Source organism: Streptomyces sp. NPDC051582, from assembly GCF_040681715.1.
Taxonomy (GTDB): Bacteria; Actinomycetota; Actinomycetes; order Streptomycetales; family Streptomycetaceae; genus Streptomyces.
Map to the genome: position 1 here is coordinate 399,444 of NZ_JBFAZJ010000003.1, position 49,435 is coordinate 448,878.

Annotated in this window: 51 protein-coding genes, 1 tRNA gene and 1 pseudogene (1 of these 53 running past the window's edge); 36 read left to right on the plus strand and 17 right to left on the minus strand. The window is 73.4% G+C overall.

The annotated features are described in order from the left end of the window. Both nrtL and AB0M92_RS07355 read right to left on the minus strand, forming a co-directional pair. Nucleotides 1–1,027 carry the 5' portion of an ArgS-related anticodon-binding protein NrtL gene (nrtL, locus tag AB0M92_RS07350; protein WP_366101102.1) on the minus strand. The gene continues 5 nt to the left of window position 1, outside the view, so only the first 1,027 of its 1,032 coding nucleotides appear in the window; it begins with the start codon at nucleotides 1,025–1,027; its stop codon lies off the left edge, out of view. Nucleotides 1,028–1,104: 77 nt separating this feature from the next. Next, a complete protein-coding gene (locus AB0M92_RS07355) occupies nucleotides 1,105–1,599 on the minus strand; it encodes a response regulator (protein ID WP_366101170.1) in 495 nt (164 codons plus the stop codon). Nucleotides 1,600–1,680: 81 nt separating this feature from the next. Here AB0M92_RS07355 and AB0M92_RS07360 point away from each other — a divergent pair. Further along, nucleotides 1,681–1,752 (plus strand) — tRNA-Arg (locus tag AB0M92_RS07360). A 445-nt stretch (nucleotides 1,753–2,197) separates the two neighbouring features. On the opposite strand, the gene AB0M92_RS07365 is transcribed toward AB0M92_RS07360, so the two are convergent. After that, nucleotides 2,198–3,418: a DNA sulfur modification protein DndB gene (locus tag AB0M92_RS07365; protein ID WP_366101171.1), complete on the minus strand. Its 1,221-nt coding sequence runs from the start codon at nucleotides 3,416–3,418 to the stop codon at nucleotides 2,198–2,200. A gap of 412 nt (nucleotides 3,419–3,830) precedes the next feature. Here AB0M92_RS07365 and AB0M92_RS07370 point away from each other — a divergent pair, with 412 nt between their 5' ends. After that, nucleotides 3,831–4,136, plus strand: coding sequence for a hypothetical protein (locus AB0M92_RS07370; protein ID WP_366101103.1), 306 nt, complete (start codon nucleotides 3,831–3,833; stop codon nucleotides 4,134–4,136). A 41-nt stretch (nucleotides 4,137–4,177) separates the two neighbouring features. Here AB0M92_RS07370 and AB0M92_RS07375 read toward each other — a convergent pair whose 3' ends face one another. Continuing rightward, nucleotides 4,178–5,341, minus strand: a complete 1,164-nt coding sequence (locus tag AB0M92_RS07375) for a hypothetical protein (protein ID WP_366101104.1) — start codon at nucleotides 5,339–5,341, stop codon at nucleotides 4,178–4,180. Between the two features lie 125 nt (nucleotides 5,342–5,466). Between AB0M92_RS07375 and AB0M92_RS07380 the strand changes: the two genes are divergently transcribed. From AB0M92_RS07380 to AB0M92_RS07390, 3 genes are all read left to right on the plus strand, one after another. Next, a complete protein-coding gene (locus AB0M92_RS07380; protein ID WP_366101105.1) occupies nucleotides 5,467–6,537 on the plus strand; it encodes an acyl-CoA dehydrogenase family protein in 1,071 nt (356 codons plus the stop codon). Next, the gene (locus tag AB0M92_RS07385) at nucleotides 6,534–7,520 is read left to right on the plus strand and encodes an aldo/keto reductase (RefSeq protein WP_366101106.1); all 987 of its coding nucleotides are present in this window, start codon (nucleotides 6,534–6,536) and stop codon (nucleotides 7,518–7,520) included. The genes AB0M92_RS07380 and AB0M92_RS07385 overlap by 4 nt, the downstream gene beginning before the upstream one ends. 247 nt (nucleotides 7,521–7,767) lie before the next feature. After that, a complete protein-coding gene (locus AB0M92_RS07390) occupies nucleotides 7,768–8,577 on the plus strand; it encodes an AfsR/SARP family transcriptional regulator (protein WP_366101107.1) in 810 nt (269 codons plus the stop codon). A 122-nt stretch (nucleotides 8,578–8,699) separates the two neighbouring features. Here the strand turns inward: AB0M92_RS07390 and AB0M92_RS07395 are convergent, their stop codons facing one another. The 3 genes from AB0M92_RS07395 to AB0M92_RS07405 form a co-directional block, all read right to left on the minus strand. Then, nucleotides 8,700–9,200: a flavin reductase family protein gene (locus AB0M92_RS07395; protein ID WP_366101108.1), complete on the minus strand. Its 501-nt coding sequence runs from the start codon at nucleotides 9,198–9,200 to the stop codon at nucleotides 8,700–8,702. 128 nt (nucleotides 9,201–9,328) lie between these two features. After that, complete coding sequence (locus AB0M92_RS07400; protein WP_366101109.1) at nucleotides 9,329–9,949, minus strand: NADH oxidase; 621 nt, start codon at nucleotides 9,947–9,949, stop codon at nucleotides 9,329–9,331. 155 nt (nucleotides 9,950–10,104) lie between these two features. Continuing rightward, nucleotides 10,105–11,361 (minus strand): MFS transporter, encoded by a 1,257-nt coding sequence (locus tag AB0M92_RS07405; protein WP_366101110.1) that lies wholly within the window; start codon nucleotides 11,359–11,361, stop codon nucleotides 10,105–10,107. Nucleotides 11,362–11,596: 235 nt separating this feature from the next. Here AB0M92_RS07405 and AB0M92_RS07410 point away from each other — a divergent pair, with 235 nt between their 5' ends. Continuing rightward, nucleotides 11,597–12,832: an acyltransferase gene (locus tag AB0M92_RS07410; RefSeq protein WP_366101111.1), complete on the plus strand. Its 1,236-nt coding sequence runs from the start codon at nucleotides 11,597–11,599 to the stop codon at nucleotides 12,830–12,832. Between the two features lie 78 nt (nucleotides 12,833–12,910). Here AB0M92_RS07410 and AB0M92_RS07415 read toward each other — a convergent pair whose 3' ends face one another. From AB0M92_RS07415 to AB0M92_RS07430, 4 genes are all read right to left on the minus strand, one after another. Further along, on the minus strand, nucleotides 12,911–13,537 hold the full coding sequence (locus AB0M92_RS07415) for an NAD(P)-binding domain-containing protein (RefSeq protein WP_366101112.1): 627 nt from the start codon (nucleotides 13,535–13,537) through the stop codon (nucleotides 12,911–12,913). Nucleotides 13,538–13,633: 96 nt separating this feature from the next. After that, nucleotides 13,634–14,716, minus strand: coding sequence for a beta-ketoacyl-ACP synthase III (locus tag AB0M92_RS07420; protein ID WP_366101113.1), 1,083 nt, complete (start codon nucleotides 14,714–14,716; stop codon nucleotides 13,634–13,636). Between the two features lie 170 nt (nucleotides 14,717–14,886). Further along, nucleotides 14,887–15,714, minus strand: coding sequence for a helix-turn-helix transcriptional regulator (locus tag AB0M92_RS07425; RefSeq protein WP_366101115.1), 828 nt, complete (start codon nucleotides 15,712–15,714; stop codon nucleotides 14,887–14,889). Between the two features lie 47 nt (nucleotides 15,715–15,761). After that, on the minus strand, nucleotides 15,762–16,565 hold the full coding sequence (locus tag AB0M92_RS07430) for an alpha/beta fold hydrolase (protein ID WP_366101116.1): 804 nt from the start codon (nucleotides 16,563–16,565) through the stop codon (nucleotides 15,762–15,764). A 136-nt stretch (nucleotides 16,566–16,701) separates the two neighbouring features. Between AB0M92_RS07430 and AB0M92_RS07435 the strand changes: the two genes are divergently transcribed. The 22 genes from AB0M92_RS07435 (at nucleotide 16,702) to AB0M92_RS07540 (ending at nucleotide 37,278) form a co-directional block, all read left to right on the plus strand. Next, nucleotides 16,702–17,562, plus strand: coding sequence for a helix-turn-helix transcriptional regulator (locus AB0M92_RS07435; protein ID WP_366101117.1), 861 nt, complete (start codon nucleotides 16,702–16,704; stop codon nucleotides 17,560–17,562). Between the two features lie 171 nt (nucleotides 17,563–17,733). Beyond that, nucleotides 17,734–17,976: an acyl carrier protein gene (locus AB0M92_RS07440; protein ID WP_366101118.1), complete on the plus strand. Its 243-nt coding sequence runs from the start codon at nucleotides 17,734–17,736 to the stop codon at nucleotides 17,974–17,976. A gap of 92 nt (nucleotides 17,977–18,068) precedes the next feature. Then, a complete protein-coding gene (locus AB0M92_RS07445) occupies nucleotides 18,069–18,689 on the plus strand; it encodes a hypothetical protein (RefSeq protein ID WP_366101119.1) in 621 nt (206 codons plus the stop codon). Next, nucleotides 18,682–19,521, plus strand: coding sequence for a hypothetical protein (locus AB0M92_RS07450; protein ID WP_366101120.1), 840 nt, complete (start codon nucleotides 18,682–18,684; stop codon nucleotides 19,519–19,521). Before AB0M92_RS07445 ends, AB0M92_RS07450 begins: the two co-directional genes overlap by 8 nt. Before the next feature lie 13 nt (nucleotides 19,522–19,534). Beyond that, nucleotides 19,535–19,753, plus strand: a complete 219-nt coding sequence (locus tag AB0M92_RS07455) for a tautomerase family protein (RefSeq protein WP_366101121.1) — start codon at nucleotides 19,535–19,537, stop codon at nucleotides 19,751–19,753. Nucleotides 19,754–19,795: 42 nt separating this feature from the next. After that, nucleotides 19,796–20,644: an AfsA-related hotdog domain-containing protein gene (locus AB0M92_RS07460; RefSeq protein WP_366101122.1), complete on the plus strand. Its 849-nt coding sequence runs from the start codon at nucleotides 19,796–19,798 to the stop codon at nucleotides 20,642–20,644. Next, complete coding sequence (locus AB0M92_RS07465; protein ID WP_366101123.1) at nucleotides 20,641–21,423, plus strand: HAD-IB family hydrolase; 783 nt, start codon at nucleotides 20,641–20,643, stop codon at nucleotides 21,421–21,423. Before AB0M92_RS07460 ends, AB0M92_RS07465 begins: the two co-directional genes overlap by 4 nt. Further along, nucleotides 21,420–22,049, plus strand: a complete 630-nt coding sequence (locus AB0M92_RS07470) for a hypothetical protein (RefSeq protein ID WP_366101124.1) — start codon at nucleotides 21,420–21,422, stop codon at nucleotides 22,047–22,049. Before AB0M92_RS07465 ends, AB0M92_RS07470 begins: the two co-directional genes overlap by 4 nt. Next, nucleotides 22,046–23,752, plus strand: coding sequence for a GH3 auxin-responsive promoter family protein (locus AB0M92_RS07475; RefSeq protein WP_366101125.1), 1,707 nt, complete (start codon nucleotides 22,046–22,048; stop codon nucleotides 23,750–23,752). Before AB0M92_RS07470 ends, AB0M92_RS07475 begins: the two co-directional genes overlap by 4 nt. Nucleotides 23,753–23,830: 78 nt before the next feature. Continuing rightward, nucleotides 23,831–24,685: an SAM-dependent methyltransferase gene (locus AB0M92_RS07480; RefSeq protein WP_366101126.1), complete on the plus strand. Its 855-nt coding sequence runs from the start codon at nucleotides 23,831–23,833 to the stop codon at nucleotides 24,683–24,685. A gap of 2 nt (nucleotides 24,686–24,687) precedes the next feature. Then, nucleotides 24,688–26,184, plus strand: coding sequence for a hypothetical protein (locus AB0M92_RS07485; RefSeq protein WP_366101127.1), 1,497 nt, complete (start codon nucleotides 24,688–24,690; stop codon nucleotides 26,182–26,184). Then, complete coding sequence (locus AB0M92_RS07490) at nucleotides 26,181–27,323, plus strand: hypothetical protein (protein WP_366101128.1); 1,143 nt, start codon at nucleotides 26,181–26,183, stop codon at nucleotides 27,321–27,323. The genes AB0M92_RS07485 and AB0M92_RS07490 overlap by 4 nt, the downstream gene beginning before the upstream one ends. Then, the gene (locus tag AB0M92_RS07495) at nucleotides 27,320–28,063 is read left to right on the plus strand and encodes a DUF6182 family protein (RefSeq protein ID WP_366101129.1); all 744 of its coding nucleotides are present in this window, start codon (nucleotides 27,320–27,322) and stop codon (nucleotides 28,061–28,063) included. Before AB0M92_RS07490 ends, AB0M92_RS07495 begins: the two co-directional genes overlap by 4 nt. A gap of 1 nt (nucleotide 28,064) precedes the next feature. Then, entirely contained in the window at nucleotides 28,065–28,727 is a 663-nt protein-coding gene (locus tag AB0M92_RS07500) for a LysR substrate-binding domain-containing protein (RefSeq protein ID WP_366101130.1), read from the plus strand. Beyond that, nucleotides 28,724–29,524, plus strand: a complete 801-nt coding sequence (locus AB0M92_RS07505; RefSeq protein WP_366101131.1) for an alpha/beta hydrolase — start codon at nucleotides 28,724–28,726, stop codon at nucleotides 29,522–29,524. The genes AB0M92_RS07500 and AB0M92_RS07505 overlap by 4 nt, the downstream gene beginning before the upstream one ends. Continuing rightward, nucleotides 29,518–30,390: a methyltransferase domain-containing protein gene (locus tag AB0M92_RS07510; protein WP_366101132.1), complete on the plus strand. Its 873-nt coding sequence runs from the start codon at nucleotides 29,518–29,520 to the stop codon at nucleotides 30,388–30,390. Before AB0M92_RS07505 ends, AB0M92_RS07510 begins: the two co-directional genes overlap by 7 nt. Then, on the plus strand, nucleotides 30,387–31,298 hold the full coding sequence (locus tag AB0M92_RS07515) for a carboxymuconolactone decarboxylase family protein (RefSeq protein WP_366101133.1): 912 nt from the start codon (nucleotides 30,387–30,389) through the stop codon (nucleotides 31,296–31,298). The genes AB0M92_RS07510 and AB0M92_RS07515 overlap by 4 nt, the downstream gene beginning before the upstream one ends. A gap of 63 nt (nucleotides 31,299–31,361) precedes the next feature. Then, nucleotides 31,362–32,564, plus strand: coding sequence for a cytochrome P450 (locus AB0M92_RS07520; RefSeq protein ID WP_366101134.1), 1,203 nt, complete (start codon nucleotides 31,362–31,364; stop codon nucleotides 32,562–32,564). A 150-nt stretch (nucleotides 32,565–32,714) separates the two neighbouring features. Then, nucleotides 32,715–32,912, plus strand: a complete 198-nt coding sequence (locus AB0M92_RS07525) for a hypothetical protein (protein WP_366101135.1) — start codon at nucleotides 32,715–32,717, stop codon at nucleotides 32,910–32,912. Then, nucleotides 32,909–35,227, plus strand: a complete 2,319-nt coding sequence (locus AB0M92_RS07530) for a TOMM precursor leader peptide-binding protein (protein ID WP_366101136.1) — start codon at nucleotides 32,909–32,911, stop codon at nucleotides 35,225–35,227. The genes AB0M92_RS07525 and AB0M92_RS07530 overlap by 4 nt, the downstream gene beginning before the upstream one ends. Nucleotides 35,228–35,311: 84 nt before the next feature. Beyond that, complete coding sequence (locus AB0M92_RS07535) at nucleotides 35,312–36,571, plus strand: histidine kinase (protein WP_366101137.1); 1,260 nt, start codon at nucleotides 35,312–35,314, stop codon at nucleotides 36,569–36,571. Between the two features lie 98 nt (nucleotides 36,572–36,669). Next, nucleotides 36,670–37,278, plus strand: a complete 609-nt coding sequence (locus AB0M92_RS07540; RefSeq protein WP_366101138.1) for a response regulator transcription factor — start codon at nucleotides 36,670–36,672, stop codon at nucleotides 37,276–37,278. Between the two features lie 9 nt (nucleotides 37,279–37,287). Here AB0M92_RS07540 and AB0M92_RS07545 read toward each other — a convergent pair whose 3' ends face one another. Further along, nucleotides 37,288–38,589, minus strand: coding sequence for a phosphoribosyltransferase family protein (locus AB0M92_RS07545; protein ID WP_366101139.1), 1,302 nt, complete (start codon nucleotides 38,587–38,589; stop codon nucleotides 37,288–37,290). A gap of 248 nt (nucleotides 38,590–38,837) precedes the next feature. On the opposite strand from AB0M92_RS07545, the gene AB0M92_RS07550 reads away from it, so the two are divergent. Beyond that, entirely contained in the window at nucleotides 38,838–39,818 is a 981-nt protein-coding gene (locus AB0M92_RS07550; RefSeq protein ID WP_366101140.1) for an XdhC family protein, read from the plus strand. 20 nt (nucleotides 39,819–39,838) lie between these two features. Here AB0M92_RS07550 and AB0M92_RS07555 read toward each other — a convergent pair whose 3' ends face one another. Continuing rightward, complete coding sequence (locus AB0M92_RS07555; RefSeq protein ID WP_366101141.1) at nucleotides 39,839–40,165, minus strand: plasmid stabilization protein; 327 nt, start codon at nucleotides 40,163–40,165, stop codon at nucleotides 39,839–39,841. A 130-nt stretch (nucleotides 40,166–40,295) separates the two neighbouring features. Here AB0M92_RS07555 and AB0M92_RS07560 point away from each other — a divergent pair, with 130 nt between their 5' ends. Then, nucleotides 40,296–40,697 (plus strand): DUF6479 family protein, encoded by a 402-nt coding sequence (locus AB0M92_RS07560; protein WP_366101142.1) that lies wholly within the window; start codon nucleotides 40,296–40,298, stop codon nucleotides 40,695–40,697. Nucleotides 40,698–40,764: 67 nt separating this feature from the next. On the opposite strand, the gene AB0M92_RS07565 is transcribed toward AB0M92_RS07560, so the two are convergent. Both AB0M92_RS07565 and ligD read right to left on the minus strand, forming a co-directional pair. Next, nucleotides 40,765–41,661 carry an ATP-dependent DNA ligase gene (locus AB0M92_RS07565; protein ID WP_366101172.1) on the minus strand — a complete coding sequence of 299 codons (897 nt, stop codon included), beginning with the start codon at nucleotides 41,659–41,661 and terminating at the stop codon, nucleotides 40,765–40,767. Next, on the minus strand, nucleotides 41,661–42,566 hold the full coding sequence (ligD, locus tag AB0M92_RS07570; protein ID WP_366101143.1) for a non-homologous end-joining DNA ligase: 906 nt from the start codon (nucleotides 42,564–42,566) through the stop codon (nucleotides 41,661–41,663). The genes AB0M92_RS07565 and ligD overlap by 1 nt, the downstream gene beginning before the upstream one ends. A 31-nt stretch (nucleotides 42,567–42,597) precedes the next feature. Between ligD and AB0M92_RS07575 the strand changes: the two genes are divergently transcribed. Next, nucleotides 42,598–43,686 carry a Ku protein gene (locus AB0M92_RS07575; protein ID WP_366101144.1) on the plus strand — a complete coding sequence of 363 codons (1,089 nt, stop codon included), beginning with the start codon at nucleotides 42,598–42,600 and terminating at the stop codon, nucleotides 43,684–43,686. A gap of 18 nt (nucleotides 43,687–43,704) precedes the next feature. Here the strand turns inward: AB0M92_RS07575 and AB0M92_RS07580 are convergent, their stop codons facing one another. Further along, complete coding sequence (locus AB0M92_RS07580) at nucleotides 43,705–44,289, minus strand: PaaI family thioesterase (protein WP_366101145.1); 585 nt, start codon at nucleotides 44,287–44,289, stop codon at nucleotides 43,705–43,707. Nucleotides 44,290–44,396: 107 nt separating this feature from the next. Between AB0M92_RS07580 and AB0M92_RS07585 the strand changes: the two genes are divergently transcribed. Beyond that, nucleotides 44,397–45,356, plus strand: coding sequence for a helix-turn-helix domain-containing protein (locus AB0M92_RS07585; RefSeq protein WP_366101146.1), 960 nt, complete (start codon nucleotides 44,397–44,399; stop codon nucleotides 45,354–45,356). Between the two features lie 30 nt (nucleotides 45,357–45,386). On the opposite strand, the gene AB0M92_RS07590 is transcribed toward AB0M92_RS07585, so the two are convergent. Next, complete coding sequence (locus tag AB0M92_RS07590; RefSeq protein WP_366101147.1) at nucleotides 45,387–46,250, minus strand: nuclease-related domain-containing protein; 864 nt, start codon at nucleotides 46,248–46,250, stop codon at nucleotides 45,387–45,389. A 182-nt stretch (nucleotides 46,251–46,432) separates the two neighbouring features. On the opposite strand from AB0M92_RS07590, the gene AB0M92_RS07595 reads away from it, so the two are divergent. From AB0M92_RS07595 to AB0M92_RS07610, 4 genes and pseudogenes are all read left to right on the plus strand, one after another. After that, nucleotides 46,433–47,035: a hypothetical protein gene (locus AB0M92_RS07595; RefSeq protein ID WP_366101148.1), complete on the plus strand. Its 603-nt coding sequence runs from the start codon at nucleotides 46,433–46,435 to the stop codon at nucleotides 47,033–47,035. Nucleotides 47,036–47,141: 106 nt separating this feature from the next. Further along, on the plus strand, nucleotides 47,142–47,933 hold the full coding sequence (locus tag AB0M92_RS07600) for a hypothetical protein (protein WP_366101149.1): 792 nt from the start codon (nucleotides 47,142–47,144) through the stop codon (nucleotides 47,931–47,933). A gap of 5 nt (nucleotides 47,934–47,938) precedes the next feature. After that, the gene (locus AB0M92_RS07605; RefSeq protein WP_366101173.1) at nucleotides 47,939–49,198 is read left to right on the plus strand and encodes a HAMP domain-containing sensor histidine kinase; all 1,260 of its coding nucleotides are present in this window, start codon (nucleotides 47,939–47,941) and stop codon (nucleotides 49,196–49,198) included. A gap of 101 nt (nucleotides 49,199–49,299) precedes the next feature. After that, nucleotides 49,300–49,435: pseudogene (locus tag AB0M92_RS07610) on the plus strand (IS630 family transposase); the annotation flags it as partial.

The following is a 49,435-nucleotide window of genomic DNA, read 5'->3' on the forward strand; positions in this document are numbered from 1 at the left end:
GGCAGTCAGGTGCGTCTATGCCGAGAAGGGCCAGGCCGCCGGCCAGCACCGTCCCGGCGGCTTCGGCAAGGGCCAGCCGGGCGCGGTGGGCGGCCGAGGGTTTCTCGTCCCCCTCGGGCAGCACGCAGTGCTGGAAGTCGAGCAACTCGTCGCCGACGCGGACGAGGAACCGTACGAGCTGCTCCGGCGCCCGCCGGTGCGCGGCGGCCTCCAGCACGAGGGGGTACTCGGCGAGCAGCCGCAGCAGCGCGGGAGCGGCGCCGGGGGCGCCGGGCCGGGTGCGCAGGGCGGGCCGGGCGGGCTCGGCCGGGGCATCGATCTCGCCGGGCTCGGCGTGGAAGCCGAGGCGGGCGGCGCCGCGGCCCAGGGCCCTGGCGCGGGCGTGGGCGTACCGCACGAGGAAGAACTCGCTGGACTCGTCCTGGACCAGCAGCCGGGCGCCGAACTGGGGGGTCTCGCGCGCCGGAACGGCGAGCACGGCCCAGGTGGCGGCGTCCCGCCCGTAGGCGGCGACCACGTCCCCGTCACGGCGCGCGACGGGGGCGACGGCCGCCCGGGCGGACGGCCCGTCTCCGTCTCCCTGGCTGCGCAGGAGGCGTACGACGGCCTCGTGGACGGCGCGGTGGCGGAACTCGGCGGTGGCGGCCCAGCAGAACGGCTCGACTTCGACGGCGTCGGCCGCGTACCCGTAACGCGGTCCGCGCGACAGCACTTCGCGGACGAGCCCGGCGGCGCCGCGGGTGGCGAGGGTGAAGTTCAGGAACCCCGCGCCGGTGACCTCCACGCGCACGAGACCGGGCTCCGCCGCCAGGCCTTCGGCGATCACCCGGGCGACCTCGGCGGGGGGCCGTCCGGCGGCCCGGGCGACCTGGAAGGCGACGGGGGTGGCGTAGTCACCCACCCCGCCGGGGCGGGTCCGCTCGACGACGATCCGCTCGGGCACATCCGTCCCGGCGGGCAGCTCCCCGTCCTCGACGGCACGGCGCACGGCGCGTGCGACGGTGCTGGAGAGGTCGGCGGGGGTCACGGGACCAGCCTAGGGGAGAAGCCCTCCCATCCCGCGAACGGTTTCGCCATGTGAACAGGTGACCGCCACGACCGCCGCTACCCTCTGCCGCGCCCGGCCGGCGTGCCCTTCCGCTCGCGCCGGTCCTTGCGCTCGATGAGCCGGTGTACGACCCGTACGAGTTCGGCGGGCTCGAAGGGCTTGGCGAGGAACGCGTCCACCCCGGCCTCGATGCCCGCCTCCACCTCGTGCTGCGTACAGGCGCTCACGATGGCGAGGGGCAGATGCCGCGTCCGCGGATCGGCACGCAGCTGCGCGGCGGTCCCGAACCCGTCCAGGCGGGGCATGACCACATCAAGGGTGATCACGTCGGGACACACGCGATGCACGACGTCCAGGCACTCGGCACCATCGTTCGCGGTCACGACCTCGAAGCCCTCCAGCTCGAGATTGACCTTGATCAGCTGCCGGATGACCTTGTTGTCGTCGACAACAAGCACCCGGCCCGAGGCGCCTGACACAACTTGAGAGTAGGTCCGCCTAAGCCCCCGCGTCCGGGTTTTTGCCACTTCCACCCCCTCCGGGCGACGCACGTCCCCCGGGCCCGCAATCCGTTCCTGATCACCCCGCGGAAGCTGGTAGTGTTCAACCCGTCGCCGCAAAGCGAACGACACGCCCCCGTAGCTCAGGGGATAGAGCAACGGCCTCCGGAGCCGTGTGCGCAGGTTCGAATCCTGCCGGGGGCACTTCGCAGGAAGTGCCCAAAGACCCCGCCATCAGCGGTAACGCTGAAGCCGGGGTCTTCGCGTATGTGCAGCCACATGTCAGCCCTTGAGGCCTATTCGCGGCATGCACTTCGCCACAACTCCCCAGGTCAGCCTGGGGAACACGAAGGCCCCCGGTCTCCCGAGGGGCCTCGGGCCACAGCGGCTCACGCCGGAGGAACGGACCGCGGCCGCCCGGCTCGCCCCGGACGGAGCCCGAACCCCGCGGGTTCCCCGTCACCGACGTGCTTCCGGCGGGGGCGTTGCGATAGCGGCGCACCACGGACGCTCAAGGGCAGGACGCATGGGAACGGCCCCGACCGATTCATCTGGTCGGGGGCCATTCGTCTGGGGTGGGGTGTGGGACCTGCACCCGTGGTCACGTCGCCGCGACGACAGTCATGTCCAGCCCGGCGCGAGCGGGAACCTAAAACCGTCCGCGGATCTGCTTGCCCATATCGCTCTCCGGGCGGTTCAGCGCGTCGTAGACCTTGTGGCCGGAATCGCGGGCGCCGCCGGCCCAGGAGACGGACCCGCCGTCGGTCACCTTGGCCGCGACGCCACCCCAGTACTTCCCCTCGCGCTCCCACTCGATGCCTTCCAGCATGCGCTCCAGGGTGACGCCCTCGGGCATGGGGTCAGCACTCCAGGACATGGTGCGGTTCATGGTCGCGCCAAGGCCGGCTACGACGGCGGGGGCAGTGACGGCAGTCTTGGCGTGGAAGAGCGCGGCGTGCTCCTGGAGGAACGCACCGACCGTCTCCATGACCTCGCGCTGGACGACAGCCTTGTCGGGACGATCGCCGTCCTCGTTGGCGGGGATGTCCTCGTACTCGATGCCGGTCGAAGCAGCGTGGATACCGGCCTTGCCGAGCATCGCCGTGGCGACGAGGGTCCGCAGGACCGACATCGTCATCCACTCCACGGCCTTGTCCGACACCTGGCGCTTGCCCGTGAGGATCAAGCTGGACAAGGGCAGCGTGGCTTCCCCGCTCGGCACCTTCAGCGACTCCATCAGCTTGCGGGTCACGGTGGTGCCGAAGTCGCGGCCGTCCATGGACATGGCCAAGGACTTGTCGACCGGGACTCCCTTCAGGTTGCGGTCGTGGAAGATCTGCCGGGCGGCCATGACGCTGATGCCGTGGAAGATCTCGAACGACAACGGAATCGCGCCGAAGTCAAAGTCCTCCAGGTCGTAGACACTCGGGTTGATCTTGATCCGGTGCCAGGCGGTGACCTGAGTCTCGCTGTCGAGAGCGAAGAGGCCGTCCTTGATCGGCAGGGCCGACGAGCCGTCCTCGGAGATGACCAGCGGGCGCGGCGACCACAAGGTGATCTGCGGCAGTGACCAAGCGTCGTCGTAATCCCCCTTCAGGCCGGCCGCAATGTAGTCGGCGTACTCGCCGACGTTCTTGGCCTTCTTGCTGCCGGCGGTGCCGAGGAGCCGCTGGACCTCGGCGCGCGTGCGGGCGTACTCGCTGATCGGCCGGCCGGCCTTCTGGGCGCGCTTGGTGGCGTCCTCAACCTCTTGAGGGTCGTTGACGATGGCCAACAGGTTCTCGCAGTCGATGACGCCGTTCGCCATGACCCCCTTGCGGATCTCCCGGAGGTTGACGGGCAGGCCAGTGGTCACCGGCTTCAGAGGCATGGGCACGGTCAGAATCCCCCCTGTACGGACAGCACTTGACGTGCCGTCACTTCACGGAACGTTAATGGACCCGATGCAAGCGGGGCAACTGAGGTGGTCAGATCGCTCAAAAATCCGCACCGCAGTTGAGAGACCTCAAGTGCGGTGGAGGAAAGGATCTCTATCAGCGGGGCCGCGGTTGACTTCTTTTCAATCCGGGCGACCAGATCACCCAAGCGCCGAGCCGCCGGTAAGCACATTGGGCGGTTGCTCAGCCGTAGGTCGGCGGGATGGGGCGTCAGTTGCGGCTGTTCCAGCCCAGCCGTGAGCGTGGCGCTCGGGCCTGCCCGACCCCTTGCGTGTCCCCTTGCGTGCGCGGCAGATGCGTGTCACACAGAGGTGAAGCGGGACGATCTGGGGAGGGGACCGCCGAATGTCCGCGTTCTTTCCCATCGAACGGTTCGGAGATCAAGCCAGCAAGCTCATCACCGCGGTACCAGTGCAACTGGCCAAGGCGCACTCGAAGGCTCGTGCCACACGCGTGGCAGCGGAGCTGAAGAAGCGAAGCCCCTACGGCGTCACCCGGGCCGAGGCCGTACGCGAGAACCTGGCAGACATGGCACGCGAGCTGCAAGAGTCGGTCCTCTTCCCGTTCAGGTACGCAGACAAGCCCAAGGCGATGCGTCTGGACTCTCGCCGCCCGTACCTGGACCGGCGGCACAGTCCGCGTCACCGTTGAGCATCCGACCTGCTGGAACGTGGGGGGAGGGGGTGCGGGGGTCAGGGCAGCCAGCGGGCTCGGGGCAGGAGGATGCCGATGGCGCCGCTGAGGGCGAAGAGGATCGGGGAGACGAACTCGCCGGGTGCGCCGGCCCAGGTGAACAGGCCCGCGAGCCCGATCAGGAGCACGACGGCCGCGGCGGCCTGCCAGACCGTCTGCGTCCGCCTCTCGTGGCTCGGCGCCGTCCGGCGGTCCTCCGGGAGGTCTTCCCACCCGAGGGCCGGAACGATCAGCCGGTCCCGGCAGACGTCCGCAAGGACGCCGGAGACCAGGGACAGCACGTGGCTGCGAGCCTCCCCCACCGCCTCGACCGCCTCCGCATGCGCGACGGCCGCCACGCGGTAGCGCTCCAAGGACTCCTGGACGTGCGCCGCGTAGACACGGACCTGCTCCACCCGCCGCGCCCTGCCCACCCGGTCCCCGCTGAGCACCGCATGGCGCGCCAGCCGTTCCAGCGCGAGGCAGAACTCCTCGACGGTACGGAACGACCAGTCCACCGCGAAGTACGCCGTCGGCCGCCGGTCCCTGCCGCGCAGGGACTCCCGCACGGTCCTGACGCGGCTTTCCACCCCGTCCGGCAGCACCAGTGCCTCCAGAGCCACGACGCCCCGGCGCACGGCCTCCCCGTACGGATCCGCCCGGCGGCGCGAGACCGCCTCCGCGGCCGTCGCCGCGGCGGCCAGGGCCAGCAGGCCCGCGCCGACGGCCGCGGAGAGGGGGCGCAGGCCGCCGCCCCATCCTCCCAGCGCTCCGTAGAGCATCAGAGCCGGTGCGAGAACGGCCGGACCGTACAACCACTGCCGTGCGACGGCCCAGCGCCTGGACGCGGAGACCCGTGCCGCGAGGGCGTCGGCGTCCGGCAGACCGGCCCGGGCGCCGTCGGCGGCCGTGAGCGCCGTCCGGAGTTCGTCGACGCGCCTGCGGGTCGAGGGGCTCCGGCGCAGCGGGCCGGAGGTCAGCAACCCACCGGGGCGTCTGCGCGGGCACAGGACGAGACCCGCCGTGACGATGAGGACGACCGGTATCCAGACGGTGCTCACGTCCAGCAAGAACATGATCAACCAGCTGCTGGTCTCCGGATCCGCGTGTGCGGATCCCTCGGGCCCCGAGAGGAGGGTGACGGTGTGGGTCATGGCTTCGAGGCTCACACGGAACTCTGACATCCGGGGGCTCTAGGTCGGTGCGAGTCGGGGTTGAGGGGGGTGTGGGATGGTCCGGGCCGCTTGTCGGTGGCTTCTTGGGAGGCAGGATGGTTACGGGGACCGGGCTCGTTGAGCGGGCCGGGGGGTTGGGTGAGTTGGCGCGGCGGCGGGCCGGCGATGCCGAGGAGCGGCGGCGGCTGACTCCCGACGTGGTGGCGGGGGTGCTGGAGAGCGGGTTCGCCCGGCATTTCGTGCCCGTCGGGTTCGGCGGGGCCGAGGGGACTTTCCGCGAGTTCGCCGACGCCGTGGCCGTCGTCGCCGAGGGGTGTGCCGCTGCCGCCTGGTGCGCTTCCGTGGCGTCCAGCCTGGCCCGGGTGGCCGCCTTCCTGCCGGCGCAGGGGCAGGCCGAGGTGTGGTCGGAGGGGGCCGACGCGTTCGTCGTCGGGTCGCTCTCACCCGCCGGGAAGGCCGTGCCGGCGCCCGGCGGGTGGCGGCTGTCGGGGAGTTGGGCCTGCGTCAGCGGTGTCGACTTCTCCGACTGGGTCGTCGTCTGTGCCGTGCTCCCCGGGCGGGCCGGCGCGCGGTTGTTCGCGCTGCCCCGCGGGGCCTACGCCGTCAAGGACACCTGGAGCGCGTCCGGGATGCGGGGTACCGGGAGCAACACGGTCATCGTCGACGACGTGTTCGTGCCCGAGTCGCGGAGCGTGGACCGGCAGCGGCTGTTCGACGGGTCCGGCGTGCCGGTCCAGGCCGTGAACGGGCTGTCGTGTGCGCCCGCCGCCCTCGGCGCCGCCCGCGGCGCGCTCCGGCTGTGGACCGGCGACACCGCGCGGCGGCTCGCGCGCGGCGCCGGGAAGGCGGGGGGTCCCGGGCCCTCCCTCAGTACGTACGAGGCCGCCCTGACCCGCAGCTCCGGCGAGATCGACGCCGCCGCGCTGCTGCTGGAGCGGGCCGCGGACGTCGCCGACCGGGGCGCGCGGATCACCGAGGCGGAGATCGCCCGCAACGTCCGCGACTACGCGCTGTCCACCGAGCTCCTCGTCCACGCCGTGAACCGGATGTTCGCCACCGCCGGAACCTCGGGGCAGAGCCTGGAGAGCCCGTTGCAGCGCGCCTGGCGGGACGTGAACTCCATCGCCACCCACATCGCCCTGACCTTCGATCCGGCCGCCGTTCTCTTCGCGTCCCGTCCCTTTGCCTTGGAGGCAGCAGCATGACCGGTGTTCCGACCAGGTTCCTGGGTGAACTCGCCGTATCCGCGCAGGGTCTGGGCTGCATGGGCATGAGCCACGGCTACGGCGCCACCGACGACGCCGAGTCGGTCGCGACCCTGCACCGCGCCCTCGACCTCGGGGTGACCCTGCTGGACACCGCGGACTTCTACGGCAGCGGGCACAATGAGGAGCTCATCGGGCGGGCCGTCGCCGGGCGCCGCGACGAGGTCGCGCTGGCCACGAAGTTCGGCTTCGCGAACCGGCTCGGCGAGCCCACCCTCGTACGGGGCGACGCCGCCTACGTACGGCAGGCCTGCGAGGCGTCGCTGCGCCGGCTCGGGGTCGACCACATCGACCTCTACTACCAGCACCGGGTCGATCCGCGGGTCCCGATCGAGGAGACCGTCGGCGCCATGGCCGAGCTGGTACGGGCCGGGAAGGTCCGCCACCTCGGCCTGTCCGAGGCCGGCGCGCAGACCATCCGGCGGGCGCACGCGGTGCACCCGATCGCCGCGCTGCAGAGCGAGTGGTCGCTGTGGTCCCGGGACCTGGAGGCGGAGATCGTCCCGGTCTGCCGCGAGCTCGGCGTCGGCGTGGTCCCGTACGCCCCGCTCGGGCGCGGGTTCCTGACCGGGCGGTACGGCTCGGTGGAGAAGCTGGCGGAGACCGACGTACGGCGCGGGCACCCGCGCTTCGCCGACGGCAACCGCGAGCGGAACCTGGCGATCGTCGCGAAGCTGGACGAGCTCGCCGCGGCGAAGGGGGTCACCGCCGGGCAGCTGGCCCTGGCCTGGGTGCAGCACCGGGGCGAGGACGTGGTGCCGATCCCGGGCACCCGCCGGCAGCGCTACCTGGAGGAGAACCTCGCGGCCCTGGCCGTCGAGCTGTCGCCCGGGGACCTCGCCGCGATCGAGGCCGCGGCGCCGCCCGGGGAGATCGCGGGCACCCGGTACGACCCGACCGGGCTCACCTTCGTCAACGGCTGAGCCCCCGCCGTGGGTTCCGCCGGGGTTGGGCCCCCGGTGTGAGTACCGCCCAGCCCCCTCCGCCCAGCCCCCTCCGCCCAGTCCCCTCCGCCCAGCCCCCTCCGGCCGGCGGCCGCTGCCCGACCCCCTCCGACCCCTCCGCCCGCCTGCTGCACGCCAGCAGGCGGGCGGCGGCGTATGAGAATTTCATGTCCGCTCGTGCCTTCGTCACTGGCCGCGCGCTCAAGTCGGCTGCGATGCTCAATCCATGGAATTCGGAGTTCTCGGACCGCTCGAAGCCCGTATGCACGGCACGTCCATCGCACCGACCGCAGGAAAACCCCGCCAGATCCTCGCGCTGCTCGCCATCCGCGCAGGACGTGTCGTACAAGTGGAAACGCTGATGGCCGAATTGTGGGGCAATGCCATTCCCCGCAGTGCTGCCACCACGCTCCAGACCTACATCCTCCAATTACGCCGGAAACTCACGCAGGCCGGCGTACAGCAGCAATCCGGCCGGAGCGCCAAGGACGTACTGGCGACCTGTTACGGGGGCTACCGGCTCGCTCCCGAGGAGTTCTCCCTCGACCTGTCGACGTTCCAGCAGCTGGTGCGCCTCGGCGGCCGGACGATGGCGGAGAACGACCCCAGGACGGCGTCCGAGCAGCTCGGCCGCGCCCTGGACCTGTGGCGCGGACCGGCCTTGACCGACGTCCCGGTCGGCGAGGTCCTCGGCACGGAGGTCATCGGCATGCAGGAGGAACGCGACTGGGCGCTGGAGATGCGCCTCGAAGCCGACCTCAGCCTCGGCCGGCACGCGGAGATCCTCGGCGAGCTGCGCATGCTCGTGAGCCAACAGCCGCTGCACGAGACCCTGTCCGCCCAGCTGATGACGGCCCTGTACCGGGCCGGGCACCCCTGGCGCGCGCTCGACGCCTTCCAGGTGCTGCGCCACGCGCTCATCAAGGAGCTGGGGGTGGAACCCTCGCCGCGGCTCCAGCGGCTGCACCAGGCCATCCTGGCCAACGACACGGGCCTCCAGGTCCCCTCCGCCACCTTGCATGCGCTCTCCGCCTAGGGGATGCCCCGCGGACCCCGCGAGGCGGCGCCGCCCCACCCACCGTACGAACGACGAAGCTCCTGGCGGACACCGTGTCCGCCAGGAGCTTCGTCGTTCGTCGTTCCACCGGCCGAGGCGGCTCAGTGCTGAACGGCCAGCCGGCGGTCCGGTTCCCACCTGCCGAACTCGCCCCGCTGGTACAGGGCGGCCGCGCCGGCGAAGGTCTCGCTCTCCTCGATCCGCCCGATCAGCAGCAGGTGGTCCCCCGCCTCCACGGTCTCCACGAGCGTGCAGCCGGCGTACGCCACCGCGTCCTCGGTCAGTACGGGAACCCCCGCCAGCCCGCCGCGCCAGGCCACGCCGTCGAACTTGCGCTCCGCCTTCCCGGCGAAGGCCAGGGCCGTGTCCCGGCCCCGGTGGGCCACGAAGTTCATCGCGAACGCCCCGGAGGCGAGGATCGCGGGCAGGGTCCTGGACCCCTTCCCCACGCACAGCAGGAGCAGGGGCGGGGCCGCCGACACGGCGGAGAAGGCGTTGCAGGTGAAGCCGGCCGGTTCGCCGTCCGCGCCGAGCGCGGTGACGATCGCGACAGGGGTCGGAAAGGAACCGAAAACCTTACGGAAGGTGTCCGTGTCCAGCATGGTGTCCACTCCGTCGAGTCAGTCACGGGACGTTCCCGCTGCATGCGCCGCACTATCGGGCAAGTGGCTTGAAACCATCTGGACGGGGGCTCGGCCGGAACCCAAGCCTCCCTTGAGCAGCGGTACCGCTACGCCGGCTCGTCCACGGACGTGACCAGTCCCGCGGCCGCCAGGTAACCGACGATGTCCTCGGTCACCTGCGGCGGCAGCGGGAGGGCGGCCGACACCGCGGTGAGCGTGGTCGGCCACGCGAGCGTCATCGCCACCCACGCCGCCTCCTGCCGGTGCAGGACGACGCGGTGCGGGGAGCGGTCGGACTCCAGGACGCATCCGGTGCCCGACTCGGGCACGGTGAACGCCACGTGCCGGGGCAGGCACACCCGGCGCTCGCCGGCCGGCCGGATCAGGACGAACGAAGCCGCCGACGACAGCGGGACCACGGACAGCAGCGGCCCTTTCAGGTCGTCCACCCCGAGGGTGCGCACCACGAGGTGCGACAGCTTGCTGAGCGCCGGCAGGGTGAAGGGGCACTGGTCCTCGGGCCCGCTCAGGGCATTGGCCAGCAGGACCGGCCCGAGCTCCATCCTCCGCAGGACCTCGCGCACCGCCGGGCTGGGCCGGTCGAGCCGGTCCTCGCCCCAGCGGCTGGTGAGGAGGAGGACGTCACCGCCGGCCCCCTGATCGACGATCACATCCTCGGACAGCGACCAGAGATGGAAGGTCTGGACACCCCCGGTCGTATACCGCATGTTGCACCTCTCTAGCCGGGCGGAGGGTTTCACGAGTATGGCCGCGCGCCCGAGCCTGACGACAGGCCGTGCGCCATACGGCCACCATGAATTCCTCATGCCGCCCCTGAGGGCCCGTCACACGGGCCGCGTCGGGATACGTGGACTCGCGCCGGTCAGGACCCGGTGCGCTGCGGCGCCCCGGCCCCGGCCCGGCCGGAAACGGCCGTCATCAGCATCGCGGCGAGCGCGAAGGCGCCGGCCACGATCATCGCCAGGCGCGGCCCGTTGGAGTCGATGATCAGGCCGCCGATGAACGACCCCACGCCGATGGCCCCGTTGAAGGCGGCGACGTACAGCGAGGAGGCGGCCTCGCTCTCCTCGGGGACCAGACGCATGACCCAGGTCTGCAGGGCGACCGGCAGCGCCGCGTAGAGCACGCCCCAGCACACCAGCATCGTGATGACGAGCGGCCCGCTCGCCCCGCCCGCGTACATCACGCCCATGACGACGGCGAGCAGGCCCGTGCAGCCGATGATGCTCGTGCGCAGGGCCCGTCCGACGACGGCGCCCGCCGCGAAGTTGCCCGCCAGCCCGGCCGCGCCGAACACCAGCAGCAGCGCGCCGACGAGGGAGGGCCGGACGCCGGTGACCTCCTCCAGGAAGGGGGCCACGTACGTGAACGCGAGGAAGTGGCCGCTCATGATCAGCGCGGTGACGCCGACGGCGACGCGCAGCCGGCGGTGGCGCAGTACGTGCTGCAGCGCGGCCAGGCTGCCGCTGCTCTTGGCGGGCAGGGCGGGCATGAACAGCAGGCTCGCCGCCAGGACGAGGAAGCCGAGGAAGCCGACGCACACGAAGGCCGCGTGCCAGCCGGCGGACTGGCCGACGGCGGTGCCGAGCGGGGTGCCGGCGACGGAGGCGAGGGAGATGCCGCCGAGGACCACCGAGGTCGCGCGGACGGCGTGCCGCTCGGGGACCAGCCGTACGGCGATCGAGACGGCGACGGACCAGAACACCCCGTGCGCGAGGGCCACGATGAGGCGGGCGGTCAGCAGCAGCGCGTAGCCGGAGACGGCGGCGGCCATGAAGTTGCCGGCGACGTAGAGGACCATGAGGCCGACCAGCAGCCATTTGCGGTCCACGCGCCCGGTGAGCGCGGTCAGGGGCGCGGCGGTCACGGCGGCGAGCACCGCGAAGCCGGTGACGAGGAAGCCGGCCGAACCGAGCGAGACCTTGGTGCCCTCGGCGATGGAGGGCAGCAGCCCGATGGGCAGGGTCTCCGTGGTGACGAAGGAGAAGACGCCCAGGGCCAGCCCGATCACGGCCAGCCAGGACCGCCAGGGCGAGCCCGGCGGGGCGGCGGCCGCGGGGCCCGGGGAGTCCGTCACCGGGGGCGTCGTACTGCTCTGACTGGTCACGCTGGTGGACATGGCTGCTCCCGGGTCGAGGAATGTGCGCGAAGCGAGAAAGGGCGTCATGCGATGGCGCCGCATTTAAAAGCGGAGGGTTCCGTCGGTGAAATCCTCCCGCTCCCGCACCTGCGGAGGAAGTGCCTTCGACCCCTGGTGGTGGCACCAACCGGATAAGTACGCCCCGGCAATTGGGGCGCGACTCGGGTAGCTTTCCTGGCGTCTTTCCAGATCCCTCTTCCGAAGGAGCAGCATCGTGTCGACGGACAGAATGCGCACCCGGGTGACCCGCCTCGACACGCTGACCGGGTTACGCTTTCCCGCTGCCTTCGTGGTGTTCCTGTACCACGCGGCACTCCTGGGCTTCCTGGGCGTCCCCTGGCTGAGCAGCGCCTCGGCCGTCACCACGTACTACGACGCCGTGGCCCACGCCGGCGCCCTCGGCGTCACGTTCTTCTTCGTGCTCAGCGGCTTCGTACTGACCTGGTCGGCCCGGGACACCGATACCGCGCCGCGCTTCTGGCGGCGGCGCTTCCTCAAGATCGTCCCGAATTACGTCATCGTCTGGGCGCTGGCCATGCTGGTGTTCGCGGCGCCCATCACGGACATGACGATCGGGCTGCTCAACCTGTTCATGGTCCAGGTCTGGTACCCGGACTTCGCGATCAACTTCGGTGTCAATCCGGCCGGTTGGTCCCTGGGGGTGGAGGCGGTCTTCTACCTCCTCTTCCCGGTGCTGCTCCACTGGATCAAGAAGATCCCGGCCCACCGGCTCAACTCATGGGTCGTCGCCGTCGTCGCCGGCATCATCGCGACCCCGCTGCTCTCGACCCTGCTGGTGCCGGCCGGCGCGATGATGGCCACCGAACCCGACACCTCGGTCAACCAGTACTTCTTCTCCTACATCCTGCCGCTGCCCCGGGTGCTGGACTTCGCCCTCGGCATCCTCGTGGCCCGTTCGGTGATGGCGGGCCGCTGGCGCAACATCGGCATGGTCTGGTCGGGCGTCCTGCTCGCGGCCGCCTTCGTCCTCGGCTACTTCACCCCGCCGATCTACTCGACGCGCGCGGTCTGCGTCATCCCGGCCGCGCTGCTCATCGCGGCGGGCGCCATCGCGGACGACGAGGGCCGGTTCACGCCCTTCCGCAACCGCGCGATGGTCTGGCTCGGCGACATCTCCTTCGCCTTCTACCTGGTGCACTACACGGTGATGGTCGCGGTGTGGAAGCTGCTCGGCAGCCACTCGTACTCGAATCCGGCGGCCGTCGGGCTGATGGTCGTGGCCATGGGCGTCGCGATCCTGGTCTCCTGGGCGCTGTACACCCTGGTCGAGCGGCCGATCACCCGGCGCTGGTCGAACCCGAAGGGTGCGAGGAAGTCGAAGGACCCGCAGAAGACGCCGGCGCCGGCCACGCTTGCGGCCGCCATCGAGCCCCTGCCCGTCGGCGCCCTCGGCGCGGGCGAGAAGGTCGGCTCCTCCCCCGTCGCCTGAGCGCCCGTTCCGCGCGCGAGGGGGACCGCCCGCCCCGTCCGGCCCGAGCCGGAGGGGCGGGCGGTCCCGTTTCCCGCGTCAGAGACCGGCCGCGGCCCGCAGCCCCGCCGCAGTGGAGAAGTGGCCGAAGAGCGCCCCGCCGGGATCCAGGGCGGCCGACTCCTTCAGCCCGCCGAGGGGGACCGGTACGAAACCGGCGTCGTGCACCAGGGCTTCCGTTACTTCCCGCGCCCCGGGATCGTCGGACGCGGTGCCCATGCCCCAGAAGTGCGGCTGCCGCGTACCGCGCGACCACAGCAGTTCGTCGGGGAAGTGGCAGAACGCGCGGGCGACGGGGCTGTCGGGGAGCCGCTCGGCGATCCAGCTCCCCTGGGTGACGCCGGGTCCGAGCACCGAGACGAAGAGTCCGTCGTCCGAGACGCCGATCGGGCTGGTCGCGTCGATCACGGTCTTTCCGGCCAGCGCGCCCGCCAGCTGCCGCAGCAGTCCGCCGAGGGCCGGGTGCGGGACGGACAGCAGGACGACCTCGCTCGCCCCGACCGCGTCCGCGTACACCGCGGCCCGCGCCCGCTCGCCCAGCGGTTCCACGAGGGACCCGAGCCGGCCCGGGTCCCTGGAGCCGAACGTCACGCGGTGCCCGGCCGCCGCCCAGTGGCGGCCGAGCGGGCCGCCGATGTTGCCCGCGCCCAGGATGCCGATGTTCATGGAGAACTCCTCGCTTCCGTGTCCGTACGTACGAGTCGGCCGCCGGTCACGGTGACCGGCGGCCGACTCAGGGGGTTGGTCCGGGGGTTCGGCTGTTCAGTACGCGGTGACGTCGGGCCAGACCAGAGCGGTCGAACCCCAGGTCACGCCACCGCCGAAGGCGCTCATCAGCACCCGGTCACCCGGGGCGACCTGACCGCCTGCCACCGCGTCGGCCAGGGCCAGCGGGATGGAGGCGGCCGAGGTGTTGCCGACGCGGTCGAGGTTGACGACCGTACGCTCGCGCGCCATGCCGAGCTGGTCGGCGACGGCGTGCAGGATCCGCACGTTCGCCTGGTGGCCCACGAACCAGTCCACCGAGTCCGCCGCCCAGCCCGCGCGGTCGAGCATGGCCCGGGAGGAGGCCGCCATACGGGTCACGGCGTGCCGGAACACCGACTTGCCCTGCATGGTGAAGTACGCGTCGGCCGGGTCCGGTTCGGGGGCGCCGGCCGCGGCGGCGGCCGAGCGCTGCCGGGAGCCGCCGCCCGGGACGACGATCAGGTCCTTCAGCGAGCCGTCGCTGCCCAGGTCGTACCCGAGCAGCGCGCCGGGCTCGGCGGGGTCGCCGGCCCGCAGCACCACGGCTCCGGCGCCGTCGCCGAAGATCACCGACGTGGTGCGGTCGTCCGGGTTGAGGATCGTCGAGTACGTCTCCGCACCGATGACGAGTACGCGCTCCGCGATGCCCGCGGCGATGGCCCCGGCCGCGGAGGCGAGCCCGTAGACGAAGCCGCTGCACACCGCGGCCACGTCGTACGCCGCCACGCCCCGCAGGCCGAGCCGGGAGGCGACTTCGGGAGCCGTCGCCGGGCACGGGTGGTCCGGGGTGGTCGTGGCCAGCACCACCAGGTCGGCCTCCCCGGAGCCGGCCGACTTCAGCGCCCGCTCGCCCGCCGCCACGGCGAGGTCGCCGGTGGCGGTCCCCGGGTCGGCCCAGTGCCGCCGGGTGATGCCCGTACGGGTGCGGATCCACTCGTCCGAGGTGTCCATGGTCCGGGACAGCTCCTCGTTGGTCACGACGCGGGGCGGGACGTACGTCCCGAGCCCGGTGAGGACCGCCGTCCGGCCGCGGCCCGGCGCACCGGTGGCGCGGCGGGCGTCGGGGGCATCGGTGGCGGCATCGGTCGCATGAGTCAAGGGGGCCTCCATAGTCGCCGGTGCGGGACGCCGCTGCCGGGCACGGTGGAACGGGCCGCTCTCCACACGGGGGCGGGCCACCCGACGATTCTGCGGCGGGGGCCGCAACCCATCCAGACCGTGCCGCCGGTGGTGGTGGGACCACCACCCTGGCGACGGCTCCCCCACGGCTACGACCAGGCCGACACCGGCCCGGCGGCGCCCGGCGGCAGGTACACCAGGAGCCGGGTCCGGGCGGCCTCGTCCAGGTCCATGGTGAAGAGCACGAAGGAGACCCGACCCTCGTGGGGGTGGTCCACCTCGACGGTCACCGGCGCGAACTCCTCGACCTCGTGGCGCTCCCACAGTTCGGCGAAGCGCGGGTCGCGCCCGGCCAGTTCGCCGGCGATCTCCTCGTACCGCGGGTCGTCGGACCCGTACGAGGACTGCAGGCGGAAGCGGGCGGTCATGCGGCGGGCCAGCTGGGGCCGGTTCAGGTACCGCTCACCGTGGGATCCGCTGAAGAGGCTGGTCAGGAAGTTGTCGTTGCCGTCGCGGCCCAGGCGCAGCACCTCGGCGGCCCCTTCGTTGACCGCGAGGACGTCCCAGTACCGGTCGATGACGCAGGAGGGTCCCAACAGCTGCGTGTCGACCATCCGTTGGAACAGCCCGGAATCGGGGAGGCCCTCGGGCGCCGACGGCAGCGGGGGGTTGGCGTCCGCGAGCCGGTACAGGTGCACCCGCTCGCGTTCGTCGAAGCGCAGGGCGCGGCTGATCGCGTCGAGTATCCCGTCCGAGACCTTGATGGGCCGGCCCTGTTCCAGCCAGGCGTACCACGACGCGCTCACTCCGGCGAGGACCGCCACCTCCTCGCGGCGCAGCCCCACCCGGGCGCGCCGGGCGGCCGTCGCCAGCCCGACCTCCTCGGGGGAGAGTGCGGCCCGGCGGCTCCGCAGGAAGTGCGCCAGCTCGGTGCGCTTCTTCTTCGTACGGTCGGTCCCTAACGGCATGGCGTCCATACCGCCCGAAGGTAGGTCACACCACCACGCGGTGTCAGCGGCGGGAATCACACGGTGCGGTTTTCGACCGAGCCGAGGATGCGGCCCAACTCCGCGAAGAACAGGTCCTTGTGCTCCCGGTTGAAGAAGTGGCCTCCGGGGAGGGTGCGGAACGAGAACCGCGCGTTGGTGTGCACGCGCCACGCCTCGGCGTCCGCCGCCGGCACCAGCGGGTCGCGGCGGCCGAGCAGTACGTGGACCGGGCAGGGCAGCGGCCGGTGGCCGGCCTCCGGATGCCGGTAGGTACCGCATATCCGCAGGTCCTCGCGCAGGCGTGCCACGACGGTCCGCATCCGCACGGGGTTCTCGCGCAGCAGTCTTCCGGCTCCACCCAGGCCCAGCATCAGCTCTAGGGAGGCTCGATCCGATAGCCCTACGGTCAGGTCGGGCGCAGCCTGGACGTGCGGCGCGCGGTGGGCCCCGGCCACGAAGGCGGCGGGCGGGCGTCGTCCCGCGGCGATGTGCCGCTGTGCCACGCCGTAGGAGACCAGCGCTCCCATGCTGTGTCCGTAGAAGGCGTAGGGCTCGTCGAGGAAGGGGGTCAGCTGACTTGTCACCTCGCGTACGAGGTCGTCCATCGTGCTGACGGCACCGGGGGCGCCGGCGGCGGGCACCGACCTGGGGGGCATGGACACCGGCACCACCTCCACCCCGCGGCCGAGCCACTGCCCCCAGCCCGAGAAGGACCAGGCGCTGCCGCCCGCGTGATGGAAGCAGAACAGGCGCAGCCGGGTCGATTCGTTCTTCGCCGGGGCGCTCTCCGCCGTACCCGCCGCCGTGGCAGCCGGGATGTTCGCCGATGTGTGGAACATGCCGCCAGTGTGGCGGGGAATTCCGGCAGGAGGGAGTGTCTTTCGAACGGGGTGGTGTCACCACCACCGGTGGGCCTGCCCGGCGGGCGCACTTCTCGCACGTTTTCTTCAGTCGGAAAGAGAAAGAGGTCGAGGAATGCAGACGACTGCATCCCCTCCGGGATCGGGGCTTTTGCGGCGGACGCGGCTGCGGCATTTCCTGCGGGCTCGCAGGGAGCAGATCACGCCGGAGGAAGTCGGTCTGGTGAACGTGGAGCGCAGACGTACGCCGGGGCTGCGGCGCGAGGAGGTCGCGGCTCTGGCCGGGGTCGGGGTGTCCTGGTACACCTGGCTCGAACAGGGGCGGGACATCAACGTCTCCGAGGGCATCGTGAACGCGGTCAGCAACGCACTGCGGCTCGGGGACACGGAGCGGACGTATTTCTACCGGCTGGCCGGCCACAATCCGCCGCAGCCGACGGCGGGCCGCCGGTGGGACAGCGAGTACGCGCGGATGAACGCGCTCGTCGAGGGGTGGTCGCGCAATCCGGCGTACATCACCGACCGGTACGGGCGCATCGAATTGGCCAGCCGCTCGGCCCGCTCCCTGTTCCGCATCGAGGCCCGCGGCGACAACTGCGTGCTGAAGTTCTTCACCGAGCCGTCGACCCGCGAGAAGTACCCGGAGGCGGACGAGGTGGGGCGCGGTCTGGTCGCCCAGTTCCGGGCGCAGTCGGCCCGGTTCCCGGAGGACCGGGAGTTCGGCCGGATCGCCGAGCGGCTGAGCGAGCGCAGCCCGCGCTTCGCCACGCTGTGGGACTGTCACGAGGTGGTCGGCCCGAACCAGAGCCGGCGCAAGATCGCGCTGCCGCAGGCCGGGGTGCGGGTCTTCGACCGCGTGGTGATGAGCGTGCCCGAGAGCCCCGAGTCCTTGCTGACCCTGTATGTGGCCCGGCCCGGGGTGGAATCGGCGGCGCGGCCGCGCGAAGTGGTCGGCGCTCACGCGGAGGCCGCCTGATTCCCATGCCGCTGGTGTTCTCACCACCATGATCAGGAGACACTTCCTCCGCCCGTTCCCGGATCCCATGATGAATCCGTGGGACGCGGAGGGCATTCGATCCGCTGAATTCACCAGCTCCGATCCCGCAACGCGAAAGTCGGCGTTCCAAGTGATTCACGGAGGATTCTCATGGATGTTTCGATCGTCAGCCGGATAGTCGTGGTCCTGGGCGAACTGGACGTGCCGACGGCGGATGTCACGCCGGACACCACGTTCGAGGCGATGGAGATCGACTCTCTGCTGCTGGAAGAACTGGCGCTGCGGTTGCAGAAGACGTTCGGCGTCGAGATCGAGATGGGTGAACTCGTCCCCGAGCAGACCGTGGCGGAGGCGGCCGCGGTGATCGCGTCCAAGGGCGTTCCCGTCTCCTGACGCCCTGCTCCCGCGCACGCTCCCCCTCACATTTCCCGAATTCACGTACTCACGTACTCACGTACTCACGTACTCACCGAAAGGGCACACCCATGTCTTCCACCCTGCTCGTCCTCAACGAAGTCGCCGTGGCCCCGGGCCGGCTGGACCAGGTCCTCGCCGAATGGAACCGGCTGCACCTGAAGGAGCCGGTGGCCGGGCGCGCGCTGTACGTCAGCGTGGACGACGGCAACGTCCTGGAGATCACGCCGGTCAAGGAGCTCTCCGAGCTGGACGGCCTGAACGCGGGCTGGAAGCAGCTCTGGGAGGCCGTGTCGGACGACCTCGTCACCGATTTCCGGCGCCACCTGCTGGAGTTCGTCGAGGCACCGAAGGACACCGCCGACCCGCTGCCGCAGACCCCGTACGTGCAGCTGCGCTACATCGAGGTGAAGCCGAGCGAGTACGCCGCGTACCGCGCATGGCGCGAGAACACCATCTTCGACGTGGTCCGGCGCGCGGACGAGGTGCAGACGTTCCTCGCCTACCACTCGCTGATCAGCTCGCAGCCGGGCGTGATGTTCGTGTCCGGCTTCGAGGTCGAGCCGGCCGCGTACCAGGCCGTCTTCACCTCGCCGGAGTACCAGGAGATCGTCCGCCAGGCGGGCGACCGCTACATCGTGGGCGGCGAGAGCGGTCTGTACACCCGCGTCTACAAGCGCGCCGATGTCTGAGAAGTACGAGCTCTCCCTCACCACCCAGGGTCCGCTGTACCCGCCGAGCGAGGTCATGGACGGCGACGGCAACTTCGTGGTGGTGGGCATGATCAACCGGCCCGCCGCCGACGGCGGGGCCGTGCCCGAGTGGGGCGCGGCCGTGGTCTCGCCGGCCGGCCCGGTTCCCGAGTTCGGCCGCCTCGCCCCCTACGCGGTGGTGCGCGAGCTGGACACCTCCCCCGGCGGGGCGGACCGGGACCTCGTCCTCCACACCCTGCCGCTGCCCCTGCCGTGCAACAACTACCCGATGGTGTTCGCACCGGAGCAGCTGCCGGACGCCGACCGGGTGCGCCGCCCGAGCCACGCCTTCCACGAGGTGCCGATACCGGACCTGCGGGCCGAGGACGGGCCGAAGGTCACCGAGCCGGTGACCTTCGGCCGGTGGCTGGAGGCGAGCGGAACCCTGGAGGTGGCCGTCACCCCCGACGGCCGGTCCGGGACCTTCGACTTCGACTTCTCCCGCCTCGTACCGAACAGCGTCTACACGGTGATGTCGCTGCGCGCCCGCGACCTGGATCCGGCCGGTCCCACCCGGCCGGGCCCGCTCGGGGTGCCGAACGTCTTCACCACGGACGCGGAGGGCTCCGGCCGCTACCACGCCACGATGCCGGACCCGTTCCCGGACCCGGAGCTGCCCGGCGCCAACCGGATCATCAACGTCGTCGTGCTGTGGATGAGCTACCAGCGCAGCTACGGCGGCGCCATCGGGGAGTTCGGCCTCGGCGGGGACATCCACGCCCATCTGAAACTGCGCGGCCCGTCCTTCGGGGACCTGCGCACCACACCCTGAGAGGCCCCCTCCCATGCCGATCATCTCCGTCACCACCTGGGACGGCCAGGACGACGCCCAGAGCCGGGAGCTCATGGAAGAGCTGACCCGGACCGTCCGGAAGGTCACCGGAGCACCCCTGGACAAGATCACGGTCTACATCCGGGAGGTGCCGCGCAACCGCTGGACCGAGGGCGGGGCCCTGGGCAGCGACCCGGAGTTCCCGGTGCTGAGCCGGCGCCTGACCGAATGACGTGACCCCCCACCACCACCCGAACAGGAAAGGTCGAAAGCCATGTCCGTGCCCATGCCCCACGAGCCGTCCCAGGCCACCGATGCCAAGCCCGGCACGCTGTTCCTCGTGGGCGACGTGTTCGCCGAGTTCGCCCACCACGAAGGCGTGTTCACCGTCTCGCAGCTGGCCCGCCTGATCAGGAACGGCACGTTCCCCGAGAGCGCCGCCGGCGGGGCCCGCGTGAGCGTGGGGCAGGGCGTCTCCCTGTTCGACGTGCAGTACGTACGCGACACCCTGGCCCGGCGCGGGCTGACGGACCTGGTCGTCATCGACGACCAGGCGCTGCACACCCGCGCCGGCCGGGAGATCGCCCACAAGCACCGCCCCGAGAACGTGCTGATCTCCGAGCCGCGGCCGGTCGGCGACGACTGGTACGAGGCGGACCTGCTGGTCGACGGCGACAACGAGGTGATGTCCGACCACCTCACCGGACAGCACATGCAGGGGATGCTGGCCACCGAGGCCGGCCGGCAGATGTTCATAGCGGTCGCCGAGCAGTTCTACCTCCCGCCCGAGGCGGTCGGGAGCAGCTACTTCGTCATCGACTCCTTCGCGACCCGGTACCGCAACTTCCTCTTCCCGCTCCCCGCCGTGGTGCGCTGCCGCGTCCTCGCCCACCGCACCCCGCACCGCACCCGGATGACCTTCCACTGCGAACTCTCCGTGAGCCAGGGCGGGTCGGAGACCGCGGGCATGGAGGTCCGCTTCACCGCCTTCGACACCCAGGTCTCGCACGCCAAGGAGACACGGGCGGCGCAGCGTTCCCTCCAGGACGGGGTGGCGCTGGCCTCGGCGGCGGCCGCCGCCGAGGCCGCGAGCCCGGCCCGCGCGGAGGTCCGTACGTCATGACCGACCACCTGCCCGGCTACATGGCCGAGTACGTCCGCGCGTCCCTCTCCGGGACGGACCGGTCCCCGTGCTCGTCCCCGTCCTCGTCCCCGTCCCCGTCCGGTACCGACCGGCCCTACATCGTCTTCAGCGACGTCGACGAGACGCTGATCACCGTCAAGAGCATGTTCGACTTCCTCCACTACCAGCTGGTGCGCCGGCACGGCGCGGCCGGGGAGGAGGAGTACGGGCGGATCGCGGCGGTGATCGGCCGCCGGGCCGCCGACGGCGCCCCCCGCTCCGACATCAACCGCTTCTACTACAGCCACTACGCGGGCGAGTCCGTGGAGGCGATCACCCGGCTGGCGGACGACTGGTTCACCGAACGCACCGCCTCCACCCGGGGCTTCTACATCGACTCCACGCGCCGGGCCCTCGGCGAACACCGGGCGGCCGGGGCGCCCGTGGTCCTGGTCTCCGGCTCCTTCCCGCCGCTCCTGGAACCGCTGGCGCGCGAGATCGGCGCGGAGACGGTGCTGTGCACCCGCCCGCTGACCGAGGACGGCCGCTACACCGGCGAGGTCGCCGCCCCGGTCATCGGCGAGGGCAAGCGCGCCGCGGTCCTCGCCCACCTGGCGGCGCGGCCCGCCGTCGACCCGCGCGACTGCTTCGCGTACGGGGACCACCTCTCCGACCTGCCGATGCTCGAACTCGTGGGCCATCCGGTGGCCGTGGGCGAGGACCCCGAGCTGCGGGCGCACCTGGCGGCCCGCCGCCCCGAGACCACCGCCACGCGATGACCGGGCCCCGGTTCCACGTGCTGCTCGGTCCGGACGGGGCCGGCAAGTCCTCGGTCATGCGACGCCTGGTGTCGAAGCTGCCCGAGTGGCGGATGGTCTCCACGGACAGCGCCTTCGTCGCCCCCGAGCACGCCCTGATCCCCCGGCTGCGCCGGGACGTCCACGAGCACCTGCTGCCGGGGCTCGGGGCCGCCTACTCCGCGGACTTCCTGGCCAGCGTGCTGCAGACCGCCGTGGTCCACCTCAGGGACCAGGTGCGGGAGGCGGATCCGCGCGTGCCGGTGCTGGTGGACTCGTACTACTACAAGATCCTGGCGAAGTGCCGGATGGCCGGGGTCCGGGACCGCGCGATGTACTCCTGGTGGCGTTCCTTCCCGCAGCCGAGCGGGGTGGTCTTCCTCGACGTCTCGCCCGGGTCCGCGTGGCGCCGCAGGGCGGACGGCGCACGGCTCAACCCCCTGGAGTACGACGGGGAGGACGGCAGCTGGGCGGAGTTCGAGCGCTACCAGCGGAACCTGCGCAAGCTGATGCTGGAGGAGGTGCGGGAGGTTCCGGTCACGATGCTGGCGGAGCAGCCCGACGCCGGCCGGTCGGCCGAGGCCGTACGGGAGGTGCTGACCTCGTGAACGCCGATTCCGTCTGGCACACCCCCGGCCACACCGTCCGCTACCGCGAGCGCGTGTTCGCGGCGCGCGAGCGGCTGACCGCCGAGCACGCCGATCTGCGCGGCGCGCAGCAGCGCGTCCTCACCGATCTGGTGGGCTTCAACGCCTCCACCCGCTTCGGCCGCCGGCACGGACTGGGCCGCGTGCTCACCGTGGACGACTTCCGCGAGGCCGTCCCCGTGCGCGACTACGCCGACCACGCCCCCCTCATCGAGCGGACGGCCGCCGGGGAGCGGAACCTGCTGTCGGCCGACGCCCCCGCCGTCTACTTCACCAGCAGCGGCAGCACCGGAGCGCACAAGAAGGTGCCGGTGACCCCGCGCTTCATGCGGACCACCTTCATGCCGTTCTACCTCGCGGCCTGGGCCCCGCTGATCGAGCACTTCCCCGACGTGCTGGAGCGGCCCGACGCCGTCTTCAACCTCAAGCACGACCCGGTGAGCGCCCCGCCCACCACGGGCGACGGCCGGCCCCATGTGGGCGCCAGTCAGGTGGACTTCGGCGCCCGCTTCGGCGAACCCCTCTCGGCCGAACCCGGTACGGGCGCGCCGTGGGCGGCGCTGCCGGTGGCGACCGAGCCCGGCGACCACCTGGAGCGGGCGTACCTGCGGCTGCGGCTGGCGGTGCAGAGCGATCTGCGCGCGCTGATCGGCATCAATCCGGCGATGGTCGCCGCCGTCCCGTACCAGCTCAACCTGTGGTGGCCGCGGATCGTGAAGGAGGTCCGGGACGGCACCCTCGGCGGTCTGCCGCACCGGGCGCCGGACCCCGAGCGCGCCGCCGAGCTCGAACACCTCGCGGAGCACTTCGGCACCGTACGGCCCGCGCAGGTGTGGCCCCGGCTGCGTGCGATCTTCTGCTGGACGACCGGGGTGGCCTCGCTGTACCTGCCCGCGCTGCGCGAGGAGTTCGGCTCCGGCGTCACCGTTCTCCCGGCGCCGGTCGCGGCCTCGGAGGGCCCGGTCGGCGTGGCGCTGGACCGGCACGCCTCGGCCGGCAGCCTCGTCGCCTCGGCTTCGGTGTACGAGTTCGTACCCGCCGATCGGGATCTGGCCCCGGACTCCGCGACGCTGCTGCCGCACGAGCTCGAAGCCGGCCGGGACTACCACGTCATCTTCAGCCACGTGGGCGGGCTGTACCGGTACGCGGTCGGCGACGTGGTCCGCGTCGTGGACGTGTCCGGCGGGGTCCCGCGACTGGAGTACGCGGGCCGCGGCGGGCGCTCCGACGCGGCCGGCGAGCGGCTGCGGGACGCGGAGGTGGTCCGGGCCCTGCACTCGGCCCTGTCCTGCGGCGGTCTGGCCCTGCGCAACGTGGCGTGCCGGGTCGAACCGGCGGCCGGCGCGGCGGCCGGCCCGGCGGAACCCGGGGGTGCGCACTACGTCTTCGCGATCGCCCCTCGCACCCCCTGGCACGAGGCCGAGACCGTACGTTTCACCGCCGCCCTGGACCGCTGCCTCGCGGAGCAGTCCGCCGGGTACGCGGGGGCCCGGTCGGCCGGCCGGCTGGGGGCGCCCGCCGTACGCCTGCTGGACGCGCAGGCGTTCGACCGCGACTGGCACGAGGCGGTCGGCGCGGGCGTCCGTCCGACCCAGGTCAAGGACCGCCTCTTCCGGCAGGACGACGCCCTCTGGGAGCGCCTGACCCGGGCCCCGCTCGCCTGACCCCGCCCCGCGGCCGCCACCCGCCCCCGCCCCTCGCGTCGGCCGTCCGGCATCCGCACCCCCGTACAAGGAGCCACCATGCCCGTGCTCGATCCCGTCGAACGGACCGCCCTGCTCACCGCCGCCCTGCGCGCGGCCGAGACCCGCCGCGAGGACCGGCTGTACGAGGACCCGTACGCCGCCGGACTCGTCGGCGAGGTCGGTCCGGAGCTGCTCGCCGAGATCCGGGCGGCGACGTTCCCGCCCGACCGGCCGCGGACCCTGCCCAGCACCCCCGACTACAACGCCATCCGCACCCGCTTCTTCGACGACCTGCTCCAGGAGGCGGCCCAGGACCCGGCCACGACCCAGCTCGTGCTGGCCCCGGCCGGCATGGACTCGCGCGCCTACCGGCTCCCGTGGCCCGGGCACATCCGGTACTTCGAGGTCGACCGCCCCGCGGTGCTCGACTTCAAGGCCGAGCGGCTGGGGGCGGCGGAGCCCCGGGTCGACCACCGTACGGTCGCCGTCGACCTCACCGCCGACGACTGGGAGGAACGCCTCGTCGCGTCCGGCTACGACCCCGCCGTTCCCTCGGCGTGGCTGCTGGAGGGGCTGCTCTACTACGTCCCCGAGGCCGACGCGCACCGGATGCTGGAGCGGGTCGCCGCCATCTGCGCGCCCGGCAGCCGGATCGCCGCCGACATCGTCAACAGCGCCGCCCTGACCCTGCCCCACATGCGCGGTCTGCTGGACGTGTTCGCGGGCTGGGGGTGCCCGTGGGTGTTCGGCACCGACGAGCCGGAAGCGCTGTTCGAGCGGTACGGGTTCGACGTGCGGGCCGTCCAGCCGGGCGAGCCGGGCGCCGACTTCGGGCGGTGGCCGGACCCGGTGCCGCCGCGCGGGGTGAAGGACGTGCGGCGGGTGTTCTTCGTGCACGGCCGGCGTCGCTGACCATGGCGAGCACCGTGATCGCGGGAGGCGGCACCGCCGGCCTCGCCCTGGCCCTGGCGCTCGGCGCGCGCGGCCACCGGGTGCGGGTCCTGGAGCGGAGCGGACCGCCGCCGCAGGGGCCCCTCGTCAAGAGCGCCGAGCTGTGGGAGCGGCCGGGCGTGCCCCAGGCCGGCCACGACCACATCCTGAACGCGCTCGGCGTCCGCACGCTGCGCACCCACGCACCGGCCGTGCTCGACGCGGCGCTGGCGGAGGGGGCCCGGCTCGCCGACCTCACCGCCGCGGCGCCGCCGGGTCCCGCGGAGCCGGGCGACGAGGACCTCGTCACGCTGCTCGTCCGCCGGTCCGTCCTGGACCTCGTACTGCACCGGGCCGCCTCGGCCCTGCCCTCCGTGACGGTCAGCCACCGCACCACGGTCGCGGGCGTGCTGACCGCTCCGACGGGCCTGCGCGGGGCGGGCGTGCGCGTGACGGGCGTCGTCACGGACGGGGGCGGGCGGATCCCCGCCGCACTGGTGGTGGACGCCTCCGGCCGCCGGGCGGCGTCCCGGTCCTGGCTGGCCGCGGCGGGCGTACCGGCGGCGGCCGATCCGACCGGCCCCAGCCGGCTGCACGCCTTCGGCCGCTTCTACCGGCTGCGCGACCCCTACGGGCCGCCTCCGGGCCCGCTCAACCGTGCCAACGCGGCCGGCGGAATCTGGGACCACTACTCCGCCGTGCTGCACCCGGCGGACAACGAGACCTTCGCCATCACCTTCGGCGCCCTGCCCGGCGACCGCGCCATGGCCGCCCTGCGCACGCCCGCCGCCTTCACCGCCGCCTGCCGCCTCTCCCCGTACCTGGCCCCCTGGGTCGACGGGGGCGCCGCGCAGCCGCTCGGCCCGGTCCGGGCCGTCGCCATGCCGGCGAACGTCCTGCGCGGCGCCGGGCCCGGCGGGCAGCGTCCGGTGGCCGGGCTGCTGCGGGCCGGGGACGCGGCCTGCGTCACCGATCCGATGTTCGGCCGCGGTCTGTCCCTCGCCCTCGCGCACGCCTTCCGGCTCGCGGACCTGATCGGCGAACACGGCGCGCCGGACGAGCGGTTGGGCCTGGCGGCCGCGGACCTCGCCGACCGCCTGCTGCGCCCCTGGTACGAGCTGGGGGTCCACGACTCCCGGTCACGGACCGAACGGTGGCGGGCGGCCGCCGGGGCGCCGCCGGTGCCCGGGTCCGGCCCGCCCCCACCGCCGGTGTCCGGCCCGCTCCGGACCGCCGCGCTCGCGACGGCGGCCACCGACCGCGCCGTATGGCGGGGGATCACCCGGATCGGGGCGAGCCTCGCCACCCCCTGCGAGGTCTTCGCCGAACCGGGGTTCCTGGCCCGCGTACGGGCGGCCTCGCCGGACACCTCGTCGGACACCGCGCCGGACACCCCCGTGCCCGGCGGCCCCCGCCCGCCCTCGTACGCCGCACTCCGTCGGGCGATCGCCGCCCACGCCCCGGACCGGAAGGAAGGATGAACGTGCCGACCCGCAAGAACGTCCTCCTGGCACCGGTCACGGTCACCCCCACCAAACCGCTGACCCCCAGCCACCTCAAGGGCCTGCTGTGGACGGACGTGATGTTCCGGGCCACCGCCCCGCTCGCCGCGGTGGACTACCGCTACAGCCACACCACCTACCACGTCACCGAACAGACCGTCGGCTTCTGGGAGTACCTCGACCGCACGCACGGCGAGACGGACTACGCGCAGCTCTCCGAGGAGGAGATCGGCGAGCTGTACGTCCGCCACCGCTCCGAGGAGCCGCGCCAGGGCGCCGGCGTCCTGCGCCCCTACCGGGACGCCGTCGAGCACGACGGCTGGGTGCATCCGGCGAGCGAGCGGATGCTGCGGCTGTGGGCCGGGCACTACGAACGGCTCGGCATGCACGATCCCGGCCTGCGCGAACACCAGCCGCCCGGGCTCGCACTGGAGGAGATGCTCGAACGGCTCGCCGCCGCGGGCATGGTCCTCGACCAGCGGCACTGCGGGGGCCCCGTCTACCTGGACCTGACCCGCCACGGAATGCCGCTGCGCCGCATCGTCACGGCCGACGGCCGCCCCAACTACCTGGCCTGCGCCCTGCGCGAGCTGCTGCCGCTGGTGCCCTGGTACGACGAGGTGGTGCTGCTGTACGACCGCGAACTCGACGCGGACTACCGGCTGCTGCACCGGGTTCTGACCAGCCTCGGGCCGCCGGTGTGCCGGGTGCCCATCGGCCGGGTGCCCATCGAGGGCAAGATCACCTCGGCCCGGCACGGAGGCTGGCGCGGCCACACGGCCGGCGCGCTGCTGCGGGCCTCGGCCGAGGTCTGCGAGGGCGCGGACGGCCACGGCGACGACGCGCTGCGGCTCGGCATGCGGCTGTACTTCATCGCGACCCTCGGCCCGGGCCAGCAGCAGTCCTTCCGCCACGACCTCCTGCGCCACTGCCTGAACGTGGCCGCCCGGCTGCTCATGCGCTCCGGGTCCGCGACCGCCGCGGGCGATCTGCCCGAGGCGCTGGAGCGGCACCGGCGCGGCCATGCGTACGTCGACCCCTACCGGCTGGCCTGCTCCCTCCTCGGCAAGGGCCGCCCCGCTCCCGATCCCGAACTCCTGTCGGCGGTGTTCCTGTGAGTGCCTTCCCCCTGTCCTCCGCGGCCCTGCTCAAGTCGGCCGCCGACCGCGTCCGCTCCGCCCGGCCGGAGCTCGCCGACGGGCTCGACCTCTCCAGTGCGCAGGCGCTGCGCGCCGTCCGGGCCGGGCTCCACGGCGCCCGTACCGCCCCGGCCGACGAGGTGCTGGCCGTGGTCGTCATCGGCCGGCTCGACCTGCCCGGGTGGGTGCGCGAGACCTGTGCCTTCGCCCTCGGGCTCGGCCCCGGCCAACGGGAGGCGTGGCGGCGCTCGTTCACCCGTACCGTCTACCTGGCCGGCAGCCCGTCCAACCTGCGCGAGCGGTTCGCCTTCGACCACATCGCGGGCGACGCCTCGGTGGCCTGGGCGGGGCCCGCGCCCGGCGCGCGGACGGCCACGCTGCGCCGGCTGCTCAAGGCCTTCGAGGCCGCGCACGAGCTGACCGCGCAGCGGTCGGCCACCGTGACCGTGCCCGGCTGCCCGGGCACGCGTACGCCGGTGCGCCGCGAGCTGTACGTCGCCACCGCCAGGGTGTCGGTCACCGGGGCGCTCGTGCACCTCAACCACCTGCTCGCGGAGGCCGTCCTGGACGGGCTGATCGGCCCCGGGGACCGCTTGACGCTGCGGTTCGTACCGCGTCTGACCGGCCTGGGCGCCCGCCTCGCCATGTTGCGCGTCGACACCGATGTCCACCGCCCGGAGGAACTCCAGGCCTGTGCCGGACTGACCACGGAGGTCTGAAATGCCCGCCCCCGCCCCCACCCTCACCACCGCCCCCCTCACCACCGCCACCGCCACGCGCCCCGTCCGCCTGGGCGTCCACGGGTCCACGCACCTGGCCTCCCGCCTCGTCGCGGCCGCCGGCCACGCCCCGGAGTCCGTGGAGTACGTCCCGTACGAGGTCACCGAGCCGTTCGCCCCGCTGCGGGCCAAGGCCGCGGACATCATGATCGTCAAGTACGACCCGCTGGAGCCGGACCTGGCCGTGAGCCGCCCGGTCGGCTTCGACGGGCGGGCCGTCCTCGTCGGGGCCCACCACCCGCTGGCCGGGCGCGCCTCGGTGTCGGTCGAGGAGGTCGCGGAGTACGGGGGCTTCCGGTGCCCCGGGACCTTCCCGGCGCGCGTCTGGAACCTGGTGGTGCCGCCCCGGACCCCGCTGGGCCGGCCGATCCGCCGGATCCACGCCATGACCACGCTGAGCGCGATGGCGGAGCTGCTGCGGAGCACGTACGCGATCCACCTCTCCTTCCGGTCCCTGGACGCGGTGGTCCCGCCGGACATCAGGGTCGTCCCGGTGCACGACCTGCCGCCTTCCCCGGTCGCCTTCGCCTGGCTGCGGGACACCGAACCGGCCGAGCACGTACGGCGGTTCGTCGCGGACGCGCAGCGGGCGGCGCTGCGATGAGCCTGCCCGTGGTCCTGCTGCACGCCCTGCCCCTCGACTCCTCCATGTGGGAGGGGACGGCCGGGGCCCTGCGCGCCCGGGGGCGGCAGGTCCTCGCCCCCGACCTGTGCGGTTTCGGTTCCGCGCCGCTCCCCCAGGGCTCGCCCTCGCTCGACCTCGTGGCCGACGGCCTGGCCCGCGAGCTCGACCGGCGGGGCGCCGGCGAAGTCGCCCTCGCCGGCTGCTCCATGGGCGGCTACGTGGCGATGGCCTTCCTGCGCCGCCACCCGGACCGCGTCCGCGCGCTGGCCCTGCTGGCGGCCAGGAGTACGGCCGACGGCGCGGAGGCGGCCGCAGGGCGCCTGCGCTTCGCCGAGGCGGTCCTCGACGACTCGGCGCGCCCCGCTCTCGTCGCCGCGACCACCCCCTCCCTGCTGGGCGCCACCACGAGGGCCCGGCGGCCGCACCTGCCCGCACGGGTCACCGACCTGGCGCTGGCGGCCCGGCCGCGCTCGGTCGCCTGGGCGCAGCGGGCCATCGCGGCCCGTACGGACTCCACGGCCGCCCTGCGGGCGGCGGAGGTCCCCGCGGTGGTGGTCATCGGTGCCGAGGACGGGCTCGTCTCCCTCGACGAGGCCTGCGCGACGGCCAAAGCGCTGAAGCGCGGCCGGCTGATCGTCCTTCCCGGAGTCGGCCACCTCGCTCCCCTGGAGGCACCGGAGGCGACGGCGGAGATCCTCTCGGACCTGCTCGCGCAGGCGCCGGCCACGGCCGCTGAGGCCGCCGTACGGGCAGGGGCGGAGGCGGCGGCATGCTGACGGCCGGCCACGCGGGGTGGGGGTACACGACCTCCACCGGACTGCCGTTCACCCACGAGGAGATCGTCGACCCGCACTTCGAGGCCTGCGCCGACCACTACCTGGACGCGCTGGACGGGGTCGGCATCCAGCCCGGCTGGCACGTACTGGACGCGGGCTGCGGCAGCGGCGCGTTCCTGCCCCGGATCGCCGAACTCGTCGGCCCCTCGGGCCGGATCTCGGCCGTCGACCTGGCCGCGGAGAACGTGGAGCGCGCCGCCGGGCGGCTGCGGGACCGGCCGGACGCCCCGCCGCTGGTGGTGCGGCGGGCCGGCCTGCTCGACCTGCCGTACGCGGACGGCATGTTCGACGCCGTCTGGTGCGCGAACACGACGCAGTACCTGGACGACGCGGAGCTGGCGGGAGCGCTGGCGGAGCTGCGCCGGGTCACCCGGCCCGGCGGGCTCGTCGCGGTCAAGGACGTGGACGGTTCGCTGAGCACGGTCCGCCCGGCGGACCCGTTCCTGATCACCGATTTCCTCCGGGCGTCCGCCGCCGTCCCCGGTTACGCCCGCCAACTGCTCCGCGGCCGTGACCTGTACCGATGGCTGCGGGCGGCCGGTCTCACGGCCGTACGGCAGCGCACGGTCCTCATGGAGCACCACGCTCCGCTCACCCCGGCCGCCCTGCGGTTCTACGGAAACGCGTGCGCGCGCTTCGCCCGGCAGGCGAGGGACGAGGGGGTTCCGGGGAACTGGGGCCCCTTCCTCGACCCCGACGATCCGGCCGGCCCGCTGCGCGACCCGGACGGCTACGTCAGCGAGGGCAACGTCATCGCGATCGGCACGGTGCCGTTCGCATCGATGGATGGAGACGAGACACCATGAACGACGCACGCAGCACCGCCGAGATGACCCGCCGCGCCACCCTCACCGGGGGCGCCCTCGTCGGCATCGGCCTGGCCGAGGGCCTGCTGGGTCCCGCACCGGTGGCGGCCGCGGCCACCTCCGGCCACGGCTCGCGCTACGAGCGCGGGCTGGCCGTCCTGCACGAGACCTCGGGCGACCGCGGGGCGGCCGTGATCGAGTCCCTGCGGGACATCGCCCCGGACCTCGGCCGCTTCGTCGTCGAGTTCGCGTACGGGGACGTCTACTCCCGCGCGGGACTCGATCTGCGCGAGCGGGAGCTGTCCACGGTCGCTGCGCTCGCGGCCCAGGGGGACTGCGCCCCGCAGCTGGAGTTCCACATCGACGCGGCACTGCACGTCGGCGTGCGGCCGCAGGAGGTCATCGAGGCCCTGATCCACATCGTCCCGTTCACGGGGTTCCCGCGGGCGCTCAACGCGGTCGGCGTCGCGAGGAAGGTCTTCGCCGACCGGGGCGTCACCTTCGACCCTCCGGTCATGAAGGACGCGCGCGACCGCTACCTGCGCGGGACCGAGAAGCTGGTGGAGATCGACGGGCACCACGGACTGGAGGTCATCGAGTCGCTGGGGGACATCGCCCCGGACCTCGGCCGGTTCATCGTCGAGTTCACCTTCGGCGACGTCTACCACCGGCCGTGGCTGTCGCCGCGGCGCCGCCAGCTCGTCACGGTCGCCGCCCTGACGGCCTTCGGCGACACCGCTCCCCAGCTGCGCGTGCACATCGGGGCCGCCCTGAACGTCGGCCTGAGCCCGGCTCAGGTCGTGGAGACGCTGATCCACGTGGTGCCGTACGCCGGATTCCCGCGGGTGCTGAACGCGATCGGCGTGGCCAGGGAGGTGTTCGAGCAGCGGAACGTCCGCGCGCACTGAGGCGGGACGCCGGCACGGGAACGGCACTACGGCACTACGGCACTACGGCAGGAGGGTCGATCCGTGGGAACGGACATCGCCGCGGACTTCGGGGCGCTCGGCGAGGAATTCACCAGGAACCCGCACCCGGTGTACGCGGCGCTGCGCGCCCGCGGCCCGGTGCACCGCGTCCGGGTGCCGGAGGGTGCGCAGGGCTGGCTCGTGGTCGGCTACGAGGCCTGCCGCACCGCGCTCACCGAGCCCTCGCTGTCCAAGTCCTGGCGGGACGCCTCGCCCTCGCTGCCGCTCGCGCGGCTCTCCGCGGGCGAGAACCTGCTGAGCTCGAACCCGCCCGACCACACGCGGCTGCGGGGGCTGGTGGTCAAGGAGTTCACCCCGCGCCGCGTCGAGGCGCTCGCCCCGAGGGTGCGGGCCCTCACCGGCGAGCTCCTCGACGCCATGCTGGCCCGGCCCGCCGGGTCGGCGGACCTCGTCGAGGCCCTCGCGTTCCCGCTGGCCATGGGCATCATCTGCGAACTCCTCGGCGTTCCCTCCCTCGACCGCGCCGCCTTCCGCGACTGGGCCGAACAGGCCCTGAGCAGCCCGGACCACGCCACCAGGACGGCGGCCACGGCGGCGATGACCCGCTACCTCGCCGCCATGGTGGACGAGATGCGCGAGCGGCCCCGGGCCGATCTGATGAGCGCCCTCATCCGCGCCACCGACGGGGACGGCGCCCGGCTCTCCCCCGACGAACTCATCGGCATGGCCTGGCTCCTGCTCGTCACGGGCTTCGAGACCACCGTCCAGCTGATCTCCACGGGCGTCCTCGCGCTGCTGCGCCACCCCGGCCAGCTCGCCGCGCTGCGCGCCGACCCCTCGCTCATCGACAACGCCGTGGAGGAGATGCTGCGGTACGAGGGGCCGGTCGAGACCACCACGTACCGGTTCACCACCGGGCCCGTGGAGATCGCGGGCACCACGATCCCCGGCGGTGGTGAACTGGTGCTGGTCGCGCTCGCCGACGCCGACCGGGACCCCGCGCGGTTCCCCGACCCGGACCGCTTCGACATCCGCCGGTCCGCGGGCGGGCACCTCGCCTTCGGCCACGGCATCCACTACTGCCTGGGCGCACCGCTGGCCCGCCTCCAGGCCCGCACGGCCGTCACCGCGCTCCTCGCGCGCTGCCCGGACCTCTTCCTGGACGCCGACCCCCGCGACCTCGTGTGGCGCACGGGTCTGCTCATCCGCGGCCCGCGGAAGCTTCCCGTCCGCTGGCGGGTCTGAGCCTTCGGGTCCGCCGGCGGCGCCGCGCCATGTGAAAACTTCACCTTGCGCTGGTGATCGGGGCACTGTCCCGCGATCACCGGATCCTCGCAGAATCGTCAGTGAACGGACCGACCCGCGCCACGACGACGCAGAGGGAACTCCACCGCCATGACCAGCTTTTCGGCCAACGCCCGTATCAGCCCCAGCACCGGATCCGCACCGATACCCGTCCGCTCCGCACGTCCGGGCCTGGTGATCGAGAACCTCGACGCCCTGCCGGACACCGCGTACGCCCTGTTCTCCGTCTGCAGCCAGACGCAGGTCGCGGGCCCGGCGGCGCCGATCGCCGGACGGCTGGGAGCATGAGCGCTGCCGAGCGCGAGCGGCCGGCCGGGCCGCTTTCGGTTCCGCCGGCCGCCGCCGAGGCGCTGGTGGGCTTCAAGTCCCACCTGCGGCCCACCGTCGTCCCCGGCGACGCCGCCTACCTGGTGTCCCGGCGCGGGGTGACCGCCCTGGGCGGGAGCGGCGCGGAGGTCCTCGTCCCGCTGCTCGACGGGACCCGGACCGCGGCGGCCGTCCGGGAGGAGGCCGCGCGGATCCTGGGCGCCGAGGATGCCGAGGCCGCCCTCCTCTCCCTGGCCGACGCCGGGTTGATCCGCTCCACCACCCCGGCGGCGGCGGCCGAGGCCGAGGCGTACTGGGATCTGGCCGGACTCGACGGCGGAGTGGCCGCCGCCGGGCTGGCCCGGGCCGCCGTCGCCGTCGAGGCGCTGCCCGGAGTGGATCCGGGACCGGTGGCCGAGGCCTGCCGGGAGTCGGGGATCGCGGTCGTCGCGGACCCCGGCGCCGCCGACCTGGTCCTCGTCCTGTGCGAGGACTACCTCTCCCCCGGGCTGGCCGCCGTGGACGCCCGCCAGCGCGGCAGCGGCCGGCCCTGGGTGCCGGCCAAGGTGTGCGGAACGGACCCCTGGGTGGGCCCGTTCTTCCGGCCCGGCTCCGGCCCCTGCTGGCACTGCCTGGCCGTCCGGCTGCGCGGCCACCGCCACTCCGAGGTGCCCGTACGGCGCGCGCTCGGCCTCGACGGCCCCGTACCGCGGCCGGCCGCCGGGCTGGCGGCCGGAACGGCGCTCGCCGTCAACCTCGCCGTCCTGGAGGCCGCCAAGTGGCTGGCCGGGCTGCGCCATCCCGAGCAGGCCCACATCCGCACCTTCGACACCCTGCGCCTGAGCACCGCCGGCCACCCGGTGGCCCGGCTCCCGCAGTGCGCGGCCTGCGGGGACCCCGGTCTGGTGGCCCGCCGGGCCGGCGCCCCCTTCGTCCCCGTGTCGCGGCCCAAGGCCGCGGCGACCGGGGGCGGGGACCGCGCCCTGACCCCGGCGCAGATGCTGCGCAGGTACGGACACCTGGTGGACCCGGTGACCGGGGTGGTCAAGGAGATCCGGCAGGCCCCGGGCGCCCCGGACTTCGTCCACGCGTACACCTCCGGGCACAACCTCGCGATGGAGTCGGCGTCCTTCGCCGGCCTCAGCTCGGGCCTGCGCGCGCTCAGCGGCGGAAAGGGCCGTACCGCCGAGGAAGCCCGTACGAGCGCGCTGTGCGAGGCGGTCGAGCGCTACAGCGGTACGCGGCACGGCGACGAGCCGGTGGTCCGCGACTCCCTGCGCGGCCTGGGCGCTGCGGCCGTGCACCCCAACGACTGCCAGCTGTACAGCGCCCGCCAGTTCGCCGAGCGGGAGCTGTGGAACGCGCGGCACTCCCGCTTCCACCACGTTCCGGCGCCGTTCGACGAGACCCGGCCGACCGACTGGACCCCCGTGTGGTCGCTGACCGGCGGGGTCCAGCGGCTGCTCCCCACCTCGATGCTGTACTTCGGGCGGGGGGCGGACGGCTCCGGGAACCTCGCGGCCGGCGAGCCGTGGGCCGACTCCAACGGCAACGCCGCGGGCAGCAGCCCCGAGGACGCGCTGGTCCAGGGCTTCCTGGAACTGGTGGAGCGGGACGCGGTCGCCCTGTGGTGGTACAACCGCACCCGTCAGCCCGGGGTGGACCTGGGCTCCTTCGAGGACGAGTGGGTCGAGCGGACGCGCCACGGGCTGCGCCGGATGAACCGGGAGGTGTGGGCGCTCGACCTCACCTCCGACCTGGGGATCCCGGTGATCGCGGCGCTGTCGCGGCGTACCGACAAGCCCGCCGAGGACGTGCTCTTCGGCTTCGGCGCGCACTTCGACCCCCGGGTGGCGCTGTGCCGGGCCCTGTCGGAGCTGGGGCAGCTGCTGCCCGCCGTCGGCGAAGCGCGCGGCGACGGCGGATACCGGATCACCGACCCGGAGCCCGTGTCGTGGTGGCGCGGGGCCACCATCGCCAACCAGCCATATCTGGCGGCCGATCCGATGGCGCAGACCCGTGCGCCGGACCACTGGCCCACGGTCGCGGGCGCCGATCTGCTCGACGACGTGCACACGATCACCGAGCTGGTCCGGAGCAAAGGACTGGACCTTCTCGTACTCGACCAGAGCCGACCTGACCTCGGACTTCCCGTGACGAAAGTGGTCGTACCGGGACTGCGCCATTTCTGGGCGAGGTACGGCTCCGGCCGCCTCTTCGACGTCCCCGTGCGCCTCGGCCGGCTGGCCGAACCCACGCCGTACGACCAGCTCAACCCGGTCCCGCTGTTCGTATGAGCGATCGATTCCCGCCCCCGGTTCACGCCCCTCCCCTATGCTCACACCTGGCGTGTAACAGAGGAACGCTTAAGGGGGATTGACATGCCTGGCCGCCTCAAGTCCTCGGAAGGACCGTCGGAGGCGGTCCTGGTCGAGGGCATTCTGCGACGGAGCCGGGACTTACCCGCACCGCGGATGGCGCAGGTCATCCTCATCGCCGCACTCCTCTGCTACGTGGGCATCACCGCCCTGAACATCCTCAGCGCCGGAGTCGAAGGGTTCGCCCTGGCCGCCGCCTTCGGCTGCCTGGGCGCGGTCTTCGCCCTCCAGCTCCTGCACTCGCGGACGAGCACGCAGCGCGTGCCGACCCGCCACCGGGCGCTGACCCTCGGCGCGCAGGCCGCCTTCACCTACCTGCCGCTCATCGCCCTGAAGTCGCAGTGGGGCGCCATGGCCGGCTTCCTCGCCGGCTCCCTCCTGCTGCTCCTGCCCCCGCGCCCGGGCTGGATCCTGTACGGGTTCGTGGGCGTCAGCATGCTGGTGCCGCCGCTCCTGGAGGGGCGCCCCGCCGTCGACAGCGTCTACCTGGCGCAGACCACCCTGCTGACCGGGCTGGTCACCTTCGGCCTGACCCGGCTGTCGGAGCTGGTCCGCGTCCTGCACGAGAGCCGCGGCGAACTCACCCGCGCCGCGGTCACCCGCGAACGGCTGCGCTTCGCGCGGGACCTGCACGACCTGCTGGGGTACAGCCTCTCGGCGATCCAGCTCAAGGGCGAGCTCATCCACCGCCTGATCCCGGCCCATCCGGCCCGGGCCATGGACGAGATCGAGGACGTGCTGGCCATCTCCCGCCAGTCACTGGCGGACGTACGGCGGGTGGCGAGCGGGTACCGGGACATGTCGCTGGAGGAGGAGATCGCCTCGGCCAAGTCGGTGCTGGGCGCAGCCGAGGTCGACGCGGTGACCGACATCCGCATGGGAGAGGTCAGTTCGCCCGTGGACACGGTGCTCGCCACCGTCCTGCGGGAGGCCGTCACCAACGTGCTGCGCCACAGCAGGGCGGTGCACTGCGAGATCACCGCCGTCGAGGAGGACGGTCTCATGACGCTGTCGGTCACCAACGACGGGGTCACCGAGGGCTACCGCGACACCTCGCCGCACAGCGGCAGCGGCCTCGGGAACCTGGGGCTGCGGCTGCGGGCGGTGGGCGGGGAGCTGACGGTCGAGCGGGGCCCCGGCAGCCTGTTCCGGCTGATGGCACGGGTTCCGGCACACGGGGACGTCGACCCCGATCTCGAAGAGTCCGATCTCGAAGAGTCCGACGAGGCGGCGGAGGGCGGGCGCTCGTGGCTCGTCGCCTGACGTGAGCGTCCGCGGCAGCCGTGAACCGGCCGCCGGAACAAACTGGTTGCTATGATCACAAGTACAAGATCGACCGCGCGGACGGGGGGCTCGTCACGGTGATCAGAATCCTGCTGGCCGAGGACATGCACATGGTGCGCGGCGCGCTCGTCGCCCTGCTGGACCTGGAGGACGACCTGGAGGTCGTCAGCGAGTTGTCGCGCGGGGACGAGATCCTGGCCGCCGCCCTCGGCGTCCGGCCGGACATCGCGATCATCGACATCGACCTCCCCGGGCTCGACGGGCTGAGCGCGGCCATGCAGATCCACGAACACCTGCCGGAGTGCCGGACGCTGATGCTCACCAGCCTCGGCCGCCCCGGGACGCTGCGCCGGGCCCTGGCGGCCCAGGTCTCCGGCTACCTCCTCAAGGACGACTCTCCGAAGGAACTGGCCAGCGCCATCCGCCGGGTGGTCGCCGGGCACCGGGTCATCGACTCCAAGCTGGCCGTCGCCGCGTGGAACGGGCTGGAGAGCCCGCTGACCGACCGCGAGACCGAGGTGCTGCGGATGGCGGCGCAGGGCTCGGAGGCCGCCGAGATCGCCGGCGAGCTCCACCTGTCCACCGGGACGGTGCGGAACTACCTGACCACCGTGGTGATGAAGCTGAAGGCCCGCAACCGCGTGGACGCGATCCGCATCGCCCGCGACGCGGGCTGGCTGGTCTGAGGCCCGGGTTCACCCCTGCGCTCGCGGGCCCCCGGGGCGCGGGCGGTGGGTGGTGAACCAGTGCTCGGCGAGGGCGGACACCCGGCGCAGGGCTCCGGGCTCCTCGAAGAGGTGGGTGGCGCCCGGCACGACCTCCAGGCGGCTCTCGCAGCGCAGCCGGTCCCGGGCCTCGCGGTTGAGGGCGAGGACCTGGCGGTCCTCCGATCCGACGATCAGGAGCGTGGGCGCGCGGACCCCGGCGAGGCGGGATCCGGCCAGGTCCGGGCGGCCGCCGCGGGAGACCACCGCGTAGACCGGCGAGTCCGGGTCGGCCGCGGCCGCCAGGGCGGCAGCCGCCCCCGTGGAGGCCCCGAAGTAGGCCGGCGGGACCGGGGTCCGGGTGCCGAGCCAGGCCGTGGCGGCCGCGAGGCGGGCGGCCAGGACGTCGATGTCGAAGACGTTCGAGCGGTCGGCCTCCTCGGGCGGGGTGAGCAGGTCGAACAGCAGCGTGCCCAGACCGGCCCGGTTCAGGTCTGCCGCCACCCGGCGGTTGCGGGGGCTGCGCCGGCTGCTGCCCGAGCCGTGCGCGAACACGACCACCGCGCCCGCACCCGGCGGGAGGGTGAGTTCGCCGGGCAGGTGCAGACCCGGCGCCTCGACCGCCACCTCCACCCCGGACTGCTCCGCCGGGGCCGGCCGCCTCGGCGACTGGGCGAGCAGGGAGACGACCTCCTCGTCCGGGGTCTGTGAGAAGTCCCGGTACCACTGGCCGACCGAGGAGAACCCCGGCGGCGAGCCCAGGCAGACCACCTCGTCCGCCACCGCGCCCACCCGGGCCAGCGCGTCCGGCGGGGCCACCGGGGCCGCCATGACGATCCGGGCCGCGCCCTGCGCCCGTACCACCTGGCAGGCGGCGGCAGCGGTGGCGCCGGTGGCGATGCCGTCGTCCACCACGATCACCGTCCGGCCGTGCAGATCCTCCTGCGGCCGGCCCGCGCGGTAGCGGGTGGCCCGGCGGGTCAGCTCCGCCTGCTCCGCCTCCTCCACGGCGGCGATGTCGCGCGGGGTGAGCCGCCCGCGCCGGACGATGTCCTCGCTGATCACGCGTACCCCGCCCTCACCGATCGCGCCGAACGCCAGCTCGGGCTGGTACGGGACCCCCAGCTTGCGGACGACGATCACGTCGAGCGGGGCGCCGAGGGCGTGGGCCACGTGGAAGGCCACCGGGACCCCGCCGCGCGGCAGCCCCAGCACCACGGGGCGGTCCGCCCCGTACCTCGCCAGCTCCGTGCCGAGTCGTCGGCCTGCTTCGTCGCGGTCCGTGAAGAGCATTGCGGGTCATCCCCAAGGGTCGTCCCCGACGTCTGTGCCGTACTTCGAAACAACGCCTCCGGGCGCCCGCGTGCAACTCGGCTGCGGCGGCGCGTCCGGTGGTCTGTACGAGGGAGGCGGGTCCGGGTCTGTGGGTTTTGGGGGGTGGGTAGGGGTGGGGAGCGTGCGTAGGTTGGCCGTGAGGCCTCGCCCGCGCCGCTGACCTGGTGCTTTGGGGCGGGCTCTGACGATGAGGATGGGGCGGCGCGATGCGTGAGCTGGTGGAGACGGCGCGGCAGTGGGCGGCCGAGGGGCGGACCGCGTTCCTGGCCCGGCCGGTGGCGGAGCAGGGGTTCGGGCCGCGGGACCCGGCGGGGGCCCTGCTCGTGGACGCGCGCGGGGAGTGCGTCGGGGCCCTGTACCGGGGGGTGTTCGACGCCGAGCTGGTGGCGGAGGCCGCGGCGGTGGCCGCGGGGGCCACGGCGCGGGTGTACGAGGTCTCGGTCGGGGCGGACGAGGCCGTGGCGGCGAAGCTGACCTGTGGCGGGCGGGCCGAGATCCTGCTCCAGCCGCTGTCGGCCGTGCCCGCCGCCTGGTGGGAGCTGCTCGGCGAGGGCGTGGGCGTCGCGCTCGTGACCCGGCTCGACGAGCGGGCCGAACACGCGGTGAGCGAGGTCGTACGGGCCGTCGACGCGCCGACCGACGACGCCGAGCGGCGGGCCGGCGAGCTGCTGGCCACGCGCCGGCCCGGGCGGGACGCGCTGTACGGGGAACGCGGTCTGGTGTTCGTGGAGGCGTACCCGTCCGCCCCGTACGTGGTCATCGGCGGGGGCGGCGAGCTCGCCGAGATCATCGAGGCGCAGGCCCTGCTGCTGGGCTGGGGGGCCGGGGTCGTCGGCTCCGTCGCCGAGGCCGAGAAGCTGCTGGAGGCGCGCCGGGACGCCGCCTGCCTGGTCATGCTGAGCCACGATCCGGAGTTCGACGTGCCGACCGTACGCGGCGCGCTCGCGCTCGGGATCCCGTACGTGGGCGCCCTCGGCTCCCGCAAGACCACCTCGCGGCGCCGCGAGGGGCTGCTGGCCTCGGGGGTCTCCGAGGCGGAGACGGCGCGGGTGCACGGGCCCATCGGCCTGGACCTGGGCGCCCGGACGCCTCCGGAGACGGCTCTGGCGATCTGCGCGGAAATCCTGGCCGTGCTCGGTGGGTACGAGGTCCGGGCGCTGCGGGATTCGGACGGACCGCTGCGCTAGGAGGTGTCGGCGGGGCCCGCTCAGCTGCCGCCGAGGGCGCGCTTGAGCTGCGTCTTGTTCATGTCGGAGCGGCCGTGGATGTTGCGGCGCCTGGCTTCCGCGTAGAGCTGTTCGTACGTCGGTCCCTGCGCGCCCGAATGGGAGTGCAGGCCGCCGCGCCGTCCGGAGGACATGTCCTCCAGGGACAGCTTGCTCGCGGTCTCGGACTCGCCGGCCCGGGCCCGTTCCTTGTTGACGGTCCGGGCGGCGATCTCCTTGGCACGTTCCTCGGATTCGCCGCGCTCCTCGGCGCTCTCCTTGATGTGCTCGTACTGGCGTTCCCGTTTGGGTGAAGATCCGCGGGGCATTTTCGGGCTCCTTCCGGCTGGTCGCCGCTGCGCCTGCCCTCGATCCGGTGCGGTAGTCGTCCGGTCCTCTGATCGGAGGACCTCCCCGCGTCCAGGGTGAAACAGGCATCAATGCGGGAAAATGGTGCGTATGGACATGACGTTGAGTCTGGACCAGACCCTGAGCAGCATCGCGTGGTTCCTGGTCGTCGGCATCATCGTGGTCGGCTTCCTGCTGGGCGCCTTCAGGCTCGGCCAGCGGGTCCGGGCCAAGGAGCCCCCGCCGCCGACCGCCGAGAGCCAGCCCCACCTGCCGGCCGGCGGCGCGGTCCACGAGGTCCGCGAGGAGCGCGAGAGCGTGGAGATTCCCGAAGGCGGCCTGCGCCCGCACGAGATGCAGGGCTACGGGAACTTCGGCTCCACCACGAACAGCCATCAGGAGGAGGCCCGGGCCGAGCGGGAGGCCGGGTACCGGAACCCGCCGCAGTACCCGGGGCCGCAGCAGCCCCCGCACGGTGAGCCGCCGGTCTACAAGCCGAGCGGGAACGCCTGACGCACCCTCTGCCCCGCGGTCCCCGCCGCGCCCATCGCGACCCGCGCCACGGCGCGGGTCGCGGGTTTCACGGTTCCGTCCGCAGCCGGAGCACCTCCGGCGGCGGGTGCCGGGCCGTCGAGGGATGGCGGACCTCGGCCGTCAGCGGCGGGTCGAGCGGACGGTACGGCACCTCGCCGAGCCCGATCGCGGTGACCGTGGCCCCGGCCGGGGGGCGGACGGGGCCGTCGCGCTCCGCCAGGGCCTGCGCCACCTCCGCCCGCAGGGCCGCCGTCAGCGGGCTCGACACCAGCGGAGTCTCGTCCCCGGCCGGCAGGACGAGGACCAGTGCGAGCGGGCGGCGCGGGGTGCCGGTGTACCCGACGACCGCCGCGTCCCGGACCTCCGTGTGCCGCAGCTTCTGCCAGCCGCGCCGGCCCGCCGGGTACGTCTGGTCCAGCCGCTTGACCACCAGGCCCTCGATGCCGCTGGCCGGCAGGGTCTCGTACCACGTGGCGGCCAGCTCCGGGTCGGTCGTCATCGGGACCGGTTGCAGCGGGGGGCCCAACGGGAGCAGCAGGTCGACCAGGAGCGCCCGGCGCCGCTCGTAGGTGCGCCCGCGCACGTCCAGCCCGGCCAGTTCGAGCACGTCGAAGGCCGCGTACGAGGCCGGCAGGCTCTGGGCGAGCACGGCGGCCCGCGCGGCCGAGGCCGCCGCCGCGCGGCGCTGGACGAGGGCGAAGTCCGTACGGCCGCCGTGCCAGATCACCACCTCGCCGTCCAGGACGGTCTCGGCGGGCAACCGCCGGGCCGCGGCGGCCAGATCGGGGAAGGCCGCGGTCACGATGCGGCCGGATCGCGCCTGGAGCACCACGTCCTCGGCGGTGCGCACGATGACGAGGCGGTGGCCGTCGAACTTGGGCTCGTACGCCAGGCCGTCCCCGCGCGGCAGGGTCCGTACGGTGGCGGCGAGCGCGACGCGGATCACGGCCGGCCCCCGGGGGGTGCGGGCAGCCGGTGGGCGCGGCCGGGGTCGGTGAGCGGGGCGAAGAGGTCCCCGTCGCGCTCCAGCCGCGGCGGGATGTCGTCGGCGAGGAAGACCAGGTCGGCGGGGGTGCGGCAGGCCGCGACCTCCTCCCAGGAGACGGGGGCGGAGACCGTGGGCCGGGCCCGCGCGCGCAGCGTGTAGGGGGCTGCGGTGGTCTTGGCGGCGGCGTTCTGGCTGTGGTCGACGAAGACCTTGCCGGGGCGCAGGGCCTTGGCCATGCGGTGCAGGGCGAGGTCGGGGAGCGCGCGTTCGGCCTCCTGGGCGAGGCCCTTGGCGTACGCCGACACCCGGTCGGACGGGGTCGGCTCCAGGGCCACGGCCAGGTGCACGCCCTTGGAGCCGGAGGTCTTGGCGTACGCCTCCAGGCCGTCGGCGGCCAGGCGCTCGCGCAGCCACAGCGCGACGGCGCAGCATTCGACGGCGGTGGCGGGGGCGCCGGGGTCGAGGTCGATGATCAGCCGGTCGGCGACGGCCGCGGCGCCGGCCGGCCACTGGGGGGTGTGGAACTCGACGACGAGGTTGGCGGCCCACATGAGGGAGGGCAGGTCCGCGATGACCACCTGTTCGGCGGAGAGGTCCTCGGAGCGGGGCACGGGGGTGGTTTTCACCCAGGCGGGCGTGCCGGGCGGGGGGTTCTTCGTGAAGAAGAGCTGGCCGTCCGGGCCGTCGGGATAGCGCAGGAACGACACCGGCCGGTCGTGGACGTGGGCCAGCAGCGAGGGCGCGACGGTGGCGTAGTAGTGCAGCACCTCGCCCTTGGTGAAACCGGTCTCGGGGTACAGGACCTTGTCGAGGTTGGAGAGCGGGATGCGACGCCCCTCCACCATGGTGATCGGCGTCATACGATGAGATTGCCATGAATCGGGAGGAACCGTGCGATCCATCTGGAACGGGGCGATCTCCTTCGGCTTGGTCAGCATTCCGATCAAGCTGGTGAACGCCACCGAGAGCCACTCGATCTCCTTTCGCCAGATCCACCTGAGCGACGGCGGACGGATCCGCTACCGCAAGGTGTGCGAGCTGGACGGCGAGGAGGTGGCCACCGCCGAGATCGGCAAGGGGTACGAGGAGGCGGACGGGTCGATCATCCCGATCACGGACGAGGACCTGGCGCAGCTGCCGATCGCCACGGCGAAGACGATCGAGATCGTGTCGTTCGTACCGGCGGACGAGATCGATCCGCTGCAGATGGACGCCGCGTACTACCTCGCGGCGAACGGGCCGACGGCGGCGAAGCCGTACACGCTGCTGCGGGAGGCGCTGAAGCGGAGCCGGAAGGTCGCGATCGCCAAGTACGCGCTGCGCGGGCGGGAGCGGCTGGGCATGCTGCGGGTGGTCGACGACGTGATCGCGATGCACGGGCTGCTGTGGCCGGACGAGATCCGGGTGCCGGAGGGGGTGGCTCCGGAGGGGAAGGTGTCGGTGCGGGAGGCCGAGCTGGACCTGGCGGACGCGCTGATGGCGACGTTGGGCGAGGTGGAGATGGACTCGCTGACGGACGAGTACCGGGAGGCCGTGGAGGCGATGATCTCGGCGAAGTCGCAGGGCGCCTTCGAGCCTCCGGCGGAGGCCGAGGTGGAGCCGGCCGGCGGGAAGGTCATCGACCTGATGGCGGCGCTGGAGAAGAGCGTGAACGCGGCGAAGGCCTCGCGCGGGGAGGCGAAGCAGGAGGCGAAGCAGGCGCAGGTCACCCCGATCCGCCGGAAGACGGCGGCGGCGGCGCCCAAGGCGGTGGGCGGGAAGAAGTCCACGTCCGCGGCGAAGAAGACGGCCGCCGGTACGAAGAGGACCGCGTCGGCCAAGTCGACGGCGGCGAAGTCCACCGCGACCACCTCGAAGGCGGGCTCGGCCAAGTCGACGGCGACCAAGTCCACCGCCAAGTCCACGTCGAAGGCGGCCTCGGCAAAGAAGACGGCCGCCACGACGAAGAAGGCGGCCCCGCGCAAGCGGGCTTCGGCCTGAGGGCCCGCCGGGGGCCGGTCAGGGCCGCAGGACCACGCAGGTGGTCGTGGCGTGCGCGTACAGCTTGCCGTCCTCGGCGCCGGTCACCCGCGCCTCGGCCGTCGCGGTGGTCCGCCCCACGTGCAGGGCCGTGCCCTCGCACCGCAGCGTGGGCGTCCGCGCCAGCACCGGGCGGATCATGTGCACCCCCAGCTGCACGGTCGTGTACGTGGTGCCCGCCGGGAGCCGGGTCATCACGGCCGAGCCGAGCGCCGAGTCGAGGAGCGTGGCGAGGAACCCTCCGTGCACCGTCCCCATCGGGTTGAGGAGGTGGTCGCCCGGATCCCCCTCGAAGACGACGGAGCCCTCCTGGGCCTGCGCCAGCCGGAAGCCCAGCGTGCTCATGATCGACGCCTCGGGGAGATCGCCCTTGAGGCAGGCCCGGAGGATCTCCAGGCCGCTCATGCCCAGGATCTCCGGGGTGGGCTCCGGGCGCGAGTGCCAGGTGTGGGTGCGGGAGCGGTCGGCGGGAGCAGCGGGAGCAGCGGGAGCGGCGGGAGCGGCGGGAGCGGCGGCGGTGCCGGTGCCGGTACCGGCGTACGGGGTGGTCCGGGGCGTGGTCATGATCCGAGCCTAGGCGCGGTCCGGCTGCCGCGGGAGTGACGGATCCGGCACGTTGCACACCGATTCCGACAGCCCCGTACTCCGTTCCCGCCCGCTAGGGTGAGCCGGTGAAAACCGCAGTGCTGGTCCTCGACGGGGTGTTCGACTCCGGCGTTTCGGCCGTCCTCGACGTCCTGCACACGGCCAATGCCCTGCGCGGCCGGCTGCCGGGTGCCCCACCGCCCGCCTTCGACATCCGTACCGTCGGCGTCCGGCGCACGGTCCGCACCGGCCTGGGCCACCGGATCGACACCGAGCCCGCACGCACCGCCGAGGACGCCGACCTCCTCGTCGTACCCGCCCTCATGGAACGCCGCCCCGAGGCGCTGGTGGAGACGGTGTCCTCCGCCGGGCACCGCACCGCGCGCCGGCTGCTCGCCGAGGCCCGTGAGCGCCGCACCCCCCTCGCCACGTCGTGCACCGGAACGTTCCTGCTCGCCGAGTCGGGGGTGCTGGACGGGCGCCGGGCCACCACCAGTTGGTGGCTCGCGCCCGTCTTCCGGGAGCGCTACCGCGAGGTCGTCGTGGACGAGACGCGGATGGTCACCACCTCGGACGGGATCACCACCGCCGGGGCCGCGTTCAGCCACCTCGACCTCGCGCTGGCGATCGTGGGGATGCGCAGCCCCGCCCTCGCCGACCTCGTGCGGCACTACCTCGTGGTCGACGACCGGGCCTCGCAGGCCGCGTACGCCATCCCCAGCGCCCTGGCCCGCCACGATCCGCTGGTGGCCGCCTTCGAGCAGTGGGTACGGGCCCGCATCGCCGAGCCGCTGTCCATCGCCGGGGCGGCCCGCGACCTCGGAGTCAGCGAACGCACCCTCCAGCGCACGGTCGCCCGCACGCTCGGCTGCCCGCCGATCCGGCTGGTGCAGGACCTGCGGGTGGAGCAGGCGGAGCACCTGCTGCGCACCACCGGCCTGCCGCTGGCGGCGGTGGCCCGCCGGGTCGGCTACGAGAGCCCGGGCGCCCTGCGGGCCCTGCTGCGCCGCCGCCTCGGCAAGGGCCCCCGCGCGCTGCGCCCCTAGGGGGTGTCCGGCCCGATCCCGGGACACTTCCTAACGGCCGCTCCCGGGCTTGCGGGCCGTGAACGACCGCGACCGCGAGCGGGGCCGGTGCGGGAGGGGCGGGAGCCAGGTGCGGGTGTCGCGGGCCTGGGTGAACAGGGCTTCGACGTCCGGGGGTTTGAGGGTGGCCGGGGCGGACGCGAGGTGCGCCGCGGCCGTCGCCGGCTCCAGGACGCGGATGTCACGGACCGTCGGCGCCACCTCGACGCGGGAGGCGTCGACCAGGGCCAGGGCCGGCAGCACCGGGGCCGCGAGCGCCCGGGTGGCCGCCGCGGCCGCCCGGCGTATCCAGCGCGGGTCCGGGCGCGGCTCGGTGCGCCCCACCGTCAGCAGCAGGTCCCCGACGGCCGCGCGCTGCCTGCGCCCGGGAAGCGTGCGGACGCAGAAGATCCCCGCCGGGCCCATGATCAGGTGGTCGATGCGGCCGAGACCCGGGAGCGGAAGGCCGTGCAGGACCCGCCAGCCGTCCGGTTCCAGGGAGTCGAGGAGGTCGCCCATGCGCTGCTGGGCCGTCAGGTCCTGGCGGAGCCGGTGCCGGCTCCGGGCGCCCGCCGAGCCGTGTTCCAGTTCGCCCAGCAGGAGTTCGCCGGGGCGGTTCGGGGCCAGGTCCTCGTCCGGCGGGAGGGTGAGTCTGCGCAGGTCGGCCGGTGAGGGCACCGGCGGTGGACCGATCGTGAACGGGCCCGCGATGTACGGGCGCAACGCCGCCACCACCGCTTCGCGGTGCTGGTCGGCGAGCACGCTGATCCGGTTGGTCTGCCGGTCGTACCAGGCCACGGCCTGGCCGTCGGGCAGGTTGACGTAGAGCCGGCCGCGGCCGGGGCGGCCGCTCGGCAGCACCTTGAGTCCCCGCATGGACCTCACCCCCCGCCGTACATGGGAGCAGTCCGCACGGCTCCCGGCAATCCCCCGGCGGAGTTCTCGGTCGTGTAACAGCTTCTACGGAACTCCGCCGGGTGCCTGTTACAAGTTCATCGCCGTCCCGACACAGCGGACTCCTAGGTTTGTCGCACCTGGACCGGACCGAAGGACTTCCCGTGAGCACCGTCGACCGCCGCACTCTCGTACGAGCCGCCGCAGTGACCGTCTGCGCCGGAACCCTCCTCGCGCTGCCCGCCGCGGCCGCCCTCGCCGAGGGGGTGCCCGCCGCTTCGGCGGCGCGCTCCGCGGGTGCGCCCCGGACCCTGGTCAAGAGCCTCGCCCTCGCGGACGGCATGTCCAGGGCGAATGTCTACCGGGTCGCCGCGGGCGGCTTCCAGGCGGACATCCTGACCGCCGAAGGCGCGAAGACGGCCACCTTGACCAGCCACGACGGCCTGGCCGGCTTCGGCCGGTCCGGCCCGCTCCACGCGGCGCTGCGGCCCGACGGCCGGCTCTCCTCCTGGGTCGGCGAGACGGACGCCGCGGCCGGCCACACCGCCACGCCGGTCTCCGACGGGTACAAGACCGGGGTCCGCGACGGCCGGGTCGTGCAGGCCTCGGCCGGGCACGCCCGCACGCTCGCCGACGGGACCCTGGACACGCTGGCCGACGGGCCGGGCGAGGGCGTCCTGCTGCTCGCCGCGGGCGGCGGCATCGCGGCCGCGGGCGCGGCCGGGCTCGGCTTCGCCATGCTGCGCCGGGGCCGGAGCGAGAGCTGAACCGCGGGGCCGCTCACGATCGGCCCGAACCGGTCATATCTCCGCATAAGGTTAAGATGCGCCGGTGATGAGGCGTCGTGCCCGTGGAGAGGAGGCCGAACCGGCCGTGCGTACGTTGTCCTTCCCGGTCGCCGCCTCCCGGGCCCCCTTCCGAGCCCGCTTCCGACCCCGCTCCCGCGGTGCCCTGCTCGCCCTCCCGCTGATCCCGCTGCTGGCCCTGCTCTCGGGCTGCGGTGACACGGGCGGCCTGGTGGCCGCCGGCGCGACCCCGACCGCGAGCGGCCCCGTACACCTGTGGCCCTCGCACCGCGGGGCCTCCGTACCGCCCGCCGATCCCGGGGGCGCGCCTGCGGAGTACGTGCGGGGGCTGGCGCCCGTGAAGAACCAGAACGTGCACGAGGTCGACCCGGTGGCCCTCGTCCAGGCGGAGCTGGCCGCCCACCCGAACACGGACGTCGGCCCGGACGGGATGCCCCCGGAGACCGTCGCGGCGATCAAGGCGTGCGGGCAGGCGGGGCAGCCGCGCGAGAAGTGCCCGGTGCTGGCCCCGTACTACCGCGACCTGACGGGCAACGGCCTCGACGAGCTCGTCGTCGGCATCGAGCTGCCGGACCGGATGATGTCCGTACGGGCGTACACGGCGGACCCGGACGGACGCCTCAACCGGATCATGGCGACGACGCAGACCGTCGTCACCGTGGACCTGGCCGGTCAGGACGTGGTCCTGCGGGTGCCGAGCGGCCATCCGGGCTACGAGCTGATCACCGCGTGGTCCTGGGACGAGAAGCAGCGGACGATGCTGCCGACGCGCGAGCAGATCGTACGGCTGCCGGGCAGGCACCCGCAGAGCCCCTCCCCGTCGGGCCCGCCACGGCCGTCCGCCGAGGCGACCCCGTGAGGTGGCTGCGGCGCCGGCTGCCCTCGTGGACGGCCACGCTGACCTGGAAGTCCGGTCTGTTCATCGTCGTCATGTGCTGCGCGCTCGCGGCCGTGCTCGGCGCGCTGGTGCACGTGCAGGTCACCCGGCAGACCGTCGCCGCGGCGCGGGACAAGGCCCTGGAGCGGCTGCAGGACGTGTCCCGCGACTACGAGGCCGGCGAGGCGCTGCGGCCCGGCACGGGCATCGACCCGGCGGGGCTGCCCCCGGAGCTGCGGGCGCTGGCCCTGTCCGGTCAGCGCGCGACGATGGTGGCCGAGTACCGGGGCCGGCCGACGATGTGGGCGGCGGCCCCGGCGGACGGCAAGGTGCTGGCCGCGGCCGTGGACTACTCGCAGAGCACGCGGACGATCAACGGCCTGGACAACGCCATCATCGGCTCGTCCGTGCTCGCCATCGGCGGGACGCTGCTCGTGGGCGCCTTCGCGGTGACCCGGGTGACGCGGCGGCTGCACCAGACGGCGAGCGTGGCCCGGCGGATCACGCAGGGCGATCTGGACGCGCGCGTGGACGATCCGCGCACGAAGGACCCCTCCCGGCACCAGGACGAGGTGGCGACCGTGGCCGGTGCGCTCGACACGATGGCCGGGACCCTCCAGGCGAAGCTGCTGAGCGAGCAGCGGTTCACGGCGGACGTCGCCCACGAGCTGCGCACGCCGCTGACGGGCCTGCAGGCGGCGTCGGAGCTGCTGCCGGAGGGGCGGGCGACGCAGATGGTCCGGGAGCGGGTGCGCACCATGCGCGGACTGACCGAGGACCTGCTGGAGATCTCGCGGCTGGACTCGGGGCGCGAGGTGGTGGAGACGGACCTGCACCAGCTGGGGCGCCTCGCGCGGCGTGTGGTGCGGGCCTCCGGCACCCGGACCGAGGTGGTGGTCGTCCGGGACGCGCACGTGGAGACGGACCGGCGCCGGCTGGAGCGGGTGCTGGGGAACCTGGTGGCCAACGCGGACAAGCACGGGCGGGAGCCGGTGGTGCTGACGGTGGACGGCCCGGTGGTGACCGTACGGGACCACGGCGACGGGTTCCCGGAGTACCTGATGGCGCACGGCCCGCAGCGGTTCCGGACCACCGGGGTGGGCACGGGCAAGGGCCACGGGCTGGGGCTGACCATCGCGGTGGGCCAGGCGGAGGTGATCGGCGCGCGGCTGGAGTTCCGGGGCGCGCCCGGCGGTGGGGCGCTGGCCGTCCTGACCCTCCCCGGGCCCGCGCCGGACGCCTTCTAGTGACCTGGTTTTGAGGTCGTGGGTCGCCACGTGAGGCGTCCCCTGTTTCAGATTGCGGTGTTCGCCCGCGGCAGAGCGGGGGTTCGCGCTGTTCTGTGAGCATGGGCGATACCCGGCTGGAACCTGTTGTGCTGTCGCAGGTCGAGCGGCTGACGCTGGAGAACTGGGCCAGACGCCGTTCGACTGCGCAGGGGCTGGCCGTCCGCGCGCGCATCGTGCTGGCGTGCGCGAACGGCT

What these genes read in the sequence shown, in the direction of transcription:
- AB0M92_RS07400 (WP_366101109.1), bottom strand. Translation starts at nt 9,949, where the DNA reads ATGCGGTATACGACCGGGGGTGTCCAGACCTTCCATCTCTGGTCGCTG.
- AB0M92_RS07525 (WP_366101135.1), top strand. Translation starts at nt 32,715, where the DNA reads ATGACCAGCTTTTCGGCCAACGCCCGTATCAGCCCCAGCACCGGATCC.
- AB0M92_RS07465 (WP_366101123.1), top strand. Translation starts at nt 20,641, where the DNA reads ATGACCGACCACCTGCCCGGCTACATGGCCGAGTACGTCCGCGCGTCC.
- AB0M92_RS07535 (WP_366101137.1), top strand. Translation starts at nt 35,312, where the DNA reads ATGCCTGGCCGCCTCAAGTCCTCGGAAGGACCGTCGGAGGCGGTCCTG.
- AB0M92_RS07370 (WP_366101103.1), top strand. Translation starts at nt 3,831, where the DNA reads ATGTCCGCGTTCTTTCCCATCGAACGGTTCGGAGATCAAGCCAGCAAG.
- AB0M92_RS07480 (WP_366101126.1), top strand. Translation starts at nt 23,831, where the DNA reads ATGCCCGTGCTCGATCCCGTCGAACGGACCGCCCTGCTCACCGCCGCC.
- AB0M92_RS07445 (WP_366101119.1), top strand. Translation starts at nt 18,069, where the DNA reads ATGTCTTCCACCCTGCTCGTCCTCAACGAAGTCGCCGTGGCCCCGGGC.
- AB0M92_RS07530 (WP_366101136.1), top strand. Translation starts at nt 32,909, where the DNA reads ATGAGCGCTGCCGAGCGCGAGCGGCCGGCCGGGCCGCTTTCGGTTCCG.
- AB0M92_RS07430 (WP_366101116.1), bottom strand. Translation starts at nt 16,565, where the DNA reads ATGTTCCACACATCGGCGAACATCCCGGCTGCCACGGCGGCGGGTACG.
- AB0M92_RS07395 (WP_366101108.1), bottom strand. Translation starts at nt 9,200, where the DNA reads ATGCTGGACACGGACACCTTCCGTAAGGTTTTCGGTTCCTTTCCGACC.
- AB0M92_RS07470 (WP_366101124.1), top strand. Translation starts at nt 21,420, where the DNA reads ATGACCGGGCCCCGGTTCCACGTGCTGCTCGGTCCGGACGGGGCCGGC.
- AB0M92_RS07450 (WP_366101120.1), top strand. Translation starts at nt 18,682, where the DNA reads ATGTCTGAGAAGTACGAGCTCTCCCTCACCACCCAGGGTCCGCTGTAC.
- AB0M92_RS07485 (WP_366101127.1), top strand. Translation starts at nt 24,688, where the DNA reads ATGGCGAGCACCGTGATCGCGGGAGGCGGCACCGCCGGCCTCGCCCTG.
- AB0M92_RS07440 (WP_366101118.1), top strand. Translation starts at nt 17,734, where the DNA reads ATGGATGTTTCGATCGTCAGCCGGATAGTCGTGGTCCTGGGCGAACTG.
- AB0M92_RS07490 (WP_366101128.1), top strand. Translation starts at nt 26,181, where the DNA reads ATGAACGTGCCGACCCGCAAGAACGTCCTCCTGGCACCGGTCACGGTC.
- AB0M92_RS07505 (WP_366101131.1), top strand. Translation starts at nt 28,724, where the DNA reads ATGAGCCTGCCCGTGGTCCTGCTGCACGCCCTGCCCCTCGACTCCTCC.
- AB0M92_RS07515 (WP_366101133.1), top strand. Translation starts at nt 30,387, where the DNA reads ATGAACGACGCACGCAGCACCGCCGAGATGACCCGCCGCGCCACCCTC.
- AB0M92_RS07590 (WP_366101147.1), bottom strand. Translation starts at nt 46,250, where the DNA reads ATGCGGGGACTCAAGGTGCTGCCGAGCGGCCGCCCCGGCCGCGGCCGG.
- AB0M92_RS07560 (WP_366101142.1), top strand. Translation starts at nt 40,296, where the DNA reads ATGGACATGACGTTGAGTCTGGACCAGACCCTGAGCAGCATCGCGTGG.
- AB0M92_RS07455 (WP_366101121.1), top strand. Translation starts at nt 19,535, where the DNA reads ATGCCGATCATCTCCGTCACCACCTGGGACGGCCAGGACGACGCCCAG.
- AB0M92_RS07545 (WP_366101139.1), bottom strand. Translation starts at nt 38,589, where the DNA reads ATGCTCTTCACGGACCGCGACGAAGCAGGCCGACGACTCGGCACGGAG.
- AB0M92_RS07510 (WP_366101132.1), top strand. Translation starts at nt 29,518, where the DNA reads ATGCTGACGGCCGGCCACGCGGGGTGGGGGTACACGACCTCCACCGGA.
- AB0M92_RS07365 (WP_366101171.1), bottom strand. Translation starts at nt 3,418, where the DNA reads ATGCCTCTGAAGCCGGTGACCACTGGCCTGCCCGTCAACCTCCGGGAG.
- AB0M92_RS07435 (WP_366101117.1), top strand. Translation starts at nt 16,702, where the DNA reads ATGCAGACGACTGCATCCCCTCCGGGATCGGGGCTTTTGCGGCGGACG.
- AB0M92_RS07375 (WP_366101104.1), bottom strand. Translation starts at nt 5,341, where the DNA reads ATGTCAGAGTTCCGTGTGAGCCTCGAAGCCATGACCCACACCGTCACC.
- AB0M92_RS07385 (WP_366101106.1), top strand. Translation starts at nt 6,534, where the DNA reads ATGACCGGTGTTCCGACCAGGTTCCTGGGTGAACTCGCCGTATCCGCG.
- ligD (WP_366101143.1), bottom strand. Translation starts at nt 42,566, where the DNA reads ATGACGCCGATCACCATGGTGGAGGGGCGTCGCATCCCGCTCTCCAAC.
- AB0M92_RS07500 (WP_366101130.1), top strand. Translation starts at nt 28,065, where the DNA reads ATGCCCGCCCCCGCCCCCACCCTCACCACCGCCCCCCTCACCACCGCC.
- AB0M92_RS07550 (WP_366101140.1), top strand. Translation starts at nt 38,838, where the DNA reads ATGCGTGAGCTGGTGGAGACGGCGCGGCAGTGGGCGGCCGAGGGGCGG.
- AB0M92_RS07425 (WP_366101115.1), bottom strand. Translation starts at nt 15,714, where the DNA reads ATGGACGCCATGCCGTTAGGGACCGACCGTACGAAGAAGAAGCGCACC.
- AB0M92_RS07415 (WP_366101112.1), bottom strand. Translation starts at nt 13,537, where the DNA reads ATGAACATCGGCATCCTGGGCGCGGGCAACATCGGCGGCCCGCTCGGC.
- AB0M92_RS07555 (WP_366101141.1), bottom strand. Translation starts at nt 40,165, where the DNA reads ATGCCCCGCGGATCTTCACCCAAACGGGAACGCCAGTACGAGCACATC.
- AB0M92_RS07580 (WP_366101145.1), bottom strand. Translation starts at nt 44,289, where the DNA reads ATGACCACGCCCCGGACCACCCCGTACGCCGGTACCGGCACCGGCACC.
- AB0M92_RS07390 (WP_366101107.1), top strand. Translation starts at nt 7,768, where the DNA reads ATGGAATTCGGAGTTCTCGGACCGCTCGAAGCCCGTATGCACGGCACG.
- AB0M92_RS07405 (WP_366101110.1), bottom strand. Translation starts at nt 11,361, where the DNA reads ATGTCCACCAGCGTGACCAGTCAGAGCAGTACGACGCCCCCGGTGACG.
- AB0M92_RS07460 (WP_366101122.1), top strand. Translation starts at nt 19,796, where the DNA reads ATGTCCGTGCCCATGCCCCACGAGCCGTCCCAGGCCACCGATGCCAAG.